The organism is Patescibacteria group bacterium, from assembly GCA_018897295.1.
Classification (GTDB): domain Bacteria; phylum Patescibacteriota; class Minisyncoccia; order RBG-13-40-8-A; family RBG-13-40-8-A; genus JAHILA01.
Map to the genome: position 1 here is coordinate 1 of JAHILA010000018.1, position 56,442 is coordinate 56,442.

The window sequence follows — 56,442 nt, forward strand, 5'->3', positions numbered from 1 at the left end:
TAAATTTATCATTGAATCAAATTCAATCCAATCCTCATTTTGGTTATCAGGATAAATATTTACTCCCCACAAATTTTCATATTTTGAACCATTTTCAATCAATAACTCTTGTTCTTCAGAGTGCAATTCTCCGTCAACAGCTATAATTTCCTTTTCTATATCAACAACTATTTTAACTAAACTCTCAAACATCTTTTTTGACATTTCTTTCAATTCTTCTATTGTAATATAATCTATAATTATCTTCATAATTTACAAACCCTTGACACGCGATTTTTTTATATGCTACCATTTATAATGTGATAGCACTCTGGGGTGTCTTCGGACAGCCCCAGATTTTTTTATTTACAATAAATTTTATTAAACTATTGAGAAATTTCGTTTTTTATTTTTCGTAAATCAATATATTTGGCTCTTTCCAATAATTCACGGGCAATATGCCCTCGTGTAGACATAACAATAATTCTTCTTCCTTGTTTTTTGATTTTATCAATTGGCACAGAAAAATCACTATCACCAGACAATAAAATTGCCGTATCATATTTATCTATTAAGTCTACCATTTCAAATGCTAACTCCATATCAAGATTACCTTTATGTTTATCACGATGGTTGGCGATTTTTATTTTCTTAATCGCTTTTGTTCGCAAAACATAACCATTAATGTCTAGCATGTCCAAGAATTTTCTTTCACTTTCTCTATTCTCATCATAAGCAGCATAGATAAAACATTTTGTTTCTTCCCCACATTCTTTTTTAAAATATTTCATTAACTTTTCATAAGAAATTTTCCAACCCAACGTTTGCTGCGCATAGAAAGTATTCGCCGCATCGATAAATACATAAACTCTCCCCTTTGTAAACCCATTGATCATAATTTATTTATTTCAATTTTCATTTAGCTTGTCCCGTTAATTGCAAAGCAATTTTTACGGGATAAATTTAAAAGTGGAAAGAATTTGATTAACTAATTCTTCTATTTGTGTGCGGTTTTCTTGTTTAAAATTAACATTTAACATGTATCCATCGTTTTGTTTTTGGTTTCTCCAATTAATATTTATTATATTTCCATCGAATCCATACTGATATAAATAATTAATATTGCCTATTGTGCTGTCAATATTAATAGAACTTTGTGGTTTATAATTTTCCCAACCCCCAAAACCAATTGCGGGAATATTTATAATTAATGCAAGCTTAAAATCTTTATAATCATCATTACTTAATTCAATATTGGAATAATCTCTATACAATCCATTATCATTTTTGTATTCGTTTTTCACTATACTCATTGAATCAGGATATTTGAATTCAAATCCCTGAACTTCATTTGTATACATCTTCCAATCTTTAAATTCATCTGCTACTACGGGACATTCTGCAAATTCACAATTCTTGCCAATTCTACTAACCGTTGTTCCATCTGGACAAACTTTGGCTTCCTCAGTACACGCTGTTGGTTTATTCGAAACAAAATACCAAACACCGCCAGCGATAATAATTAAAACCAAAGCTCCAATAATGGCTATTATTGCAATTGATCCTTTTGAAAATTTCATATTGTTAATTTTATTAATTAATTGTCAACTTATTTTAATAATTCCCCGACAATTTTATTTACTACGGTGCCATCTGTCTTGCCTTTAACCTGCGGCATCACTGCTGACATTAATTTGCCAATATCCTTTGGTCCGGCTGCACCAGTATCTATAATTGCTTTTTTAACAATTTTCTTTACTGCATCTTCTGACATCTGTTCTGGTAGATACTTTTTTATAATTTCTAGTTCTTTTGTTTCTTTATCCACTAAATCCTGCCTATCCCCTTTTGTAAATTCTTCAATTGACTCTCTTCTTTTTTTTGCCTCGCCGGAAATAACGTCTATTATTTCTTCATCTGTTAATTTGCTTTCTTTTTCTAGTTTTTTAATATCTTTTTCTTGTTTGCTTAATTTTGTCCTTTTTTCTATTTCTTTGTTATAAATCACGGCATTAATCCCCCGTAATACCAATAACAGCAATTCTTCCTTATTAATCATTGCCTGTTTGATATCTTGATTTATTTTTTCCTTTAACATATAAATGTATTATTCGAATCTACGAATTGATATACGAATCTACAAATAATTCGTTGATTCGGATAAATATTCGCATCATTCGGATAATATTTATTATTATATTTTTCCGAATTTTTTAAGCCGCACTTTTTCTCTTCTTTTTGCCACTCTTTCTAAAGCATTTTTCCTTCGTATGGTCCTGCTCACGGGTTTTTCGCGAAATTGCGATTTTTTCGCTTTCATTAAAATGCCGCTTTCACGAACCTTTTGGCTAAAACGCCTCATTAAAGAAGAAACATTTTCTCTTGGTTTTTTTGTAACTTGCATGATTTTTTACTTGCCTAATCTTTTTTTAATTTCATTGATTGCTTTATCTAGTCTTATTGTTTCTTGGGCGCCTGTTTTCATATCTTTAATAATAATCATATCTTCCAACGCTTCTCTCTGGCCCATAATCAACGCCCATTCTACGCCTTCTTTATCCGCGACCTTTAATTGTGATTTGAGGCTTGGCTTGCTGAATGCCTCGCCGATTTTTATTCCCTTGTCCTGAAATTCTTCGAATAATTTCAGGCATTTTTTCTTTCCCATATCTCCCAATTGGATTAAAAATACTTTCGGCTTTTCTTTTTCAATAAGCTTTACATCTTGTTTTTTAATAACATTAATCAATCTTTCTATGCCTGCTGCCGCGCCTACTCCGGGAGTCGGCTTTCCTTTGAACATTTCAACCAGATTATCATATCTTCCTCCGCCCATTAACGCTCCTTGCGAAGATTCCTTGTTTTCTTCATAAAATTCAAAAACAGTCCTGGTATAATAATCTATCCCTCTCACTAATTGAGGATTCAGCTGGTACGGAATCTCTAAATCATCAAGAAATTCTAAAACTTCCTTGAAATGCTTATGGCAGTCATCGCAAAGATAGTCCAGTATTTGCGGCGCTTTAACAATCAATTTGCGGCACTTTTCGTTTTTACAATCAAGCATCCTTAAAGGATTTTCTTTATATCTCCTCTGGCAGTCCGAGCAAACACTTTTTAAATTCTGACGGTAATAATTAACCAGCGTTTTTCTGTATTTAGGAACACAGATTGAACAGCCGATGCTGTTTACATATAATGCATATCTCTTCAAATTTAATTTTTTCAAAATACTGATAAAGACCTGAATAATTCGTACATCGCTTACCGCGCTTTCGTCGCCGAGTATTTCCCAATTAATTTGATGAAATTGTCTGAAACGTCCGGCTTGTGGCTTGTCGTGACGGAAAAGCATGCCGGTTGTATAGAGTTTTACTGGCTGAGGCAAATTTTTCATCCCATGTTCAATATATGCTCTGACTATACCCGGAGTAAATTCAGGTCTTAATGCATAAAGTTCGTTATCTCCCTTTTTAAAAGTATACATTTCTTTCTGAACAATATCTGTTGTCTGTCCAGTGCCTCTTAAATATAAACGCGCATCCTCAAAAACCGGGATATCAATCCTTTTAAACCCGTAGCTTGATAAAACCTGGGATACAATTGCATAAATTTTTTCCCAATATTTCTGCTCTTCGGGCAGAATATCATGCGTGCCTCTCGGCGCCTGGATTTTTATTTTTGGAATTTTCGGTTTTCGGGGCTTACTTGGTCGCCCACGTTTCTTTTTTTTCTGCATATTAATTATTTAAAATACCTGCCCGGCTGAATGGCCATGCTCTCAACCATGCCCGGCCAATAATAAATTTTTTATCTACTTCTCCCCATTTTCTCGAATCTGAACTCGCCTGCCTATTATCTCCAAGTACGAAATATTCGTCCTCGGCTAATTTAATCTCGACACTACCAACAGTATCGATATCCTCTAAATACTCTGATTCGTCTAAAGCTTTTCCATTGATAAAAATTTTTCCGTCCTCAACTTTTATACTTTCACCCGGAAGTCCGATTACTCTTTTAATGAAAAATTGCGACGGGTCTAACGGATAACGAAAAATTACCACGTCGCCTCTTTCCGGCGCATCAAAGCGATAACTGATTTCATCAACAATCAGATAATCACCATCTTGGAAATTCGGCTCCATTGAAGCGCCATTAACAAAAAACGGCTGAATTAAGAAATAGCGGATGGGGATAATAATTGCCAGCGAAATAATGACAATTTTCAGTATTTCCCAAGTAAACTCCACTACCTCCCTGAATTTATTTTTGGGGGTTGTGTCTATCATAAATTTATTATATATGCTTCTCTGATAAAAATCAACCGCTAATTATGATATAATATAATTAATGAGTAATAATAGCAATTCAAAAAAGCTAATCGGATTCGGTACTTTGATTATTATCCTGATATTTTTAATTATAGCAGCGCCTAAATTGGGAATATCTTTAAAAAGAGAGATAATCATCATCAACAGAAACGCCAATACTTCAACTATTAATCTCGGCAATATTGGTTCATTGCTTCCCTTTCAAATAAAAGACAAAGACCGTGTAAATTTTCTGTTCTTGGGAATCCCGGGCCAAAGCAATCCTGCGCCGAAACTAACCGACACGATTCTTATTGTCAACAGCACTACAAAGGCGGAAAATCCCGTCGGTATTTCAATCCCCCGAGATTTGTTAGTCAAATATCCATCTGCCAACTGGCAGACTAAAATTAATGCTTTGTATCGGGAAGGCGGAATAGAAACAATTAAAACTGTAATTTCTGAAATTATTGGTTTAGAATCGAATTATTATCTGGTTTTGGATCTAGAGGGCGTGAAAAAATTAATTGATAAATTAGATGGCATAGATATTGATGTTGAAGAAGATATTTATGACTCTGCATTTCCAGCGCAGTATAATTCATATGAAACTTTCTCGCTTAAAAAGGGATTGCAACATTTGGACGGAGAAACTGCTTTGAAATACATCAGAACCAGAAATCAGCCGCAAGGAGATTTTTCCAGAATCAAAAGACAACAGCAAGTAATAGGCGCTTTAAAAAATAAAATTCTGTCTCTGAATTTCTTCTGGAATTTCCCGAAAATTTTGGGACTTTGGAGAATTCTGGAACAAAACTCCTCAACCAACATCGGCCTGATAGATATTAAATACGCTTGGAATCTGATTAAAAAAGCCAATTTAGATGAAATTAAATTTAATACCATTGCACCTCCTCTAGTCATATCCAGCACAGCAACTTTGGGAGGAGAAATTGCTTCGGTTCTTATTCCAAAATTGGGTTTAAATAATTATTCGGAAATTAGAGAATATATTAATCAATTGATAAATAATCCATGAAAACTTTAATTGTCGGACTTGGAAATCCAGAGAAAAAATACACAAAAACCCGACACAATATCGGGTTTAGAGTAATTGACTCCCTCGACTGCGCTCGGGACAAGGACATTATTTTATTGAAGCCTGATACTTTTATGAATAATTCCGGAAAAGCAGTCCAAGAACGCCTTGCTTATTATAAAATTCCTATCTCAAATCTAATTGTTATTCATGATGATATTGATTTATTGTTTGGTGATATTCGCGTAAGCAAAAATTCTTCATCTGCTGGCCACAAAGGCGTGCAATCAATTATTGATGAATTAAAAACAAAAGATTTTACTCGAGTTCGGATAGGAATTAATCCCAAATCCGAAGCACGAAATCCGAAATCCGAAACCGATACTACCGAATTTGTTTTAAAGAATTTTTCCAAAGACGAAGAAAAACAATTAAAAGGAATAATTAAAAAAGCGCTCGACGAAGTCAGCGCTCTCTTGGTCTCTTGTTCCTAGTCCTACCTGCGAGTGTTTTAAATTCTCTCGCATAAGCCAAAGAACCTAAAAGCTTTTGACTATCAACCAAATCAAGGAGGGTAGATTGGTTCTTGTCACTCATCAGGCAGGACCAGAAACACGAAACATCTAACTTTTATTCTAATACAAGCATAGCATAATGCCTTAAGTTTGTCAATAGGTATAGATATGGATATTAAAAAAATAACTATAGAGAATAAAGAGTATCCTGCTGTTCTGAAAGAAATCCACAATCCCCCGAAAGAACTCTATATTAAAGGAGAAATCATCAATCAGGATAAAGTAGCAGTGGCGATTGTCGGAACAAGAAGATATTCCCAATACGGAAAACAGGCCTGTCTTGACATTGCTGGGAAATTAGCTAAACTTGGGATTACAATTGTTTCCGGACTGGCAAAAGGCATTGATACATTCGCGCACCAGGCGGCTCTGGAAAATAACGGCAGGACAATCGCGGTTTTGGGAAGCGGAATGGATAGAAAAAGTTTTTCTCCTTCATGCAATTATGAATTAAGTGAAAAGATTGCCGAGCACGGCGCAGTAATTAGTGAATATCCAGAAGGAACAATGGGCGCAGTCTATACTTTTCCTCAAAGAAACAGGATTGTCAGTGGATTGAGTTTGGGCGTAGTGGTAATTGATGCGCCGGAAAAAAGCGGAGCGCTGATTACGGCCTCTCTTGCATTGGAACAGAATCGCGAAGTATTCGCTGTGCCGGGAAATATTTACGAAAACAATTCTCAAGGTACGAACCAATTAATTAAAATGGGGGCAAAACTAGTTACCCGCGTCGAAGATATTTTAGAAGAACTGAATCTCTCGCATTTATTAGAAAACACGGAAAAGAAAAAAATAAAACCAGAGAATAAAGAGGAAGAAATTATCCTTTCCATACTTTCTCTCCAGCCGATACATATTGATGAAATAATAAAACTCAGCAAATTATCAACTTCCGCAGTCAATTCTACATTAACAATTCTGGAGTTGAAAGAAGTAGTAAGAAATTTGGGCAAAAATAATTATATAATAAAATGAACCTAATTATCGTGGAGTCGCCGACCAAGGCGAAAACAATCAAACAATTTTTAGGCAAAGGATTCGAAGTCGAATCTTCTTTTGGGCATATGCGCGACTTGCCACAAAAAGAACTGGCTATTGATGTTGAAAATAATTTTGAGCCGAATTATGTAATCATACCCAAAGCGAAAAAAGTCGTCGCAGCGCTAAAAGAAAAAGCCAAAAAATCTCAAGAAGTAATACTCGCTACTGATGAAGACCGCGAAGGAGAAGCAATTGCCTGGCATTTAACCCAGGCCCTTAAATTGAAAAACCCGAAAAGAATTGTTTTCCACGAAATCACCAAAACCGCAATTGAAGAAGCCCTGAAGAATCCCCGCAACATTAATATGAATCTGGTTGATGCCCAGCAAGCAAGAAGGATTTTGGACAGATTGGTGGGCTATAAACTTTCTCCACTTTTATGGAAAAAAGTGGCTAGGGGTTTGTCTGCAGGCAGAGTTCAGTCCATCGTGGTGCGTTTAATTGTAGAAAGAGAAAAAGAAATTCAGGATTTTAAAATTGAAGAATACTGGGAAATTTCCGGTGATTTTAAAACTCCAAGAAATGAAAATTTTTCAGCCAAATTGCAAAAAATAGATAATAAAGTAATAGATAAACTAGAAATTAAATCCCGAAAAGAGGCTGAAGCACTTTTAGAAATTTTGTCCAAAAAAGATTATTATATTGCCGATATAGTCAAAAAAGAAATCACGCGCAATCCCCTACCTCCATTTACAACTTCTACTTTGCAGCAGGAAGCAAACCGCAAATTGGGATTTTCTGCAAAACAAACCATGATAACTGCCCAGCAATTATATGAAATGGGGTTCATTACCTACATGAGAACCGATTCTCTGAATTTATCGCAGAAATTCATCAGCGAAGCGGCGAATTACATTAAAACCAATTTGGGCAATAATTATCTGGAAACTAGGAATTTTAAAACCAAAAATAAAACTGCCCAAGAAGCTCACGAAGCAGTCAGGCCCACTGAAATTAACAGGACTCCGGAACAGTTAAAAAACACTTCAAATAAAACCCATTTTAAACTTTACCAATTGATATGGCAGAGGGCAATTTCCAGCCAGATGAGTTCGGCTAAAATCGATGCTACCTCAGTTGATATTAACAACAAAGACGACAAATATACCTTTAAAATAAACGGGCAGATTATAAAATTCGACGGATTTTTGAAATTTTATCCTACTTCTGCCAAAGAAGAAATCCTGCCTGAAATGAAAAAAGGAGAAGACGTAAATTGCATTAAACTAAATCCAATGCAAAAATTTACCCAGCCACCAGCACGTTATTCTGACGCTACTTTGGTAAAAACACTGGAAGAAAAAGGCATTGGCCGTCCATCAACTTATGCGCCCACTATTTCTACGGTTATTGAACGCGGATACGCTATGAGAACCGAAAACAAACGCTTAAAACCAACTGACATTGCTTTTGTTGTTAATAATCTTCTAATGGAACATTTTTCCAATATAGTTGATTATGACTTTACTGCTAAAATGGAAAATGATTTGGATGAAATTGCCGATGGCAAACAGCAATGGCAAGAAACTTTAAAAACTTTTTATAAACCCTTTAGCCAAAATCTGGAAATAAAACAAAAAGAATTGAACAAGAAAGAAATCACCGAAGAGAAAACGGATAAAATATGCGAGAAGTGCGGAAAACCGATGATAATCAAAATCGGAAAGTTTGGAAAGTTCCTGGCTTGCTCCAATTATCCGACTTGCAAAAATACCAAAAAACTGGATATTAATGGCGAGGAAATCATAAAAGAAAAACCACAGATATTGGATGAAAAATGCCCGGAGTGCGGGGCAAATCTAGTTATACGGCATGGGAGATATGGTTCGTTTAAGGGTTGTTCCAAATATCCTACATGCAAATACATTAAAAAAGAAGAACAAAAAGATTTGAATCTTAAATGCCCAAAATGCGAGACAGGCCTGCCTGCCGGTAGGCAAGGAAAGATAACCATAAAAAGAAGCAGAAAAGGAATATTTTACGGTTGCGACCAATATCCTAAATGCGATTTTGCTTTTTGGGGCAAACCCTTACCCGGAAAGCAGGCAGGTACTTACGAAAAATGCCCGAATTGCGGTTTCCCGCTTGTCAAAACACAAAAAGATAAGGTAAAATGCAGTAATAAAGATTGCGATTTTATAAAATAGCAAATAGCGCCGCTGTGGTGAAATTGGCAAACACGCAGCACTCAAAATGCTGTGAGCGCAAGCTCTTGACGGTTCAACTCCGTCCAGCGGCACTAGAAGACTCCCTGCCCGCCATTGCAAGCAAGGCGTTGCAGGCGGGCCTCCCCGGGCACAAAAAATAATCCCGATAAATCGGGATTATTTTTTATTCTCTAAAATTTTATTTTTCAATCTTCACCTTTCTTCCCTCAATTTTTAGCTTATCCTCACAAAATAATTTAACTGCTTCGGGAAGCGCCTGATGTTCAATTTCAAGTCCACGCTCTTTAAAAGATTCCAAAGTGTCGTTTTCTTTAATTGGATTTATTTTTTGGATAATTATCGGGCCAGTATCAACTCCCTCATCAACAAAATGCACTGTGCATCCGCCAACCTTACACCCGTAATTAAACGTATCGCCATAGCCGTCTGTTCCCGGAAATGCCGGTAAAAGCGCTGGATGTATATTAATCAATCTGTATTTGTATTTATTTACAAAAAGAGGAGTTAGAACACGCATATATCCAGCCAAAACCACTAAATCAACATTATTCTTTTCTAATATATCAATTATTTTTTGTTCATGTTCCTCGCGCAAAATTCCTTTATGGTCAATAAAGTGTGTTGGGATTCCAGCTTGTTTTGCCCTTTCTAAGCCAAAAGCATCGGATTTATTAGAAATTACTGCAACAATGTTTGCATTTATATTTCCTGCTTTTGCCTCATCAATAATCGCCTGCAAGTTTGTGCCGTTGCCTGAAATTAGTATTGCTATATTTTTCATATGATTTTTATCCTCCAAAATAAATATTTTTTATTCTATCATTGTTTAAAATCTCTTTGCCACCAGTTAAAGCAATTTTGCCGTCCTCTAAAACATAAATTCTATTAGCGATTTCTGCTGCTTGCTTGGCATTTTGCTCAACAATAATTATGGCGATTCCTTCCTTGTTTATTTCAACAATTTTATCAAAAACCTCTTTCATTGCCTTGGGCGATAAACCCAATGACGGTTCATCTAGTAAAAGCAATTCCGGGTCCTGAATCAACGCACGGCCAATTGCCAACATCTGTTGCTGACCTCCGGATAAATTCATAGCATAATCGGCTTGCCTGTTTTTTAAAAATGGAAATTTATTAAAAACATCTTCTATGTTTCTGTTCAGTAATTGATGGTCTTCCATAATATAAGCGCCCATTTCCAGATTTTCTTTAATCGTTAAAGTGGCAAAAACCTGCCTGCCTTGGGGCACATAATTAACGCCTTCGTGAATTAAATAATGAGTTGGAAGCTTAGTAATGTCTTTGTCCTTAAAAATAATCTTGCCTGAATAAATTTCGCATAAGTTAAATATGCTCTTTAAAAGAGTTGACTTTCCCGAACCATTGGGCCCGATAATGGCCACAATTTCTCCGGTTTTCACTTCCAAATCAACATCATGCAACACCTCCATTCCGTCATATCCAGATTTTAGATTTTGGATTTTTAACATAATTTATTCCTCATACGGCATTTATCCCGTTAGAAACTTTAGTTTTCTAATGGGACAAACTGACCGCATTAAACGATTTATTGACTCAATTCTATCGGTTTTCCGTCAACAACTTTTTTAACGATATAGTGTATACCTATAACATCTCCGTTTTTATCAAAACGATAATTACCAATAATCCCCTTATATTCCGGCATATTATACAAAAAATCCTTTATGCAGTCCGTATCTTCACTACATCTTTTTATGGCATTTTTTAATATATAAACCGAATCATATCTTGCTCCTATAATATATTCGTTAGCTGGCTCTCCATATTTTTGTTTATAATTATTTAAAAATTCTACTGCTTGAAGATTATTTTTACTTAATCCCGGCGCATCAGAAAAAATAATTCCATTTGCTGCAACTCCCGCAGCATTTAATGCATCATCTCCACTAAATACAATTACACTATATAGAGGTATTTCTACCCCCATCTCTCTAATTTGTTTTGCTGCTAATCCTCCGGAAATACCAGATTGACAGTTAATAAATATAGCCTCTGGATTTTTTGCTTTTATTTTTAAAATCTGGGTACGATAATCTTTTTCATTGGGATTATAGGTTTCTTTTACAAGAACATTGCCTCCCAATTTTTGAAATTCCTGCTCAAAGACATTTTCAAGGGTTTGAGAATACTCGGTATTCTCTACTAATGAAGCTACTGTTTTTTCTCTTATCATTTTTGCTACATCTCTACCACCATCCAGATCGCTTACCATATTTCTAAACACATAATCTCCTATCTCTGTAATATCTGGGCTTGAGGCAAATGAAGAGAATAGTATTACTTTTTCTGCTTGCGTAATAGGCGCGGCGCCAAGAGTCTCTCCGCTACAAGCTCCGCCAAGAATTATCTTCACCTTGTCAATATTTATTAATTTTTGAGCCGCTGTTGCGGCTTCCTTTCCATTGCATTTCCCATCTTCATAAATGACCTCTACTTTCTTGCCATTAATTCCTCCTTTTAAATTTATTTCACTGATGGCTAATTTAACTGCATTTTTTTCTGATTGACCATAAGACGCAACATCCCCAGTTAACGGTCCAATAAATCCTATCTTTATCGCCCCCTTTTCTGTGGGCTCATAGAACACGATAATTAAAATAACTATCACTAAAACCACTACACCTAATATGATCTTTGTATTTTTTGTCATAATTTTTTATTATTTTAACTTTATAACTTTTCCACCTTTTATTATTTTGACAGCTATATTTTTTATAAAATCTCCATTTTTATCAACGCTTAATAGTCCCGTAACACCCTGCCAGTTTTTTACCTTATATAATTCATCTTTTACGCAATCTATTTTTATAGATTTGCATTTATTTTCTATAATATCAAATAACAACATTAAACTTTCATAGCTCTGGGCAGCAAAAACATTTGGGTCCTCTCCATATTTTATCTTATATCTATCCCAAAATCCCTGATTAATTGAGGGGTCAAAATCTACTTCAGTAAAAATAATTCCCTCACTAAGTTCTCCTGCATTATTTAAAAAATCAGGATTATTAACTACTTTATTTGCCACTATCGGTTTCGTTAAACCCAACTCCTTGGCCTGTTTCAAAAAATTTAAATCACTGTCTATTAGTAAATCGACCATTATAACATCAATTTTATTTTCTTGCTTTTTTAATTTTTCTATAACAGTCCTGTAATCCGATTCAGAAAGCACTCCTTCGGCAATAATTTCGGACATGCCTAAATTTGAAGATAGGGTTTCTCTAAAAAATTTTTCACCCTCAACAGAGAAGTCATTATCTTTCATAAATACCATGGCTACGTTTTTATAATCATAATTTTCTTTTAAATAACTAAAAAGCACAGTTAATTCTTGTTTTACATCTGGATGATTTCTAAAAACATAATCTCCGGCATAACTTAACGAAGGGGCCGCGGATCCCGTTGATATAATAATTGATTTCTCTTGCTCTGCTAACGGTGCAACTGCCAAAGCACCGGTTGAGCATACCGGGCCAACAATTATTTTTGCACCATTTATATCTACAATTTTTCTATAAGCACTTACAGCATTTTCTCCCAAACAAACATCATCTTCAATAATCACTTCTAAATTAATACCTTTCCCCTTAAGTTCTTCTGATGCCAACAAAAAACCATTTTTTGCTCTCTCACCCAAAGCAGCAGCTTTCCCAGTCAGTGGACCAATAAATCCAATCTTTATCGTCCCTTTTGATGCGGGTTTATAAAATACAGCGACTGCGATGATAATTATTATGACAACTATAATCGGAATCCAAATTTTTTTCATAAGTTCTATATTTAATTAATTACTTTCATACGGCACAAACTGACCGTTTTTGACAGTTTTAATGATAAATTCTTTGGCAATAATCCTTCCGTTGTCATCAAAAGAAATAGTATTAGAAATCCCCGGAAAGTCCTTTATACTTCTTAAATAGTCTGATATTTCTTCTGGGGTCTGTTTACCCGCCTTTAATGCCTTAATAATAAGTTGAGCAGAATCATAAGCATATGCAGATGAAGGCGATGGAATAGAGTTAAACATTTTCATATAATCTTCGGCAAATTTGATTTCTTTGAGGCCAATACTTATATATCCATAAATAGTACCTTCTACTTCGGGATACGCCTGCACAAGGTCTGGAATTTCTGTTCCGGAACTAGAATATAATGTTAAATTTAAGTCTAGCTCTTTTGCCTGTTTAGAAAACGCGCCCTGGCTAGGATAAAACGCGAATGTACCATAAATCGCATCTATTTTTAGTTTTTTAATTTGCAATATAATTGTTTTAAAATCTTTCTCGTCCGGATTAACTGGAAATTCTTTAACTATATTAATATCTTTTAGTTTTACTTGTTCAACAAAATTATCTCTTACTAACTGAGAAAAATCATTCAAACTATATATTAAAGCAACATTTTTAATCCCCTTCTTTTGCATGAGACTCACTATTGGTTCAACCTCGTGTTTTTCTGTAGGCCAAACATCAAAAAAATATGGGTTCGGTTCAGATACAACCCCCGCAGACGGAGAAATCATTAAAACATTAAATTGTTTCGCCAACGGACTAGCAAGTTGACCAAACCATGTAGGACCAATAATAATTTTCACCCCATCAATATTTATAAGTTTTTGAATTGCATTAGTTGTTTTGGGAAAATCTGTTCCGCCGTCTTCTATTACTAATTCAATTTTTCTTCCATTAAGCTCGTTTTTAGAATTTTCTTCGTTTACAGCCATTAATGCACCGTTCATTTCTCCTGTGCCCCAAAAAGCTCCTGCGCCGGTTAAATGAAATAATCCACCAATCTTAATCGTCCCTTTTTCTATTGGTTTATAAAATACAGCTATCAATATAATAACTACTACTAAAACTACTATACCTAAAATTATTTTTGTTTTTTTGTTCATGGATTTTTATTAATTATTAATCTTTTATTTATATTACAGTACTTTCAAAAAAAATCAAATAATTATTCTCCTAAATATGCCTCCAATACTTTTAAGTTAGTTTTTATTTGGGCTGGATTTCCCTCAGCAATGACTTTACCCTCGTCCATCACAATAACTTTATCAGCAATATTTAAAGTAAAATTCATATCGTGCTCAATCAGTAAAATTGTCTCACCGTCTTCTCTTAATTTTAGCAATATTTTGGCGATTTCTTGGCGCAGCTTAGGATTTACTCCACCCACTGGTTCGTCCAGCATCAATAATTTATGGGAATTTAAAATAGTTCTTGCTAATTCAACTAATCTTTTCTGGCCGAAGCTTAAATCTCTGGACAATTTATTGGAAAACTTCTCCATATCAACCATTTCCAGCATTGCTTTTGCTTTCTTTTCCTTGTCCTCCGTAGCTTTAGCGAAGGAGGATTTGTTCCATATTCCCGCAAGCAAATTTTTCCAGAATTTTTCATCTTCATTGTCTAAAACTATCAAAAGGTTTTCCATAACAGTTAAATTTCCGAACAATCTGCTTTGCTGAAAAAGACGGGAAATGCCCAAACGAGCAATTTTTTCTGGGTTCAGATTAGTAATATCTATATTGTCTCCGCCCGAGGCGGATCGGCCCTGGGCCGAAAAAATTATCTTTCCTTTTTCTGGCTTCAAAATACCGGAAATCAGATTAAAAACCGTTGTCTTCCCCGAACCATTGGGCCCAATCAAAGCAGTAATGGTTTTTTCTTGAACTTCAAAATCGCAGTCATCAACTGCTTTTACCCCGCCGAAATGTTTTTTTAGATTTTTAACTTCTAGCATATTATTCTAAATCAAACTTTCCATAAAATCCTCTAGGTTTATAGATTAAAATTAAAAGCAAGAATAGAGCATAAAGAATTTGTCTGGCTGGACCGATAATTGATGAGGGAAATCCAATAAATCTTAATGGTTCGGGCAATAAAGTCAAAATTATTGTGGCGATAATCGTTCCTTTTAAAGATGCTAATCCACCGATAATCACAATCGCCACAACCGGAATCAACTGCATTAATGTAAAGGACGACGGATCAATAAAAGTAATGTAATGGGCATATAAAGAACCAGCAATGCCAGCAAAAAACGCAGAAATTCCCAAAGCATAACTTTTCATTTTAAAAGAATTTTTGCCTATTACTCTGGCTGCCAATTCATCGTCCCTGATTGCTTCTAAAACCTTGCCAAACGGAGATTTAGTGATACGGTTAATAATAAAATAAGAAATTGCGGCAATAATCAGTGTTAAGATTAAAAAACTTAAATTATCGGAAAAAACAAATCCGAACAAACTCGGTTTAGGAATTCCCGGCAAACCCAATGGCCCACGAGTTAAGCTGGTCCAGTTCAAAGCAACAGCGTAAATCACAAAAGAAAATCCCAAAGTAGCCAAAGCCAAATAATCACCTTTAATTTTATTCGTTGGAATAGCAAGCAGAAATCCAAAAAGCATTGCTCCAATGCCGGCTAAAATAATACAAATCCAAAAAGGCCAACCAGCTAAAGCCAGTAAAGCCGAAACATACGCACCAACTGCGTAAAAAGCAATATGGCCAAGATTAAATAATCCGGTAAACCCCACTGCCAATTGCATCGCAATCGCCAGAATGACATAAATCCCGATTAAGATTAGCAAATGAATTAAATAAGCAGAAAACATATTTATTATTTATTCTTCATACGGCACAACATGACCATCTTTAATTATAAAAGTTGCCATTTCTGGATTTAATAAATCTCCATTTTCGTCAAAGGTTATATCCCCCGAAACCCCTTCGTAATCTCTAACTTTATATAACTCATCTTTAACGGCCATACTGTTTACCCCTGCTTTTTTGAGGGCATTAGCTAATATCTTAACCAAGTCATAGGCCTGTGGTGAGCAGACAATTACCTTGTCAGAACCAGTTTTTTGTAGGAATTTTGACTGAAACTCATTAAGTTTCGCGGATTCAGGAGTGGTTACTTTTACATACATCGCTCCTTCAACCAAATTACCCAATTCTTGCCACAATCCCGGATTATCCCATAAAGCTCCGCCAATAACCGGTAAGTTAATCCCTAATTCCACCATCTGTCTGAAACCAGCTTTAGTATTAGCTGGATCACCTAAAAAGAAAATAATCTCCGCGTCAGTGTCTTTAATTTTTACTAATTGAGTCCTTAAATCAATTGCCTCTTTGCTAAATCCCTCTTCTATAACTATATCTCCGCCCAATTGATCTAAGGTTTTATTAAATGCCTCTTTTAAACTTAAACCCCAATCGGTTTGAGTATAAAGAATAGCCACCTTCTTTAATCCTAATTCATTATAAACAAACTGAGCGGCGTATTTCCCTTGGTCAACATCAGAAGCCATATTTCTAAAAATATAATCTCCGGCATTAGTCACTGCCGGATTTGAGCTACAAGGTGATAATAATAACACATTTGACTGTTCGGCAATCGGCGCCACCGGTAAAACTTCATAGGTTATACCAACAATCATTATCGGAACCTTATCAATATTGATGAGTTTATTGGCAGCAGTAACTGCTTCATCTCCCTCGGTTTTACTATCTTCATAAATTATCTCTAACATTCTTCCATTTACTCCACCGATGGAATTAATCTCATCCACAGCTAATTCAATAGCATTCTGCATACCTTCACCAAGAAAACTAACTTGACCGGTCAACGGCAAAATCGCTCCAATCTTAATCGTCCCTTTCGGTGCTGGTTTATAGAATACCGCAATTACAATGATAATGATTATGACAACTATAATCGGTATCCAATTTTTTTTCATAAATTCTTGTTTAATTAATTATTTTCATACGGCACAAACTGGCCGTTTTTGATGGTTTTGAAAGTTATGGGTTTAATTACGTCTCCGTTTTGATCAAACGTAGTCAACCCTCCAACGCCCGGATAATCTTTAATTTTATATAATTCTTCTTTTATACATATTGTATTTTCTCCACAAGATTTTAAAACTAAAGCAATAATTTTTAATGCATCATAAGAATTAGCTGCTAAGGCCTCGCTTTTAACTCCGTAATTCTTCTCATACTGTTTCTGATAATCGGCAATTGCAGGATTATTAGGATCAAATGCCGGATAAGTATAAATTATTCCATCGCTCAAAGGTGGTTTTACTAAATCAAAAAATTCTTTTGCTTCTATTCCGGTAGAGGCAAATATCGGTAAATTAATTCCAAACTCTTTTGTCTGTTTTACTATTTCTCCCATTTCCGAAACATAACCAGCCATATAAATTGCATTAGAATTGCTATTTTTTATTTTGGTTAAAATTGTACGAAAATCTGTTTCTCCTTTTGTATAATGTTCAGCTCCAACAATTTCCCCTTTCAATTCTTCAAATTTTTTGGTAAACCCTGCTTCATAACTTAATCCATTTTCAGAATTTACCGCAATAATAAAAGCTTTTTTAATGCCAAGTTCATTAATAACAAACCCAGCCATTTTTTCTCCATGCAAAGTTCCGCTTTCCCTATTTCGAAAAATATAATCACCGGCATTAGTAATATCGGCACCACTGGCCATTGGAGTAAAAAGTATAACTTTTGCCTTTTCAGCTATTGGAGCAGCGCCCAGAACAGCATTTGAACTAGCAAAACCAATTATTACTGAAACTTTATCAACATTAATTAATTTAGTTGTCGCTGTTACTGCTTCGTTTGTTTCGCTTTTACCATCTTCATAGATAATTTCTAATTTTCTCCCTTTAATACCGCCGTTGGAATTGATTTCCTCCAATGCAAGATTTAAGCCATTTTTTAAATAATTACCATAAACCGACAATTTTCCTGATAAATCAGCAACAATTCCAATCTTAATCGTCCCTTTTGGCGCTGGTTTATAAAATACCGCAATTACAATGATAATGATTATTACAACTATAATCGGTATCCAATTTTTTTTCATAAATTCTTGTTTAATTAATTATTTTCATACGGCACAAACTGGCCGTTTTTGATGGTTTTAATAATAATTGGCTTAATCGCATCTCCATTCTGATCAAATGAAGTTGTACCACTTACTCCTGGATAATCTCGAATATTATATAGTGCATCTTTTACGCATATAGGATTTCCGTCATGACAATTTTCCTTAATAATTTTTGCTAATATCATTATACAGTCATAAGCCTGGGCGGCAAATATGGTTGGATTCTTACCGAATTTTTCTGTATATAAATCCCAGAACCTTGGATCAATATTTCTTCCAAAATCTGTTACAGCAAAGATAATGCCCTCTGATAAATTACCCACGGCTTCTGAGAATTTTGTATCTGTTACAAAGCCATCCTCTGCCAATATCTGGAAAGACATTCCTAATTCGTTCATCTGTTTTATAATGAGCCCTGCTTGAGGCATTAACCCTCCTATATAAATCGCCTCTGGCTTTCCCGCCTTTATTTTTATAAGTTGGGTTTTAAAATCTGTTGTATCATTACCAAATCCTTCTCTACTCAAAACATTCTTCCCCTCGTTAATAAATTTATCTGTTATTATCTTATCTCCTAATGTATAGGCGGAACTGGATTGATCATAAATTGTTGCTATAGAATTAAATTTTTGGACCGCAAATTCGGCCAGCTTCCCGGTTTTTTGGCTCATTGTAACATGATCTCTAAAGATAAAATCGCCTGCCTGGGTTATTTCATCAGCAGCACTTCCAGGAGTTATCAAAACTATCCCTTCCTGTTCTGCTAATGGCGCAATGGCCAATGTGCTCGGAGAACAAATAGCTCCTATTACAAGTTTTGCCCCCTTCAGAGTAAGTTCACGATAACCCGACACAGCCTCTTTAGCATCACATTTCTCATCCGCAAATATTACTTCTATCTTTATTTTGCTGTTTTGATTTAATTTCTCCAATGCCAAATTTATTGCTTGTTTTGCGTCCTCGCCTAAATTTGTAGCCTTTACGGTTAATGGCAAAATCGCGCCTATCTTAATCGTCCCCTTCGGTGCGGATTTATAAAATACTGCCACCAATACAATAACGATTATTATAATAACTATTCCTCCTATTATTTTTGTTGTTTTGTTCACAAGTTTATTTTAATTAATTAATTATTATTTATTATTTCTCTTAATCCCTAAAATCCCTTGATGCCTAAATAATAGGAAAATGAATAAAATTACAAAAGCGATTGCATCTTTGTAGCCGGATGGCAAAAACCAGATACCAAAGTTTTCAACCAGACCGAGCAAAAAAGAACCCAAAACCGCGCCCGGCACACTGCCAATCCCACCAATAATCGCGCCAGTAAATCCTTTAATCATTAAATTAGTTCCCATGGTCGGCTCGAGATTTTGCTCCAAGCTAACCAAAATTCCAGCAATTCCGGCAATAGCTGAACCAACAATAAAAGAATAAGCGTAAATTTTCTCCGAAGAAATACCAACAATTTCTGCCACATCTTTATTATCAGCCACTGCTCTCATTGCTTTGCCAATTTTTGTTTTTTTCATAAAGAAGTACAACGAGATAAGCAGAACAATTGAAACCGCAATAATCACGATTTGTAATGGTGTAATAATCGCGCCTAAAAATTCCAAGCCCTTGGCGATTTTGATATAACCAATTGTCTTAACATCGGCGCCGAATAACATCAAAATCAATGACTCCAATAAAATCAAAAGCGCGAAACTGGCAATCAAAAGAATGACATTGCTGGCTTTTCTTTTGCGGAGTTTTTTATAAACAATTTTATTCATTAACCAACCCAAAATACAAGCGCAAATAATCGCCAGAATTACTGCTGGCCAAAAACTCAAGCCCAAAGTCACAAAAAAGAAGTATAAAAAATAGGCGCTAAAAGCAATGGTTGCGCCATGGGCAAAATGAACAAACTTGCAGGTTGAGTAAATCAAAGAAAACCCGCTTGCCACCAAAGCATAAATGGCTCCAGCAATTAGACCGTTGATGAGAAGTTGAAAAAACATTTTATATTACTATATTGATTAATTTACCTTTTACGAAAATCACTTTTTTCGGCTTTTGGTCATTCAGCCAGGATTTTACTTTTTCGTTAGACAAAGCAAATTTCTTTGCTTCGTTTTCTGAAATATCGCTTTTCACTTCAATTTTGTCTCTTACTTTTCCATTAACCTGAATCACTAAATCAATTGTGTCTTTTTTAATAAGTTTCTCGTCATATTTCGGCCATTTTTCCTCAAAAATACTTTTAATTTTTGCCTGCCTGCCGGTAGGCATGGACTTTTGACTTTTAATTTTTAAATATAATTCTTCTGCAATATGCGGTGCGAACGGCGCTAAAATTTTCAGAAAATTTTCCGCATCTTCTTCGGATAAAATAGTCCACGCATTCACGAACTCCATCATTGAAGCAATTGCAGTATTGAATTTAAAATTATTAATATCTTCCCCGACTTTCTTAATTGTGTAATTTATTTTTTGTATTAAATTTTTACTAGTAGTTTTTCCGATTTTACTCTTATCGCAAAACAAAGCCCAAACTCTGTTTAAAAATTTATATACTCCTATTATACTTTTATCGTTCCACGCTCCGCCATCTTCAAACGCAGCAATAAATAATACATACATTCTGAATGTATCCGCCCCGTATTTTTTGACATAATCATCAGGAATTACCACATTGCCTTTTGATTTTGACATTTTACTGCCATCAGCTGCCAGAATCATTCCTTGATGATTAAGTTTTGTGAATGGTTCGTCAAATTTTATCAATTTCTGGTCAAAAAGCGCCTTGGTAATGAACCGCGCATAAAGCAGATGCATACAAGCGTGTTCTGCTCCGCCGACGTATTGGTCAACAGGCAGCCATTTTTCAGCCAATTTCTTATCAAACGGCTCGTCTTTTAAATGCGGACTTAAATATCGAAGAAAATACCAAGAAGAACAAACAAATGTATCCATTGTTTCTGTGCTCCTTTTCGCACTGCCCCCACATTTGGGGCATTTTATATTTACAAATTCCTTTGAACGAGCTAATGGCGATTCGCCTTCGCTGGTTGGCTTGAAATCTTCTAAATCCGGCAGTTTAACCAGATTTTCATCTAATACCTCGCCGCATTTATCGCAATAAATAATCGGTATTGGCGCACCCCAATATCTTTGTCTTGAAATCAGCCAGTCGCGCAAATGGTAATTAATTTTTTTCTTGCCTAATTTATTTTTATCAAGCCATTCGGTGATTTTCTCAATCGCATCTTCCGAATTTAATCCATTGAATTCTCCAGAATTTATCAATTTCCCATATTCTGTAAAAGCTCTCTTTGAAATGTCGCCACCCGCAATAACTTCCTTGATTTCAATATTATATTTTTTGGCAAATTCATAATCTCTCTCGTCATGCGCCGGCACAAACATCACTGCTCCACCGCCATAAGTTGCAATCACATAATCGCCAATCCAAACTGGAATTTTTTCATTATTTAAAGGATTAATTGCATACGCTCCAATAAAAACTCCTGTTTTTTCTTTTTCCAAATCTGTTCTTTCTAATTCTGATTTCTTTTTACTGGCTGAAATATAATTATCAACTTCTTTTTTATGTTCGGAAGTGGTAATTTTTTGCACTAATTCGTGTTCCGGAGCCAAAACCAAAGCTGTAACTCCGAAAATCGTGTCAATTCTAGTTGTAAAGACTTCGATTTCATTGTTATTGATTTTAAATTTTATATTCGTGCCTTCTGATTTCCCAATCCAGTTTTTCTGCATCACAATTGTTCTTTCCGGCCAATTTAATTTTTTATGGTCTTCCAGTAATCTCTCTGCATAATCAGTAATTTTAAAAAACCACTGCTTCAAATCTTTCTGGATAACTTCACTTTCACAGCGTTCGCATTTTCCGTCAATTACCTGCTCATTTGCTAAAACGGTTTTGCATGACGGGCACCAGTTAACTGGCGCTTCGGCGCGATAAGCCAGCCCATTTTTATATAAAACTCCAAATAGCCACTGCGTCCATTTATAATATTCTGGGTCAGAGGTATTTATCTCTTTATCCCAATCAAACATTATACCCAATGATTTAAGCTGTTTTCTGCCGAAATCAATATTCTGTTTGGCGCTTTGAGCTGGATGCACCCCTGTTTTTATAGCATAATTTTCTGCTGGCAAACCGAATGCATCTGCGCCAATCGGCTGTAAAACATTAAAACCAATCATTTTTTTGTACCTCCCGAAAACATCCGCACCAGTATAATTGTATCCATGCCCAATATGGATTTTATCGCCTGATGGATAATAAAACATCACCAAATTGTAAAATTTGGCTTTTTTCTTGTCATTTAAATCGCAAACATCAATCTTGTTTTTTCCCCAATATTTCTGCCACTTATCTTCTATTTTTTGCGGATTGTAATCCATATTTATATTATATCAAATTAAACAACTCTTTGGCATTTTTTGTTGTTTGCTCTGCAACTTGCTCAAAATTGATTCCTTTTATTTCAGCGATTTTTTGAGCTACATATTCAACATTTTCAGGTGTATTTCTGACTAATTCATCTTTCTTACGCAAAGGTTCAGGGATTAAATACGGCGAATCGGTCTCAATTAAAATCTTCTCCAGCGAAGTATTTTTAATCACTTTATCATAATCCCGCGCATAAGTAATCAATCCTGTAAAACTAATATAAAATCCCAGTTTTAAATACTCTTCTGCAAAAGACCACCGGCCCATATAACAATGTAACACGCCTTTTACTCCAGGATGTTTTTTGATTATTTCCAAAATTTCCGGAAATAATCTGCGGGAATGAATAATTACTGGTTTATCTAATTCTTTTGCCAATTCTAAATGCTGAATAAAAACTTTTTGCTGTAATTTCTGGATTTTTTCATCATTCTCGCAAAAAGCATAATCAAGGCCGCACTCGCCAATAGCAACAACCCGAGGATGCCTCGCCAACCCGCCAAAAGTTTTGACTATGTCAAAACAATCAGGCGGGCAAGCATTGTGCGGATGGATAGCAATGGCTGCATAAACCCCTTTTTTATGTTTTTCCGCGATTTCTATTGCTTTTTGCGATGTTTCCAAATCCGCGCCAACATTAATTATCCAAATATCATTAGCCAAACAACGACCGATGATTTCCTCTCGGTCGTCTTCAAAATCCTTAAAATTAAGATGTGCGTGCGTATCAATTAGCATTATATTCGCGGAAAAAGAATATCCAATTTTCCGGTTTTGGAAGTCAAACTTCCTTTAATTTGTTCTTTAATTTTTTCGCTTGTTTCCGGCAAAAACGGCGCAATCAAATTAGCAATCTCGGAAAGAGCATATAAAAGATTAGAAAGAACTTGTTCTAATTTTTTCTTGTCAGTTTTAGCTAATTCCCATGGCTTGTTTTGTTCAATATATCTATCACAAAATCCAATTAATTTCCAAATTCCTTCCAATGCCTCGTAAAACTTAAATTCTTCTATATTTTTCCCGTATTCTTCTTTTGTTTTTTCAATAGCTTCTTTAATCTCTTTGTCGGCTTTTGCCTCGTTGATTCCATTTTTTACTGACATGGTTAGAATTCTCGCCACTAGATTTCCCAATCCGTTTGCTAAATCAGAATTATATTTTTCAACAAATCTTTCTTCTTTAACGTCGCCATCCTGCGTAAGCGGAAATTGTGAAAGCAAAATATATCGTGCAGCGTCAGTTCCAAATTTTTCAACTAAATTGTTCGGGTCTATGACATTGCCTAATGTTTTGCTCATTTTTTGGCCATTGATAGTAAAAAATCCGTGGATAAATTCCGTATCAGGCAAATTTTCTTCTGCTGCCAAAAGCATTGCTGGCCAAAAAATCGCGTGAAATTTCAAAATATCTTTTGCCAATAAATGAATAACCCTGCCATTTTTCCAATATTCTTTAAATTTGTCTGTGCCGTCGCCGGTATAATAATTTAAAAGCGCGTCCACCCAAACATAAACAATCTGGTTTTCATCAAACGGCAAATCTATGCCCCATTTCACTCTTTCTTTTTGCCGAGAAATTGAAAAATCCTCTAATCCTTGTTTCAATAATCCCAAAACTTCATTTTTTGCCCTTTCTGGTTCTATTTTCAATTTATCTTTTTTAATCAGTTTTTCTATTTCTCCCAAAAAATCGGTTAATTTGAAAAAAAAGTTTTTTTCTGAAATCGATTCAGGTTTTTTCTTGTGGTCAGGGCAAAGTCCGTCAATTAAATCTTTTTCGGTTAAAAATTTCTCGCAAGCTGTACAATACAATCCCTGATATTCTTTTTCATAGATACTTTTTTTATCTTTTAATTTTTCGATGAATTTTTTAACCGCTTCTTCGTGACGTTTTTCGGTTGTGCGGATAAAATAATCGTATTTTATGCCTAAATTTGTCCAAACCTTCTTAAATATCTCGCTGTTTTCATCGCAAATCTGTTGCGGTTTTTTCCCAAGTTTTTCAGCAACTTCGGCAACCTTTGCCCCATGTTCGTCTGTGCCAGTTAGAAAGAATACATCTTTGTTTTGCGCCCGAAAAAACCGCGCCAAAACATCCGCAGCCAAGGTCGTATAAGCATGACCTATGTGCGGTTTATCATTTACGTAGTAGATTGGCGTTGTAATTAAGATTTTTTCCATAATACTATTACAAACTCTCCCCTTGGCTCAATTTGATTAATTATTTCTGAAATCTTTCCGCGATAGGTCGTTTCAAATTTTTTGGTTAATTCCCTGCCAACAACTATTTCAAAATCATTGATTTGGCTTAATTCGTTCAGGGTTTTCATAATTCTGTGCGGCGATTCGTATATTATCACGGGATATTTATATTCCGCAAGCTCTTTGAAAAATTTCTGCCTGCCCTTTTTATGCGGGGGAAACCCAAGAAAAACGAATTTATCCATAGGAAATCCAGAAATGCCGGCAATTGCAGTAATGGCACTTGGGCCGGAAATCGGGACAATCTCTGCAAAATTCTTAACTTCTTCAATTAATTTATTCCCCGGGTCCGATATGCCCGGAGTACCGGAATCAGAAACTAAAGCCAGATTTTTGCCTTGTTTTAATAAATCAATAATATGATTCACTTTATTGATTTTGCTGTGCTGGTGGTAGCTTTCGACTTCAGTTTTAATATTGTAATGTTCCAATAATTTTCTCGTCACTCTTGTATCTTCGCATAAAATTAAATTAACCTCTTTTAAAGCCTCTAATGCGCGCAAGGTTATATCCTTCAAATTTCCTATGGGAGTTGCAATAATGTATAATTTTGCCATATAATTATATTATAACATGATTCTTCTGCCTCATATTATTTTAGGAGCTGTAATCGGGGCCAAGACACAAAATCTTGGTTTTATTATAATTTTGGGATTTTTGAGCCATTTTATTATAGACAAAATTCCGCACTGGGATTATTCTATTAAGGGTATAAAGGATTTTCGCGAAACCAGAAATTTTAAAAAACTTGTAATCACTTTAATCAAAATTGGCATTGATGGATTGATTGGCTTGCTAATTGTATTTTTAGCTCTCTGGCAGAAAAATATGTTTGATATTAGTTATTTACCATTTATCCTTCTTGGTATTTTTGTCTCTATTTTACCGGATCTCGTGGGAATCTTATCAGAAATTATAAGCAATAGTTTTCTGGATATATTTGCCAAATTTCATGACCTTGCTCATTTTAAAACTAAAAAGGAAGGTGAACTTACCTTCCTTGGCATTTCTACGCAAATCGCTGTGGTTATTTTTGCTCTGGTTGTTTTCTTTCTTTAATCATATCCTTCAAAAATTCTGCAAAAACCGCGGCCAAGGGAACTGCCAGAATCATTCCAAGAATCCCACCTAATTGCCCGCCAATAAGCAAAGCCATAATTACAACTATCGGATTTAAGCCAACCACCTTGCCAATAACCAATGGGGTAATTACATAATTTTCAAGCTGTTGAATAACCACGTATAAGATAAGAACCCAAAGACCGATAATCGGCGCCTGCAAAAAACCTATTAATACTGCCGGAATGCCTGCCAGAACCGGCCCGATATAGGGAAAAATTTCTAAAACACCGGCCAAAACAGCCAATAAAAGCGCAAATTTAATATTTAAAAAGGAAAGCCCGATATAAACTAAAATGCCGATAATCACTCCTAAAATTACCTGTCCCTGTAGCCACTTGCCGAATTTCTGCTGAGCTCTTTCCCATAAATCTAATATGCGGTCGCGATAATGAATCGGGATAACGGCGGTCAGAGTTCTCTGGACGCCTTTTTTTAATACTGAGATATAAAAAGATATGATTAAAATCATTATAAAAGAAAACACTCCGCCAAAAATTCCGAATGCGGTTGAAAGCAGATTAGCGCTCTTTCCTTTTAGATAATCCCCTAATTCAGACAAAGAATTCTGGACACTGTTAACTATACCCTGGTATTTCGATGAGATATCTTTTAATGAATCGAATTTATCCGATATTTTTTCGATATATTGCGGCAAAGACGAAGCAAAACTCTTAATATCGCGGGCAATGCCTGGAATTATTAGATAAACTATCAAAGCCAACATACCGACTACAACAATATAAACCAATAATGTACCGATTACCCGGGGTATTTTTATTTTCTCTAAAAAACTTACCATTGGAGCAATGGCTGATGTAATAATCAACGCAAAAAGGAAAATAATGATTACATTTTTAATCAAGTAAACAAATACCAAAAGCAAGATTATAAATATAACCTTTAAAATGGTATTGGTAGAGATGTTTATTGTTCTTGAGTCGCTCATAATTTTAACAGGCGCTCAAACTTGGCCTTGTCCTTAAAGGGACCAATTAATGCTAAATTTAATTTTTCCTGCTTAAAAATATCTCTTGCTACTCTCTGAATATCGTCCGCTGTTACTGCTTCTATTTTAGCAAATATCTCATCAAGAGTCAAAATTTTATTTTCCATAAGCTCTTGGTTGGCATAAAATCCGGCCTGTTCATCAGATTCTTCCATTGCTAAAATTGTTCTTCCTTTCATAAAATCTTTGGCTTTTTTTAATTCTTCTTTGCCAATTTTTTCGTCCTTCATTAATTGATAATTTTCAAGAATTATCTTAATCGTCCTATCCACTCGATTATTATCAGCACCAACGCGGGTATACAAACAACCAGTATCAGTAGTATTATCGGTTCCCGTTTTTACATAATAAGCCAATCCTTCTCTCTCGCGAATTTTAATCCACAGCCGTGAACTCATATTACCTCCCAAAATTACACCCAATACACTTAAAACATATTTATCAGGGTGAAACATATCATATCCTCTGACTCCTAAAAATAAATGGGTTTGGTCGGTCTTTTTATAATGAACTAATACTTCCGGTTTATTTTGTTTTTCAATAGTCTTCTTCTTTTGCGGAGATGAAACCATATTTATGGCTTTAAAATACTCTTTAATTTTATCTTTTATATTATGATTAATGTTTCCGGCTACGGCGATTACTGTATTATGAGATGAATAGTGGCTTTTTAAATAATTTGTAAAATCTCTCCGGGCCATTTTTTTAATCGTTTCCTTTTCTCCAGAAATCAGCCAGCCAGCTGGCTGGTTTTTGTAAAGTAATTTATCCCATAAATCTCCGATGTACCTGCTGGGATTATCCAAATACATATTCAATTCTTCAATAATTACTCCTTTCTCGCGTTCTATTTCTTTTGGGTCGAGTTTGGAATTTAAAAATATATCCGAAACCCAATCAAGAGCCAATTCTATGTGTTTAATATCCACTTTCGCCCAATAACCTGTCATTTCTTTGTCTGTAAAAGCATTGAATTGTCCACCTACCTTATCAAGCATCTCGGCTATTACCAAAGTATTCGGCCTCTTCTTGGTTCCTTTAAAAAACATATGCTCTAAAAAATGGGAAATACCGTTGATTTCCTTGGTTTCGTATTTCGAACCGGTTCCGACCAAAACTAAAACAGTCACTGCCTTGGTGTTTTTCATCGGAACAGCGACTAGTCTTAGTCCGTTTTTAAATGTAAATTTCTGATATGGTCTAGACATTTATTTTTTCTTCTAAATAGGTTTTTAATTCTTTTATTTCCACTCTTTTTTGTTTCATACTATCTCTGTCTCTGACTGTTACTGTATCTTTTTCCAAAGTATCAAAATCAACTGTTATGCAGAACGGCGTGCCGATTTCATCTTGTGAAAAATATCTTTTGCCGATGTTCCCCCGGTCATCCCAGGCAATTTCGAAGCTTTTTTTCAACTCTTGATAAATCTTCCATGCTTTTTTAACTAATTCAGGTTTGTTTTTTAATAATGGGAAAACTGCTGCTTTATACGGCGCTAATTTAGGATGCAATTTTAAAACAATGCGGCTTGTTCCGAGCTTAGTCGAGGAATCTTTTTCTTCACAATAAGCATCGATTAGAAAGAATAGAGTCGCCCTGTCCACTCCTCCTGATGTTTCAATAACCCAGGGAATAAATTTTTCTTTGGTTTCTTCGTCAAAATAAGACATGTCCTGTCCAGAATACTGCTGATGGCGGGACAAATCCCAGTCCCCGCGATGATGAATTCCTTCGCATTCTTTCCATCCAAAGGGCGTTTCATATTCAATATCCCAGGCAGCACGCGCATAATGCGCCAATTCATCTTTAGCGTGTTCCCTGAATCTTAATTTGTCTTTCTTAATTCCCAGTTTTTTATACCATTCCATCCTCGTTTTTTTCCAAAAATCATACTGTTTCATCGATTCTTTTTCATCAGGCCTAACATAATATTGAAGCTCCATTTGTTCAAATTCTATTGAGCGGTAAGTGAAATTTCCAGGAGTAATTTCATTTCTGAATGCTTTGCCGATTTGTGCAACGCCAAAAGGGATTTTCAATCTTGAAGAATTTAAAATATTTTTAAAATTAACATGGACGCCCTGGGTGATTTCCCCGCGCAAATAAGTAATATCTTTTTCGCCTTCAACTACGCCGAGTTTGGTTTCTACAAGAATATTGAATTTTTTCGGTTCTGTCCAGCTTGTTTTTTCTTTCTTTTTCGTATGCTGTTCTTCGTGATTCTTAATTTGCTCTTTCTCGTCAACTCCAAATCTTTGGTGGCAAATTTTACACTCAACCAGCGGGTCAACAAAATTCTGCGTATGACCGGATGCCTCCCAAACTTTTGGGTTCATTAAAATTGAAGCACTAACACCAACCACGTCTTCACGCTCTTTCACCATTGTTTTCCACCATTCCTGTTTAAGATTAAATTTCAGCTCATTTCCGAACGGACCATAATCCCATGTTCCTCGAAGTCCACCATAAATTTCAGAACCAGGATAAATAAATCCTCGCCTTTTACATAAACTTACAATTTTTTCCATTAAATTCTCCATACCCCGTACTAGATTTTCGACATATTTATACTGAGTTTATCGAAATATCAAATTAGATTATTTAGATTAATTGTTTTTTATTAATTATCACCCCGATTGTGCCCCGACCACGGTCGGGGCAGTCGAAAATTCAGTATCGGGGCATATTATTCTATTACCCTACCTTCATTATATCCTACTCTTGAATCATCGGGCAGAGCAGCATCAATAGGGGAAGTGGATTTGGTTAAAGTTAAACCCGTAAACAAATCTTTTCCCTCGATTGAAGATTCGTTAATTAAAATCGGCGTTTGACCAACTTGATTTATGGATGGCGTAAGACCTATCTGAAAAATCAATTCATACATCGGCATCGTTATTCCTGCTCCAGCCGAAATCCTGCCAATGTCCCAAATAACTTCTTTTGTCCTTTCATTATAAGAAACCTGGCCTTTGTTTAATTTGTTAATCTGATAATTAGTCCAGCTAATTCCCTGGGGTAAAACTGCCTTAACTCTGACACTATCCAAATCATTAGAAGTATTGGTTATCTGCCAATGCACAGTATAAGTTGTCATTGCATTAACTTTCGGAGGAATTGAACCGGTATTATAAATTCCTTGCGACGGCTCGTAATAATAAACTTTTGATTGCAAGCCGAGCTGGCTGTTAATCTTACAGCTTAATTCTTTTTCAAATTTCAGTTCTGTTCCTGCGAATTTCGCCGGCACAGTCAGAGTTTGAATTTCAGCAATTACATTTGCCTTAAAATTTTTGTCATTAAAGCTAGAAATTGGTAAACTTTCTTTAATCCCTATTTCAAAACCCACTTCTCCGGATTGGCTAGGTTCAAGTAAATTCAATTGCGGAATATCTGCTCCGCTCCAAGTAATCACATTTTCTCGGCTGTCAAAAAATCCTTTATTATCCAATTTGATTTCCCTGACATCAAAAACACCGTCTTTTAAATAAACTTTTAAAATCAATTCTTTTAAAGCAACGTCTGTATTGTTTTTAAATTTTATTCTGTATTTTAACTGCTGACCAGGATTAACCTTACAATCTTCTTCTATTCCATCTATGTTTGAAACCAGCACAATCGGCGCAAGAGATATCTGAGTAATAAATTCCGATTGGCTGTATTGGATAAAATTATCGTCTTCTGTCCTGCCGATAAATCCTTTTATAACCTTATTTTCCATTTCCTGCCCACTCAGAATGCCGACCAAATTAATTGTCTTCTTTTCTCCTGGTCTCAAAGAGCCAATTTCCCAAATATCATCTTCGTCTTCTGATTTCGGCGCTGGTTCGGAGCTTTTGAATTGGAAATCATACGGATATTCCAATTTTATTTTTAAATTATTAACAATTTCCTCTGTTCTGTTTTCATATTCAATAGCATAATTCGCCTGCTGGCCTGCAACCGCCTTTTCCGAACCTTCAATATGAATTCCGATTAAAATCGTGTCAATTTCGGCTTTTAAGGAAACCGAATTCTCAAATCGGGAATTAATATTTTGCGGTCTGTAATTTAATTTGGCAGTAATGTTTTTAATATCACCTTTTTCGCCAAGAAATCTAATTTTAAAATTCTCTTTTCCTTCGGCTTTTCTGCCGATTGTTCCTAAATTCCTATCATCCTGAAAAACTTCTTTACCTTCAAGGGAAAAACTTCCTTTGGGATAATTTATTATTAAATGGACATCATTCAAAGAAACGCGATTATTGTTTTTATATTCCACTGTCAAAATTGTTTCTTCACCGGACGAAATATTATCGGGCGCTGTTATGCTTAAATCAATTCCGGATTTGCTAAAAGAGCTTCTGCCCCAGATAATCGCTCCGGTAATAATCAAAATCCCGACAATAATCAAAATTGCCGAAGTTTTTGGCAGGTTTTTCCTGTTAAATAAATTCATCAATCCGCCCCCTTTTTCCGCTTGCTGTTGTTTTGTCTGAATCGGCTGATATTGAGTATTTATCGGCTTATATTGAAAGTCGTTATTCATGTTTATATTATATCATTTTTAGTACAAATTTTCTATTTCTTTCATCTCTTCAGGATTATAGCCTAAAAGACTTATTAGCTTTTTTTCAAACTTGTCCGCCAAAGTTTTAATGGAGGCAGAGTCTGCGCAATTTAAATCCTTAAATGTTCCCAAAACCAATTTCCAGATATCTTCATCCCTTTCTTCTCCGACAATCGCCTCATTGATTAAATCTGCCAGTTTTTTGGCAATTTTTATTTTCTCCAAATCTTTTTTGATATTTAAAAATTGATCAATCAAAACCGCGTCTTTTAAAATTAAAAAATTCTTGCCTTCAACAAGAATCATCTGCACATACGTAATAACTTCAATAGAGTATCTTAATTTACTTTCTAATCTTTTCACGCCTTTGGCGAAAATATTAATCTTTCCCAATTTTTCGCTATAAATGGTCAAAAGCCGGTCAACCTCATTGGAATCAACTGATTTCAATATAATCGCCTCGGTTTTTATCATGCTTAAAATTCTTTAATAATTTAATCTTTAACTTGTGCCCGCTACAATGACTCAAAACTCCTAAATATGATTGAATGTTTTTGTTATTTATCCTTTCAAACATTCTTTTCTTGGTTTTGGTGCGTAAAACTCTATAATACGGTAAAGTTACATATCCTAAAAAATCAATTCCCTGACTATATTTCCTTATAATAATCTTATCAGGATAGAAGCATAAATTCAATTGATCATTTAAGAATTGGTTTATTGGATTTATTAGTTTCTGTAGCTTATCCTTATTTTTGTCTAAAATTACGAAGTCATCTGTATAACGGAGGTAATGTTTAATTTTTAATTTGTGTTTTACAAATTGGTCTAACTTATTTAAATAAATATTGGCAAAATACTGGCTTGTAAGATTGCCGAGAGGAATGCCCTTATTTGTTTCTGAATTAAAACTAAAAATTATTTCTTTAATCAACCGTAAAATATCATTATCCTTTATTCTCTCCTTTAAAATTTTAATTAAGACATCGTGGTCAACGCTGTCAAAAAACTTCTTAATATCGCACTTTAAACAATAGAAATTAAATTTATTGTTTTGGCTCTGTTTTAATGAAAATGTTCTTAACCTATTAACTGCTTTGTGTGTTCCTTTATTGATTCGGCAGGAATAAGAGTCATAAATAAATATTTTGTCGTAAATATTGTTTAGATGTTTTGAGATTAAATGATGAATAATTCTATCTCGGACTTTGGCTTTGTGGATATAACGTGGTTTCGGATCATTAATACGAAATGAAGTGTATCCGGAATGTTTGTAGGTTTTATTCTTTAATTCTTGGTATAATTGGAATATATTGTCTTCCAAATTAAATTCAAATTCCAAAACATCTTTTCTTTTTGATTTTCCTTTTTTGAATTCTCGCCAAGACGAAAACAAATTTTCCAAAGTTATTAAATCGCCGTAATTATTAATTTTTTCAAAATTATGTCTTTTAATGCCCCCCCCCCCAACGGGTTGAAAACGAAGTTTCTATCGTTCATAAAATTATTGAGTTCTATAAATTATTCCACGAATACTTAAAGTCATTTCCAAGATCTGAGAAATATACATTAGGAGAAAAAATCGAAAATCTAATTATAGAATTACTGATAACTACATTGAAAAGTGCTTACTCACATAAGGACAAAAAATTGCCATTATTGAATAAAATTGATAACAGAATTTTTATTTAAAAAACACTTATTCGATTAGCGAAAGAGGTTAAGTCATTAGATATTAAAAAATATATTGCTTTAGAGAAAAAACTGCAAGAAATCGGAAAAATGCTAGGCGGTTGGATTAAATCAATAAAATAAACTAAACGAAAGAGCATCTAATAATGATGCTCTTTTTCGCGCGGAGAGACTTCTGGAGAAAACCAGACGCCGAACCATAGTTGGCATTAGTGTTGCTCACCCAATTCGTGTTGAACTTGACCTTGCCATCGTTAAAGTTGAAATACGGCGCGCGGCTGAAATCGCCATCAGCATCAGGTTTATTGTTTTTGTCCGTCTGTTTCACTGGAAATCGAGATTGGCTTTATATACCAAAATTCTCTCAATCCTGCATTTTATTCGACGGCACCCTAATAATATTAGAGACCCACGCCAGACAAAAACAAGCAGTATCTCATTATAGCACACTCTTGGAAGTCGTGACCACCAAGATTCTGGCTATTTATAGTTTATCAAATTCTTATTTTTAAAACAATATTTATTTTTATAAATTAAAATGCGGGATGCCTCCATTGAGACATCCCGCCAAGAATTCAAGAATTCCAGAGTTACTGCTGGAGAAAACCAGACGCCGAACCATAGTGGGCACTAGCGCTGCCCACCCAATCCGTGCCGAACCTGACCTCGCCACCGCTAAAGCTGAAACACGGCGCGCGGCTGAAATCGCCATCAGCAGCAGGCGCGTATTCGTCACCAGCGCAGTCGATCCAAGGATCGTCGTAGTGCTGGAGACGTTCGGGATGCGTGAGAATCATGCACCCGATTTTGAATGCGCCGAGTCCGAACTCATTGCCTGTAAAGACCTCACGGGCCCGACGAACGGAGCGACCCCGGTGACGAAGACCGAACTGCGAGGCAACGACCAGAATGTCGAAGCCCGTTTGTTGGTTACCTAACATCTGGAGCTTCTTGGCCGTGCGCTCATGCTGCCGGAGATACTGCTCTCCGATCCTGCCTTCGCGGTGGTTGTAGAAGTTGCCGTCGCGCTGCTTCTTGATCAGATCGAGCACCTTCTGTACTGCTTCGTTGTAGGTCTTGGCGACCGACTGCCAACGCGGGATGGCGAACCATCCTTCGGCATTCGGCGGAAGCGGCTGCTGTGCCAACTTCTCATCGGCGAATCCGGCGCCTGGGAAGAGTTGCCGCAGGATGTTGGTCTGCTCCGTGATTCCTTTCGGCTTGTAGCCCGACAGGTATCCGTAGCTGGACTTTACTTCCTCGTCGGCGAACTGGTTGCTCAGCGAGTGCTTCTTGATGGAAACGGTAATGTCGGCTTGGAATTCGTCGCCGTTCTCGATGAGTTTCTGAATACCGTCCTTGTCGAGGAGACCCTCGGCAATTGCGCGATCCACAGCATCTTCCGCGAACCGCTTAACCTGTTTCTGTTGACCCGACGTGATCGATTGTGTCGTCATCGTCTTTCTCCTTTTTCCGTTTGGCTTTGTAATTTAAGGGGTTTTCCCCACCTGCGGAATATATAAATAAAAAATTCTTGTTTTCTTGTATTTTAGGGTACTGGTTATAGTATAGCAAAATGACTAAACTTTGTCAATAGTTAACACCCTTTTGGCGGAAAATATAATTTCTTCGGCAATGACTTGCTTTTTGATTTGCTCTGCGTATTTTTCTATAATTTCTTTTCCCTCCTTCGCTGAAGCTACGGAGGACAAGCCGTAATAAACTCTTATCTTATCTTTCGGCGTTAAATTGGCTTTTTTCCTTAAAACCTGAACACTTCTTACAAAATCCCTAACCATTCCTTCTTCTTTTAATTCTGGAGTAATTTCAGCTCTCAACCCTATATTTATGATATCTTTATTTCGATTAGAATCTACAACAATTTTTTTAACGTTTATTTCTTCTTCAATTAATTTCGAGAGTTCACTTTCTAGTTTAAAATCAGGAATAATTAATTCCGAAAGTGGTTGTCGTACTTTTATCCCTTTTGATGCTCGTATTTGCAGGGCCATACTACAGATTTCTCTAATCTGTTCCATTTTTTCTTCAAGCTTTTCGTCAATCAATTTTTTATCTACCTTTGGCCAATCTTCAAGATGAACCGACTCTTTGTCCCCGCCAATTTCCTTATATATGTGCTCTGCTGTAAACGGCATTACCGGCGCCATTATTTTGGATAATTCCAATAAAACATATTTCAGGGTCTGAACAGCTTCTTTTTTATTATCAGATTTAAATCTCTCTCGCGAACGCCTTAAATACCAGGTCGACAATTCATCAATAAATCCGGCAAGCGGCCGAGTGGCTTCATTTAAATCATAATTATTGTATCCTTCAGTAATTTCTTTTTTCAGAGATTCGATTTTTGAAAGAATCCATTTATCCAAAACATTCTTGCTTTTTGTGCTGGCTTCTGCTTCGCTTTCAAACATTTTATAAAACGACAAAACATTCAATAAAATCAGTAAAATCTTTTTTACCACCTCATCAACTCCCTTTTCCGAAAAACACAAATCATCAGCTTTCATTACCGAAGAAGTGGCTAAATAATAACGCACTGCATCAGCGCCATGTTTTTCAAAAACATTCATTGGGTCAGGATAATTATTCAGATGCTTGGACATTTTTTTGCCGTCTTCAGCCAAAACCATGCCATTCACAATCACATTTTTAAATGCTTCTTTGCCTTTAATCGCAGACGCTAAAACGTGCAAATAATAAAACCATGCCCTCGTCTGATCCACGCCCTCGGCAATAAATTGCGCTGGAAAGTTTTCCTCGAATTTCTCTTTGTTTTCAAAGGGATAATGCATTTGTCCATAAGGCATTGAACCCGATTCAAACCAACAATCTAAAACATCAGGAATCCTTCGCATCATTCCGCCCTGCCCTGAGCCTGTCGAATGGGCGCATTTTTCACAAGGAAACGTAATTTTATCCATAAAGTGTTTATGCAAATCCGTAATTTTTTCTTCGCTTAATTCTTCCAATTCTTTTATTGAACCGATTACTTTTTTCTCTTTGCATTTATCACAAACCCAAATTGGAATTACCGAGCCCCAGAACCGCTGGCGCGAAATTGACCAATCGCGCGCGCCTTCCAACCATTTGCCAAATCTCCCCTCTTTAATGTGCTCTGGCACCCAATTTATTTTCTTGGCATATTTCAGCATTTTATCTTTCAGCTCGATAATATTAACAAATAAAGAAGAAGTTGCGTAATTTAAAAGCGGGGATTCGCAACGATAACAAAAAGGATAGGAATGAATAAATTTCTCTGTTTTAAAAACCAGATTTTTCTTCTCTAAAAACTCAATTATTTTTTTATCTGTTGATTGCGGATTAGATTTCGGCTTAACTTCCAAACCAACAAAATCTTTTGCTTCATCAGTAATCTGTCCGTCTATTTTGACATGCTGGATAAACGGCAGATTTTTCTCCTTACCCAAATTCATATCATCCTCGCCGAATGCAGGCGCGATATGCACAACGCCTGTGCCATCTTCAATAGTCACAAAATCAGCTAATTGAATCGTATAAAGATTTTCCCTACCCGCCATTGCAAGCGAAGCGTTGCGGGTGGATAAATAATAATTAAATAATGGTTTGTATTTTTTACCCTCCAAATCTTTGGCTTTTGTTTTCCCGATTATCTCATGTTTTTTATTGCCAAAAATTGCATCGAGATTTTGTTCGGCTAAAATGTATTTCCCATCATCTGATTTAACTTCGACATAATTGATATGCTTGCCAATTGCTAAAGCAACATTGCCCGGTAGAGTCCAGGGCGTGGTTGTCCAGGCCAAAATATAAGTTCCTGGTTCATCTACTAATTCAAACTTGGCAATAATTGAAATATCTTCAATGTCCTGATAATTATCGCTTACTTCATGCTGGGATAATGTTGTTTCGCATCTTGGGCAAATATGCATTGATTTATATCCCTCATAAATCAATTTTTTATCCCATAATTGTTTAAAAACCCACCATACGCTCTCCATAAAGCTTGGATCCATAGTATGATAAGCATTTTCCATATCCGCCCATCTGCCCAATCTCTCAATTACCTTTTTCCATTCGCCCACATATTTTAAAACCTTGCTTCGCGCTATTTCATTGAATCTATCGACTCCAATCGCCTCAATATCTTTTTTGTGTTTTAATTCCAATTCTTCTTCAACTATGTTCTCAATCGGCAGACCATGGGTATCCCAACCCCATTTTCTTTCTACTTTGTAACCACGCATTGTCCAGTATCGCGGAACCATATCTTTCATTAAAGATGCGACAATATGACCATAGTGCGGGGTGCCAGTGGCAAATGGTGGCCCATCATAAAATACAAAATCCCCCTTCGGCGATTTTTTTGCGAGGGATTTTTCAAAAATCTTATTTTCTTTCCAAAATTCCAATATTTTCTTTTCTATTTCAGGTATATTCACATTTTTTCGGGCTTACTGATGCCCATTAAATTCAAAATATTTTCCAAGACGATTTTTGTAGCCATAATTAATGCCAGACGCGCTTTTTCCAAATCTTTTTTCTCTCCCAAAACATGGCATTCAGTATAAAATCTATGAAACAATGATGCAACTTTCATTGCGTATGCCGGCAAACGATGAACTTGATAATCTTTTGCTATTTCTTCAATAATTTCCGGAAACGCGATTAAGTTTTTAATCAGTTCTATTTCAGCAGAATGATTTAGTAATTCTAATTTTACATTCAAATTATGCCCGCTGGTTTTTCTTAAAATGCTGTTAATGCGGGCATATGCGTATTGGACATAATAGACAGGATTTTTGTCCGATTTCTCTTTTGCTAAATCCAAATCAAAATCCATCTGTTTATCATTTGAATGCATCAAAAAGAAAAATCTGACCACATCAGAACCAACTGCATCAAGTAAATCATCCATAGGAATAAAAGTTCCCAGGCGTTTGGACATTTTTATTTTTTTTCCTTTTTCTATTACTGTAATAAATTGCTGTAAAATTATTTCCAATTGCCCCTTATATCCGATTGCCTCAACCCCAGCCATTAAGCCAGGCACATCGCCGTGATGGTCAGCGCCCCAGATATTTATTACTTTATCGAATTTTCTCTCCTTAAATTTATTATAATGATAAGCAATATCGCTGGCTAAATATGTTTTTAAGCCGTCTTTTTTAATCAGAACCCTATCCCGATTATCTCCTAAACTGCTGCTTTTAAACCAAGTCGCGCCATCCTGTTCGTATAATAAATTTTTGTCTTTTAATAATTTGATTATTTTCTCTGACAAGTCCTTTTTATGCAAATTAGATTCCCAAAACCATTCGTCATATTTAATCCCGAATTTATCAATCGTCTTTTTTATCATTTCATCAATAATAATTTCCGCTGCCTTCTGACCTACTTCATATGCGTCTTTTTCCTTAATTCTGTCGGCCAATAAATCAATATACTCTCCTTTATACTGCGCCTGGTCATCTTTTAATATTGAATGCCCTAAAACAGCTATTTGGTTCCCGGCATTATTTACATAAAACTCTTTTTTTATTTTATATCCAACAAAATTTAAAATATTTGCCAAAACATCTCCCATTGGACCGCCTCTGCCATTGGCAACTGTCAGGGGGCCAGTGGGATTAGAGGAAATAAATTCCACTTGTACTTTTTTGCCTTTACCAATATCGGTTTTCCCGTAATTTTTATTCTCTTTGATAATTTCTTTAATCTGGTTTTGCAAAAATTCTGGCTTGAAATAAAAATTTATAAAACCATTTACAATATCGATTTTTTCGAAAATTCCATCGTCTATTTTTGACCTGATTTCATTTGCAACTTCCATTGGACCTCGCTTTTCTTTTTTTGCTAAAATTAAAGCCACATTTGTGGCATAATCGCCGTATTCCTTATTTTCCGGAATCTCTACAGTAAAATTCTTGTCCTCCGTAGCTTCAGCGTAGGAGGAAACTGCTTTCTTTATTATTTCCTTAATCTGCTTTCGAATTGTCATTACCTTTATTTTAACTTAATTTAGCTTAATTTAAAAGAGACCAGTCAAACTGGCCTCCTGCTGTATATCCTAATTACTTTTTGATTTCCTCAAGTATCTTTTTAAATGTCTCGGGGTGATTCTCGGCCAACTGCGATAGAATTTTTCTATCAATTTCTATTTTATTTTTCTTAATCGCATTGATAAAACGGCTGTAAGAAATTTCGTTTTCTCTGCAAATGGCATTGATTTTTATATTCCAAAGATTCCTAAAACTTCTTTTTTTGTTTCTTCGGTCGCGATAAGCATAAGTCCAAGCATGACGCAAAGCATCTTTGGCTAGTCTGTATTTTGCCTTTCGACCCCATTTGAATCCTTTGGCTAATTTTATGATTTTTTTCTTCCTGGCGCGTTTTTGAACGCCACGTTTAACTCTTGGCATATTTTTTTACCTATTCATAAATTCAATAATATTCCTCACCATCTTGGTTTTTGATTCAACTCGTTTTGAATGCCGTTTTGCCCTTTTTTTATTGCCGCTTTGCTTTGCATTCAAATGATTCTGATGCGGCAAACGATGCATCAGTTTTTTATTCTTTGTTATTTTAAATCTTTTGACTACTGATTTTCTTGTTTTTCCTGACATATAGTTACACTCATACCGTGAGGAGATCTTTTTATTTCTTCTTCTTTTTTAACTACCCCGGCAATCATACTTAGAAATAATTCTAATTTCTCTCTCGCTAAATCTCCGTGCGCTTTTTCCCTGCCTCTTAATTTCATTTCAATTCTTATTTTATGGCCTTCTTTAAAAAATTTCTCTATCTGACGCGTCCTGATTTCCAAATCATGGGGAGACGTGGTCAACCCAATTCTGATTCCTTTTATTTCAGTTCTTTTCTGGTGGGCTTGCTGTTTCCTTTCTTTCTTTTCCTGTGTGTATTTATATTTTCCGTAATCTATGATTTTACAGATTGGCGGTTCGGTTTTAGATGAAATTTCAACTAAATCTAATCCTTTGTCTTTAGCGATTTTAATTGCATCCTGTGTATTTAAAATCCCAAGATTAATTCCGGTTTCATCAACGACCCTTACTTGCGGAACGCGAATTTGTTCATTCGCCTTGTCATTGTTCTGTTTTACAAATCCTCTTCCAAAACGTCCTCTATCAAATTTTCTAAAAAATGGTTTTTTTATAAACATTAATATATTATTATGAATGACAAAGCCGAAACTAAATGCTTAAACGAATAAAAAGATTTAATAAGTTATTTATCGCGATCTTAAATTTTTTGCCATTCTATGTAACCATCCCTGTCCACATATTCAACAGTCCCTTCTGGTTCGTGACCAATTGCCTTATATCTTTGTCCTTTAATGACAACCTCTGCCTCGCCACTGTATGATGAAACAACACCCCATCTGATCGTATTATAACTCTTATTTTCTATACCACATTCAAGAGCAAGCATTTCAAGTTCATCAGAAGTAAACTGGTTAAATCCTTGACTCAAAGTCTTTTCAGCCAAGTCTACTCTTCGATTTAAAGAGTTAAGTTGTTGTGTTGACATTCTAAATAATGATTCTTGTTCTGGAGATAACGACTCACTTTTTCTAGTAGTAGATGGTATTTCTTGAGGTATAAATTCTATGTAACCATCCCTGTCCACATATTCAGCAGTTCCTTCTGGTCCATGACCCACTGCTTTGTATTTTCTACCATTTATTTCAACTTGAGCCTCACCACTATATTTTGAAATTCTTCCCTCTCTATCTGTATCGTAAGATTTATCTTGTACTCCGCCTTCTGATGCCATTTTATAAACATCTCGTAATGCTACTGAATCCATATCAGTTTTAAGCGCTGTTTGTGCATTGTCCATTTGTATTCTAATAATTTCAACCTGTTTCATGGTCTGCTTGAAAATCTCTCTGCCTTCAAAGGCGAGTACTTTTAATCCAGACTCTTTGGCCTCCCTGCGCTTTTGTAATGACATGTCGCCTTTAAGTTTTTCTGGCATAATTTTTATCTTTCTTTATATGACATAAAGTCAATTTCGGAAAAATTAAATTAAATTATTATTAATACTTATTAATTAAACTAATCGTTTTTTAAAGAAAGCATTGCCCGAACCGGTTTTTAAATATTTTTCGAATTGATAGGCCTTCTCTTTCTCTGGAAAAGCACAATAAAAAACTAATTTATATGGTTTTCTTGATGAAGTATAAATAACTCGTCCATTGTTATGTTCTTTAATTCTTTGTTTAAGGTCTTCTGTTGAACCAGCGTAATATGTTTTATCTTTCTGGCTTTGAAGGATATAAGTATAATACATCAAAGATATTTGCCCTCCTACGCTTCACCAAAGCTTCGGAGGACATCCTTCGTTTCTATTTAATATTGTCATTAGAATGGCAAGGATGGCTTGCCATCCGAAGCTCCGATAGAATGACAAGGATGGCTTGCCATCCGAAGCTCCGATTTATCGGAGCGAAGGATGGAGACGGGGAGAATTGAACTCCCGTCTCGAAGGCTCTTTAAAATAATTCGACAAGCTTGGTCTGTTTATTTTCTCGGTTATTTAGATAAAAAGCAGACAAAAATCAGAATAACCTGACCCAATTTCATTTCAGTGTTTTGCATTGGGAATCAAGACACCTATCTCAAATGCCTTTCGGCACTATAACACTTCAATCGCCTATTGAGAATCTCAATTAAAGTGGCTGCGACTTAATAAATTAAGCTGTAGCGAAAGCAAAATTTGTTTTTGCGTTTGTTTTTTTCAGATTTTAACGAGATGCTGAAGTCCTCGGCTTGCTTATTTTAAAAAGATCTTCGATCGAAACCTATCGTCCCCCAATCTTCCTTCCTAATTCTCTTTCAATATCTCTCTTCTTAATTGATTCTCTTTTATCAATCTTCCTTTTCCCTTTTGCTACCCCGAATTCCAACTTTATCTTACTTTTCCTAGTATACAGCCGAATTGGAATTAATGTCAACCCTTTTACCTTTAATTTGCCGATCAGAGAACTAATTTCTGATTTTCTCAATAAAAGTTTTCTCGGCCTGAGCTGGTTATAATCATCTGGCGTATTGGCTGGCTGGTACGGCGGAATCAGAGCATTGGTTAAATACATTTCTCCGCCCTTTGTGGTTACAAAAGAACCTTGTAAACTAACTCGGCCGGTTTTAATTGCCTTAGCTTCAAAGCCAAAAAGCACTAAACCGGCCTCAAGGGTCTCCAATATCTCATAATCATAACTATATCTTCTGTTTTCCGCTAAGGCCTTCATTTTTTCTTGTTGGCGCCTCCTTTTCAGTTGCCTCATCGTGCCATTCGTCTATTTTTCTCTCAACTACTTCGTCAACGGTTTCAATAATTTTTTTAATCTTATCCTGAACTCGGTCATCAGTGGCTAATTTTTGGAAAATCTGATGGATGGCGATTTTTTTTCTTCGTTTTCTTAAAGTCAAAATATAAACTCCGATAATTATGAGCAGAATCGGCCAATATGCCCAAACAGCTGCGCTGATTATTCCTGTATTGATTAAAAGAAGCACAACCCCAACCACAATTAAAAGACCTGCCCAAAATCCTAAACAACAAAATGAATAAAACATAAAATTATAAATTTCTAATTAACGACCTTTCCTATCTTTAATATAACATAAATTCAAAATATAAAAAAGTGCGGGATGTCTCCATTGAGAGACATCCCGCCAAGAATTCAAGAATTCCAGAGTTACTGCTGGAGAAAACCAGACGCCGAACCATAGCGGGCATTAGTGAGGCCCACCCAACGCGTGCCGAACAAGACCCCGCCAACGCGGAAGCGGAAGCACGGCGCGTCGTGGAAATCGCCAGCAGCATCAGGCGCATACTCGTTGCCAGCGCAGTCGATCCATAGGTCGTCATAAGAGACGAACCGTTCAGGATGTGTCAGAAGCATGCAACCTGCCTTGAATGCGCCGAGTCCGAACTCGTTGGCCATAAAGACCTCGTGAGTCCGACGAACGGAGCGACCCCGATGGCGAAAACCGAACTGAGCGGCGACGACCAGAATGTCGAAGCCCGTCTGTTGGTCACCCAACATCTGGAGCTTCTTGGCCGTGCGCTCGTGCTGGCGGAGATACGTCTCTCCGATTTCGCCTCCGCGGTAGTTGTAGAAGTTGCCCTTGCGCTGCCTCTTGATCAGGTCGAGCACCTTCTGAACCGCCTCGTTGTAGGTCTTGGCAACCGACTGCCAACGCGGGATGGCGAACCATCCTTCGGCGCCATCGGGGAGCTCAGACAAGCTCTTGGCGAACTCGAGGGTCTGACTCGGGTTGAGATTGAAAATCTTGGCGATTGCCTTGATCTGATCCGCGATCGGCTTTGGCCCCTTGTACTCCTTCGGGTACGTGCGGTTGGAACAAACTTCCTCGTCGGCGAACTGGTTGGACGCGGACAGCTCAGTGATGAGCTTCGCGATCCCGTCCTGCAGTTCACCACCGCGCTCGTTGAGTCGCTGTGCGCGCGCATCGTCGAGCTTGGACTTGTTGTAGACGGCCTCGAAGAGACCGACTGCGTGGAGACCTTTCGGGTCTCGGCTGGTGATCAATGTTTTTAACATCGTCATCCTCCTTTTTTCCGCTTGGGTTTAATTTAGGATTACTCCTATCCAGCGGAATATATGAATAAAAATCCTTGTTTATTTGTATTTTAGGGTACTATCTACAACATAGCACTTATCTTTCTTTGTGTCAAGCCAGAAATATTATTTCAACATCTCCAACATTTTCTCTACTGGCCAGGCATTGATAACGTCTTTTTTCTCCAGCCATCCCCTGCGCGCTTGGGCAATGCCTAATTCCAAATACTGAAAATGCGAAATATTGTGCGCATCAGAATCAATCGCAATCTTCACTCCGGCATTTTTCGCTATCCTCGCATATTCATCTTTTAAATCCAATCTATTATAATAAGCATCAATTTCTAAAACTGTTTTTGTTTCTTTTGCTGCGCGAATAATTTTTCCAATATCCATTTCACGCGGTGGCCTTATGCCTATCAATCGGCCAGTGGGATGGAAAATTATATCTACGTTCGGGTTTTTCATTACTTTAATATATATTTCAGTCATTTGTTCTTTGGTCATCTTAGCGTGAGTATGGATTGCTGCGCCAACAACATCAAGTTTTTCCAGAATTTCATCTCGCATAAATAATTTCCCATTATTTAAAATTTCTACTTCTCCGCCTTTTAATATCCTGAATTTAATCCCACGTTTTTTATAATTTGCATTAAGCTTGTCTATTTCTTCCCATTGCTTTAATAAATCCTTCTCGTTAATCAGATTACCAAGCGTCCCGCGCAGATGGTCTGTAATCGCGATATACTCCAATCCCATTGCCATTGCCTTTTTTGCCATTTCTTCAATCGTATTTTGCCCATCGCTCCATTTAGAGTGCATTTGCAAATCGCCTTTGAGGTCTTGGTAACCGATTAATTTGGGCAGTTTATTTTGTTGACTGGCTTCAATTTCACCAGCATTCTCTCTTAATTCCGGCGGAATCCATTGCAGTCCCAGAGTTTCATAGACCTCTTCTTCCTTGGAAAACCCGTATTCATTTAATTTTAATCCTTTTTTAATAGCAATTTTTCTTAATTCAATATTATGATTCTTGCTTCCGGTAAAATATTGGGCTGCAGCGCCAAAGCTTTCTTCTGCAACTACTCTTAAATCAAAATTTATGTGATTCCTCAATTTTACGGATGATTTTGTATTACCATGGCTGTAAATATGCGCCACTTCCGGCATATTAATAAAGTAATTTATCACGTCCTTTGCGATTTTATCCGATGATACTGCTACCAATATATCTGCGTCGCCGACATCTTCTTTCATTCTTCTTATTGAACCACACAATAATACTTTTTTGACTCCGGACAGTTTTTCAATCCTTTCTTCTATTTTTCTTAAATCATATAAAACATAACCCAAAGGAAATCTGCTATTAGAGTTTTTCAAAAATCGGATGGACATTGACATATTTTCCTCGCTTTTCTGGCCGAATCCTTCAATTTTCCTGATTTTTTTGTCTTTTATTGCTTTTTCCAAATCTTTTATATCTCTAATATTCAATTCTTTGTATAATTTTAATACGCTCTTCGGACCAATGCCTTGAACTGCGGTTAATTCTTCAAGATTGACTGGAATCTTTTTTTTCAGTGTTTCATATTCTTTTATTTTTCCGGTTTTTATGTATTCCTCGATTTTTTGGGCAATGCCGAATCCCACAGCCGGAATATTCTCCAGCGCCTTTATCCCGCCTGCCTTATAAATATCAAAAACACTTTCATCAAGTGCTTCAATACTCGTTGCCGCCTTTTCATAGGCGCGCGGCTTAAAAGAAATATCATCCATTGCCAGATATTCGGAAATATTATTTAAGATGTGAGCTATATCCCTGTTAATCATTTTCGATTACTTCATTCAACTCTTTAATAAACTCATCAACATCAATGCCGTGAACTTTTGCTCCGGACTCAATATCCTCATAATTCGCTGCTGCGCAACCTAAGCAATGGAATCCATGTTTCATAAAAATAGCAATTATTTTTGGATGCTTCTGCAACGCCTCGTCAATTTTCATTTCTTTGGTTATTTCCACTTAATTAATATTTTTATCTTTACGATGAAATGATTTTGTTATTATTTCTCCGATCTTGCTTAAAAAAGGCGATTTGTGATTTTCCAAATCCTTTACAAATTGGGTTCTGGCAAGATATCTCATCCAGGCGATAAAGGAAAACGAAACCAGAATTATCAAGATAATTATAACAACAATCAGGCCAAATGTAATGCCTGTGGTAACTCTACTTAATGATTGAAGTCCGACTCCAAAGCCATAGCCCAAGCTAACCATTATTAGAACCCAGACAATTGTTGCAATAAAACTCGCGCTTAAAAACTTTTTCAAATTCATTTTTAGGCTTCCGGCAATCATAAATGTAAACATACTTATGCCATAAGTAATTCTGGTTAAAAAAATAGTTTTAGTGCTATGTTTTTGGAAATACAATTCCAATTTATCTATTACCTTGCTGCCGAATTTCCTGCGCTTCATAAATTTCTCAACAATTACATTTCCGCCAATACGTCCGATCAAATACCAGCCGATTCCATTAAGAAAATATCCGCCGATCAGGACCGCTGCCAATGCCCAAAAATCAAAAAAGCCGAGCCGGAAAAGCACGCCACTCAAAATCATGATAAAATTGCCTTCAAGTATGGCGCCTAATAAGGCAAAGATATAACGATGTTCGTATAAAAGCCTTAATACTGAATTATTGATTACTTCTATATCCATAACTTGTCCCGCAGCTGCGGGATTAAAATAAAACTTCTTGCCCTCCATTGGTCTTCGGCCTCTGTTCTGTTTCGCCGAAAACGCTGATTTTACCGAATTCCCCGTCATATCCCGGCTGGATTGAAATTTTCCCCTGCCTGACTTTTTCTATGCCTTCGGCAATTTCCGGAGAACTTGCTCCTGTGAGTTCTCCTTTTCTCACGTTAAGCAAAATATTAAATTCATTGCCAAAAACCCTAATCAAATTTTTATAATGCGCTTCCACGCCTTTAGTGCCGACTCCCAAACCTATAACATCAGCGATTATTTCTTCCAAAGGAATTAATTTTTGAAAAGGGATCGCATTTGCCGGTTTCGTGTCGTCTTTCCTGTCGGCTAATTGGCAAACTCTATTCATTACGCCAATAGTCATCATTTTTCCGCAAACCGGGCAGAGATTATTGTATTTCAGCGATTCTTCAGGAGAAAGCACAACTCCGCAATCCCGATGCCCATCCCAATGGTATTTCCCTTCTTCGGGAAAAAATTCAAGAGTTCTGACAAGTTTCAATTCGTCGGACTTTCTTTTTATTGCCTCAGTAATTAAATTATAGCTTATTTTCTCTCCTTCGAAAATATTCGCCTCGCGGCCGATTTTATGTGGTGAATGCGCATCGGAATTGGAAATTAAAGTGATATTATCCAATTTTGACCAGCGCCAATTCATTTCCGGGTCACTGGACAAACCAGTTTCAATCGCATAAATATATTTAGAATACTCCTCAAAACACTCTTCAATTGAATCAAATCCCGAAAAATGACCAAAAATAGAAAACCAGGGAGTCCAGGCATGAGCCGGAATTACCATGCAATCCGGAGAAATACCTAAAACAATTTTTGCCAGTTCTTTCGCATCCAAACCCAGAATCGGCCTCCCGTCTGATTTCAAATTTCCAATCCAGCCCAAATGAGTATTGATTTTTTCTACAACTTCAAATGACGGAGCAAAAATAATATTATGAATTTTTCTGGTTTTGCCGTTTTTTGAATAAATGCTGGAAATTTCCGTGGTCAAAATAAATCTGGTCTCATTATGATTATTGCCATTATGATTATTGCCGTTTGAAGGTTTTAATTTGAAAAGCCCATCCTCTGCAGGTATTAATCTTTCTTTTAATCCCCTGAACCACAAAGGATGGGTAAAATCGCCGGTTCCTAAAACATCAACGCCTTTTATTTTCGCCCATTTGCCGAAATTATCAATATCAGCCTGTTTTGAGGTTGCTCTGGAATATTTTGAATGTGTATGAAAATCACAAATATACTGCATATTATTCTTTTTGCGTTAATGCCAGCGCCAGCCAGAACATAATCCCGCCGGACTGCAAAGTCCAAAAATAATGGTCAAGCAAGGCAAGAATTAAAAAACTTATAGTAAGTAATAAAAAAGCTGACTTCTTTTTAATTTCATCCAATAAAACTATCGCCACAAATCCCAAAAACGCTAATACTCCCAAAATCCCAATCTCCGATGCGATTAATAAATAAATATTATGCACTGGCTGATATATCCAACTCGGAACGAGTTGTCCCGAGTCTTGTCGAGGGACATCAATCATTTTGCTCGCAGCTCTTAGATATGCTGAATAATTCTGCGAGTAATTTACAAAATTTCCAACACCGATTCCAAGAATCGGCTTTTCTTTTATCATTTCAATCGCCATTTTATTGTAAAAAATCCTTAAATCAACTGCCTGTTCTCCTAAGGATATGGTAAAAAATCTGGCCTTGATACAAGGAAAGAGGATCATTACTGCCAAAAGGCATGAGACAATAAATAATAAAAATAATTTTATCAGTTTTTTCCCGTCTATTAATCTTTGTTCTGTATGTTCCAATTTTCTTAATTTAAAAAATTCAAAAAGGAAAAATATCAGACTCATCACTCCAAAAACCACAATCGCTGTGCGGGAAAAAGTTAAAAACATTGCAAAAACTAGAACTGCGAAACCAATACATCTTAAAATATTTATTGGTTTTTTCTGCCATATTGCGTAGAACGCGAAAATTGTCATTAGTAAAAAACCTGCCAGAACATTCGGATGCGAAAAACTTCCATAACTGCGCAAAATTCTGTCCCCATTTAAAATAAAATTCGCCACTCCCGGCGAATCAGGCGAAAAAACTCCTGCTTCAATAAATTTTATATTAATGCTTCCTTGCTTGATAAACTGCGTAATTGCCAAAATTCCCTGTAAAATACCGGAATAAAATAAAATATGAAGAATTTTTGCTTCTTTTTTATGAAAAATATAAATAAACAAGATTGCGAACTCCAATAATTTCAGAAATCTGAATGCGCTGATTTTTGTCCCCGAGCTGACAAACACCGAAATAAAAGCAATTAATAAAAATAAAAACAAAAAAATATTTTTTTTGTTTTTGATGGCTAATTTATGGCTCGGAATTTTATTATTGATAATCCAAAGCACTAAGACCGCAAGAAATATCAGGTCGCCCAGATAAATAAAGATAGAATTCCATTCCCCGTTATTATTCAGGAAAATTCTTATCTGAAAAGGAATTAAAAAAAGAAAAAGGTAGAATAAAAGTTTTTCAATCTTCAACAACATATTTTTATTCTACCACAATAAAATTATGGGGTATAACTAATCTCCTTTATATCCACACTCGCGCTGCCAACCAGTTCAATCGGCGGAACGCCAGTGCCATAATACATAAATACCCCAGTATGAAATTTTACAAAATAATTTCGAGCGAGGCGCTTCGCCCATAAAGGTTGGGGTCTATTCAACCCACGCACCTCGTAAAAGGTTACATGATTTTGCTAATGTAAAGTTTAGAAACCATCTCATGGTAAAATTTATACGGGGCAGGCGTGATCAAATACCGAACCAGCGATAGACGATTTTAATAATTTAAAATTCTATTTAGTTACAAATCTTTGTAATGGTTTGTCTCTAAAAAAATTGTCTAATATTGATTCTGCCAATGCGATTGATAGAAGGGTCGGTACGGCATTCCCAATTTGCAAATTCCTATCACTTCTCGATCCATAAAACTTATAGTCGTCGGGGAAACATTGAATCCTTGCACCTTCTCTCGTTGTTAGTGGCCTTGGTGCTTTCGGATGAATACATCTTGATGATGAGGGAGTACTTAAATTTCTGGTTATAGTCGTTGATGGTCTTTTCCACCAAAGACGGCAATAAGTATTTTTGAAACCTGATGTTGGGCGCAAGTTTTCCGGTAAATCCTCTGGCGTTCCGCCGTCTGGCAATAATTCCATTATTTTTACCAATTTTGGATTATTGTTTGGCGAATTATGATCCATTAATTTTGTTGGTGCATTTTTACGCATAAACTTTTGAAAATCATTTTGTGGCTCGGAAGAATACTCAAAGCTTTCTTCGCTTGATTTAATAAATGGTAAATCACTTATTGCTTCTTCAAGCGTTAAATATGGTTTGAGTTCTTTATTGAATAGGTCGGGCGTTTCTTCCGGATTGTAATGTGTAGGTTCTGGATATTGAAAATTAGTTTCAAGTTTTGAACCAATAATAACAACCCTTTCTCTGATTTGTGGCGCGCCATAATCGGCGGCATTCAAAAGTTTATATTGCACCTTATATCCAAGCGATTCAAAAAGTGAAATGATTGTTTTTAATAATTCGCCGCCTTGCATTGATAAAAGCCCTTTTACATTCTCAAAAAGAAAAAGTTTAGGATTAAATTCTTTTAGAACCCGATAATATTCTTGAAAAAGTTTTCCTCTTGGGTCATCAATCAATCTTTTTCCAACAGTTGAATATGCCTGACAAGGCGGTCCACCAACGATAATGTCAATCTCGTTCGCTTTGATATTCAAATCTTTTTCAATTTTTTGTGCATTAAAATCTTTTATATCTTCGACATAGACTTTTGCCGTCTGATGATTCAGAGAGTATGCTTTTGCCATATTTGGTAAAATTTCGTTTGCTGCCACTATTTCAAAATTATCATCATGAGCAAAGCCATAACTTAAACCACCAACACCAGAGAATAAATCAATAACTTTTAATTTCTTTTTCTTAATCATAAAAAATCCTAATCAAACTTCATATCCTTATATTCAATGGGCGGTTCTGTAATTTTCCAAACGAAATGATTCTGATCTATATTAAAAACCATTTGCCCTTCCATTTGCGGTCTTGTAATCCAATTTACACTATCATCTTCAATTTCATCCAACTTAATAAAGGCAACTTGACCATTATATAAATCAAAATGGATAGCCAATGTATGTTTTCCCGAATCATTAAAAACTTTTTTCGCCTCTATAACTTTGTGTTGTTTTATATCATTTGTACCAGTAAACCCAGACTGCATTTCTATAATTACTTTCTCTTCTTTATTTAATGTTATTTCCAGGTCAGCTTTTGCTGTTCTTTTAAATGTTTTAATATTTCGTAAATCGTCCTCACCAATCGAGCTAATTGCTGATACATCAACACCGAATATTATACTTATTGCTTTTGAAAAATAATTAGAGATAATATATCCCTGTATCCATGAAAAATATACTTGTTCAGGTCTTCGTCTTTGATTATTAAGTTTTGGTAATATATTTCCCTTTTTCAATATGTTAAAGACACGGTCAATATTCTGCTTTTTGAAAGATTTTAGATTATCAATTTTGATTTCATCCACAACGACTTTATTCAGTCTATCCACAATTTCGTAAAGCCTTTTATTCAAAAGGTCAATGTAATTAAAATCAACTGTTGGTGTAATGTCTTTTGCGCCAAAAAAGTTTTTAACATTCGCTTGATTAGAGAATCCCAATTTTTGTCTATATTGTCTAAAATATTCAGCCGTGATTATAATTTGCCTTGTCATGTTTTTATTCCGTTAAATGCTTATTTTTATGATTTATATTCTCCATTCTATTCTTTATTATACCTCTTTCCCTCTATTTTTTCCAGCCCCAAACAAAAAAATCTCACTATTGAGATTTTTTCAAGTTTATTTACTGGATGGGGCAAAGAAGATTTTTCGATTGCCGGGCTTCCTTGCCCCTCCTCGCTCCAGCAAATTTGAAACACTTCCCGACACTCCTATTATATGCCCTATATCGAACATTGACAAGAGATTTTTGAAAGCAACTCTCCCTTGTTGACAAGTATGAAGCTAAAAATTAAAAATAATAAAATGTCATTTATAACTCCCGATATAATAATAGAATACGCCCAAAACATTCAGCTCTTAATAAAACAGGGCATTATAACGAAAGAAGAGATTAGAAAAATATTGGGATTAGAAGAAACTAAACCCCAGAATCCCGACGAGGCGCAAATATCTCCGCCTTGGATTGTCCAGATTTACTTTCTGTGATAGCTTCTTTAATTACCTCAAGACATTCTTTTAATATCGCAGGTGATTTGTCTTTGGCGTTCCCACCTTGAAGATATGCGATTATTAATTTTTCTTCAATAGAATTTATCATAATATTTTATAGTCTTAAATATTTATTAAACCGACCTTTGACAACATTGTATCTCGTTCTAATTTTATCAACCGAAAAGCCCATCGTCAAACAGGTTTTTGCTGAAAATTAAAAAACTCTCGAAAGAGAGTTTTGAAAATTAGACACTTGTGTTATAATGGAATTATAATAATTAATAAAAGAAATATGACAATTCAACAAATTATAAGCTATATTGGAATTCCTGTTATGGTTGGGGCTTTAATCTATATAGGAAGAAAATTACAAATATTAGATAAACTTGAGATTACATCAGAAACTATTAAACATAACATAAAAGTGGTTTGCGATTTTTTAACGAAAAAATCAAGTCTGCATTTTGACCCCAAAGAATTAAAAGCTTATAGCCCTCTTAATTTAACACCACAGGGCAATCAATTTATTAAAGATTTAGGATTTGATAATGTATTTAAAGAACATAAATTGGATTTTTTCAACTATATCAACGGGGAAGAACCAAAATTAAAATATGATGTTGAACTTTCTGCTATAAAATCTATACATTTTCTATCCGACAAATCCTATATGGATTTTCTTAAGGTCTTTTTCTATAATAATCCAGCTCGCAATATAGATAATATGGCACCAACCCTAGGGGTATATATAAGAGATGAATACTTAAAAGAACACCCCGAAATAACTCAATAGGTATAACATATAAAAGTTCCAATAAAGACAACTTTTACAACCTACCTCACAAAGCTATCCAACTACCCGAAAAAGCAAAAGCAAAAAGACAGGAACAGAAGAAGTCCGGTAATTATAACGGAAAGAAAACTCGTCAAGGTAAGATTGGAGGTATTGAGGCGAAACCCATACGAACATATTCCTGTTTTGCTTTCCACCATTGTACTCCCTCTGTTGCTCCTAAATAAATTATTGCCAAAATTATAACAAAAAAAACCACTGCCGTGATTATTTTTTTTCTTTTCGGTTTGGACTCGCTCTGGCCAATCTTGTCCGCCGATGAGGCGGAATTCAATTGTTGCTCCATAATTAAATTATAACTCCAAAAATTCTCGTGTCAAATGTAGGACATCGTATGTCCTACATTACGTCTAGCTAATCCAATATTAATTCTCGAATATATGTTTCGTTTTTTTGATATTGTTCTAACCAATCAATAAAATATTTTTTATATTTTTCTGGTCCGCCAAAAATTTCTAATAAAAACTTATTATCAATAACCGATGGAAAATTTTTAATTCCCCAATAATCCATATGGCTTGACCACTTATATTTTTCTAAAAATTTAATTGCTTGTTTGATCTCTAATCTCGTTAATTTCTTTTCTTTCCAACCCTCTTTCCATAAACTTAATGGATTCGAATGAATATAACAAACAAGATGCATCAATTGTCTATCATCTTTAATATAAACATCTTTGTATCTCCCTTGAAAAAGATAGCCACTTCTTTTGTGTTTTTCATTAAAACCCCTTGCGTATCCGCAATGAAGTTTTTTCATAAACAAATAAGCTCCGTTTTTCTTAATCGGTTCAATAATCAAATGATGATGATTCGGCATTAGCACAAATGCGTGTATATTAACCAATTTATCACGTTCTATGTAGGACATCGTATGTCCTACATTACTACCTCTACGAACATAGGGCAGGGCAGGTTTTTTGTCATTGAATTCATACAAATCATGAATAAATCGAATATAATCGTTATTATCTCGAAAAATGTTGCGTTTTTCAACGCCTCGATCAAATACATGATAAAACCCATTTGTTAAAAATTCTCTAGGCATATAAATTTTTATAGCTTTATGTAGGACATCGTATGTCCTACATTTAATGTTAAAATTAAAAAAATCGCTTGTCAATATCTCCATCAATATCATCAATCATTACTATTCCGTTATTGCGGCGGCGGGTTCAGTTGCCGGAATTGCTGGTTCAGTTGCTCCCTCCTCTACTGGGGTTTCCACCTCATCAATGGGCAAGTCGGCGGGCAAGGGTTCTTCGATGGGTTCTTCAATAGGGACTTCAATAGGAACCTCGACAGGAGTTTCTGCAGGAGTTGACGTTATTTCAACTGGTTCGGTTTGCACTATCCACCAATCAAATTTTAAATCTTGTACAGCTGGATCAGCAATATTAATAATAGCAAGGCCATTTTCCTGATAGTTTATCCACCAGCGCGAACCATAATCATTTCTAAAAGTAATAAATATTTTAGAACTCGGTATAATCTGATTAGTTCTGATTTCTGCGGACACGCTTTCAACTTTAATTATTCCCTCGCCTATTGAGCTCTGGCCCTGGTCAGGATTTTTTTCAATAACCAATGTTCTTGTCATTAATTGGGTAATTTTCACAATGGTTTTTTCAATTGTAATGCCAAAGTCCTTTAATTTATCAAATAAGACAGCCAAAAATCCATCATTGATTTCCATTGTCCCAGAGGAATCAATTGTGCCTTCGCTATCCAAAGACAAGGATTCTTTTATTGCTTCTATTTCCATTGATAAAGAAGTAATCATTTCGCCCTGCGCGCTTACCGATGAGGCAAGTTCTTTGACTCCCTCAACCAGCAAAGCAGTTATTTCTAATTCTTTTACCGAGTAAATTTCTCGGTCATTGTATCCAAATGTGTATACTAAATCAGGCACTCCACTACTTGCTATTTCTTGCGCAATAAAGCCCATATGATTTTCGTTGCCGTCCAAAACAACATAATCATTGCCCTCTTCTGGTGTTCTCCAGTTGAAATTCACGCCCCTTAATGAAATCAATTTTTCCAAAGCATTATCAATATCAGTGACGTTCTTCTTTAATGTCAAATCAGAGGCGCCATTGTATAACATACCATTAACATCTGTTCTTAAATCAGCAACGCTTGGGGTGTTTGGGAAATACGCAGCGCCTGAAACAGAAGCCGTGCCATCAACAGAAAGAAGATAAGCAGGAGCTAAGTCCCCAATCCCGACGTTGCCAGTAGCCAATATTCTCATTCGTTCCGTTAATGCCACATCAGTCGAAGCATTTCTGGTTGAAAAAGCCAAATCTCCTCTAGTATTATTACTACTATCGCTAAGTAAGTATTTAATCGCTGCCCCACCTATAGAGGCAGCAGACACAGAATTAGCACTACCAAAAACAATTGCACCCCCTGAACCAGCATTGTTAGCGTTGCCAATTATTGAAAGAGTACCTAATTTTGCTCCAGCATCAGTTAAAGCCGCTGTATCTTGTCCAATCCCACTAATTTCTGTTTGGTATCTTGGCGCCGTCGTCCCAATCCCGACGTTGCCGCCTGCCTGAATGGTTAGCACGTCTACCTTTGCTACCGCCCCGCCATAAGTTGAAAACCTTAACCCAACATTTCCTGAACTTTCCCGAATAGCATCAATCGCTACCAAATCAGTGGCTCCTTGATTCCAAACAATACCCTTCCTTGTATTATCCGTAGACCAACCATTATCGCTTAATTTAATATAATCGGTTGCATCAGTAGCACTAGCAATTTCCAACAATGCCCCTGGTGCCGTCGTCCCGATGCCGACATTGGCATTAAACGTGAGAATTTGATTCGCCACAGCATCGGCGAATACCCCGTAGATGAGAGCATTGGCCCTACCATCGGATTCGGAGGTGCGTTGCCTATTGTCAATGAATAGTTTATCAGCAGCGGTCTCGTAATATCCGGCATAACTCCCAAGGAAAACTCCGCCTGAAGCGGTTGTAATAGACCATCCAGCCAAATGCCCAAAAGCATTTGTGTTACTAGCTGTAGTGAGTGAAGCCAAAGCTGAACTACCAAAAGAGTTATTATTATCTCCATCTATCAATGAAGTTAAGTTATCATAACCAAAGGCATTATTATAATTTCCTTCTGTCAGTGAACGTTGAGCTTCATAGCCAAAGGCATCATTCCATAGTCCGGTTGTCAGTGCGTTTTGAGTGTGCCATCCAAAGGCGTTATTCCATCTTCCTTCAGTTAACGCAGCTTGAGCACCTATTCCAACAGATGTGTTGTAATCCCCGGTTGTTCTTGCTGGAAATCCAGCTCCGACATTGAGATTATCTGCTATATTTATTAATGATAAGCTGGTTCCAAAATGAAGATGATTGATTGTTAAATCATTCGTTATATCCCAACTTGCTGATGAAAATATTGTATTTTCAGATAAATCAGCAAATAACATATTATCGCCTACATAAAAGTCGTCTGATATTGATGCAGTCCCGTCAACAGAAAGAGTGTAAGCGGGTGCAGTGTCGCCGATGCCGACGTTGCCATTTCCTGATATTCTCATTTTTTCTGATAACCGTGTGCCATGCGCTCTAGTATTAAAAGATAAATAACCTCCATATTCTGCGGCGGTAGCACTTTCCTTCGCCCCTTTAATTACAGCAAAACCAGCTTGTGAAGTACCATTATATCTTCCACCGAAACCAATTGAGCCACCAA

Annotated in this window: 56 protein-coding genes, 1 tRNA gene and 1 other RNA gene; 7 read left to right on the forward strand and 51 right to left on the reverse strand. The window is 35.9% G+C overall.

Annotated features, from left to right (window positions below):
• The 7 genes from KKI21_02745 to lepB form a co-directional block, all read right to left on the reverse strand.
• Positions 1-249: hypothetical protein (locus KKI21_02745; GenBank protein MBU4285117.1), on the reverse strand; the 249-nt coding region annotated here is incomplete at its 3' end.
• Between the two features lie 116 nt (positions 250-365).
• On the reverse strand, positions 366-875 hold the full coding sequence (locus KKI21_02750) for an NYN domain-containing protein (protein MBU4285118.1): 510 nt from the start codon (positions 873-875) through the stop codon (positions 366-368).
• A 54-nt stretch (positions 876-929) separates the two neighbouring features.
• Positions 930-1,559 (reverse strand): hypothetical protein, encoded by a 630-nt coding sequence (locus KKI21_02755; GenBank protein ID MBU4285119.1) that lies wholly within the window; start codon positions 1,557-1,559, stop codon positions 930-932.
• A 29-nt stretch (positions 1,560-1,588) separates the two neighbouring features.
• Positions 1,589-2,077 carry a GatB/YqeY domain-containing protein gene (locus tag KKI21_02760; protein ID MBU4285120.1) on the reverse strand — a complete coding sequence of 163 codons (489 nt, stop codon included), beginning with the start codon at positions 2,075-2,077 and terminating at the stop codon, positions 1,589-1,591.
• A gap of 96 nt (positions 2,078-2,173) precedes the next feature.
• The gene (locus tag KKI21_02765; protein MBU4285121.1) at positions 2,174-2,383 is read right to left on the reverse strand and encodes a hypothetical protein; all 210 of its coding nucleotides are present in this window, start codon (positions 2,381-2,383) and stop codon (positions 2,174-2,176) included.
• 6 nt (positions 2,384-2,389) lie between these two features.
• Positions 2,390-3,718 (reverse strand): histidine--tRNA ligase, encoded by a 1,329-nt coding sequence (gene hisS, locus KKI21_02770; GenBank protein MBU4285122.1) that lies wholly within the window; start codon positions 3,716-3,718, stop codon positions 2,390-2,392.
• A gap of 1 nt (position 3,719) precedes the next feature.
• Complete coding sequence (lepB, locus tag KKI21_02775) at positions 3,720-4,268, reverse strand: signal peptidase I (GenBank protein ID MBU4285123.1); 549 nt, start codon at positions 4,266-4,268, stop codon at positions 3,720-3,722.
• A gap of 61 nt (positions 4,269-4,329) precedes the next feature.
• Between lepB and KKI21_02780 the strand changes: the two genes are divergently transcribed.
• From KKI21_02780 to KKI21_02800, 5 genes are all read left to right on the forward strand, one after another.
• Complete coding sequence (locus KKI21_02780; protein ID MBU4285124.1) at positions 4,330-5,328, forward strand: LCP family protein; 999 nt, start codon at positions 4,330-4,332, stop codon at positions 5,326-5,328.
• The gene (gene pth / locus KKI21_02785) at positions 5,325-5,822 is read left to right on the forward strand and encodes an aminoacyl-tRNA hydrolase (GenBank protein MBU4285125.1); all 498 of its coding nucleotides are present in this window, start codon (positions 5,325-5,327) and stop codon (positions 5,820-5,822) included. Before KKI21_02780 ends, pth begins: the two co-directional genes overlap by 4 nt.
• A 189-nt stretch (positions 5,823-6,011) precedes the next feature.
• Positions 6,012-6,878, forward strand: a complete 867-nt coding sequence (dprA, locus tag KKI21_02790) for a DNA-processing protein DprA (protein MBU4285126.1) — start codon at positions 6,012-6,014, stop codon at positions 6,876-6,878.
• Positions 6,875-9,091 (forward strand): type I DNA topoisomerase, encoded by a 2,217-nt coding sequence (topA, locus tag KKI21_02795; GenBank protein MBU4285127.1) that lies wholly within the window; start codon positions 6,875-6,877, stop codon positions 9,089-9,091. The genes dprA and topA overlap by 4 nt, the downstream gene beginning before the upstream one ends.
• A gap of 8 nt (positions 9,092-9,099) precedes the next feature.
• Positions 9,100-9,183: transfer RNA gene (locus tag KKI21_02800), tRNA-Leu, on the forward strand.
• 107 nt (positions 9,184-9,290) lie between these two features.
• Here the strand turns inward: KKI21_02800 and KKI21_02805 are convergent.
• From KKI21_02805 to rsmI, 15 genes are all read right to left on the reverse strand, one after another.
• The gene (locus KKI21_02805) at positions 9,291-9,893 is read right to left on the reverse strand and encodes a phosphoribosylglycinamide formyltransferase (protein MBU4285128.1); all 603 of its coding nucleotides are present in this window, start codon (positions 9,891-9,893) and stop codon (positions 9,291-9,293) included.
• Between the two features lie 7 nt (positions 9,894-9,900).
• Positions 9,901-10,602: an ABC transporter ATP-binding protein gene (locus KKI21_02810; GenBank protein ID MBU4285129.1), complete on the reverse strand. Its 702-nt coding sequence runs from the start codon at positions 10,600-10,602 to the stop codon at positions 9,901-9,903.
• Between the two features lie 77 nt (positions 10,603-10,679).
• Positions 10,680-11,804, reverse strand: coding sequence for an ABC transporter substrate-binding protein (locus KKI21_02815; GenBank protein ID MBU4285130.1), 1,125 nt, complete (start codon positions 11,802-11,804; stop codon positions 10,680-10,682).
• A 9-nt stretch (positions 11,805-11,813) separates the two neighbouring features.
• A complete protein-coding gene (locus KKI21_02820) occupies positions 11,814-12,926 on the reverse strand; it encodes an ABC transporter substrate-binding protein (protein MBU4285131.1) in 1,113 nt (370 codons plus the stop codon).
• 15 nt (positions 12,927-12,941) lie between these two features.
• Positions 12,942-14,051: an ABC transporter substrate-binding protein gene (locus tag KKI21_02825; protein ID MBU4285132.1), complete on the reverse strand. Its 1,110-nt coding sequence runs from the start codon at positions 14,049-14,051 to the stop codon at positions 12,942-12,944.
• Between the two features lie 62 nt (positions 14,052-14,113).
• Positions 14,114-14,902, reverse strand: a complete 789-nt coding sequence (locus KKI21_02830) for an ABC transporter ATP-binding protein (GenBank protein ID MBU4285133.1) — start codon at positions 14,900-14,902, stop codon at positions 14,114-14,116.
• Position 14,903: 1 nt separating this feature from the next.
• On the reverse strand, positions 14,904-15,776 hold the full coding sequence (locus KKI21_02835; GenBank protein MBU4285134.1) for a branched-chain amino acid ABC transporter permease: 873 nt from the start codon (positions 15,774-15,776) through the stop codon (positions 14,904-14,906).
• A gap of 9 nt (positions 15,777-15,785) precedes the next feature.
• Positions 15,786-16,904, reverse strand: a complete 1,119-nt coding sequence (locus KKI21_02840) for an ABC transporter substrate-binding protein (GenBank protein ID MBU4285135.1) — start codon at positions 16,902-16,904, stop codon at positions 15,786-15,788.
• A gap of 14 nt (positions 16,905-16,918) precedes the next feature.
• Positions 16,919-18,043 (reverse strand): ABC transporter substrate-binding protein, encoded by a 1,125-nt coding sequence (locus KKI21_02845; GenBank protein MBU4285136.1) that lies wholly within the window; start codon positions 18,041-18,043, stop codon positions 16,919-16,921.
• A 14-nt stretch (positions 18,044-18,057) separates the two neighbouring features.
• The gene (locus tag KKI21_02850) at positions 18,058-19,176 is read right to left on the reverse strand and encodes an ABC transporter substrate-binding protein (protein MBU4285137.1); all 1,119 of its coding nucleotides are present in this window, start codon (positions 19,174-19,176) and stop codon (positions 18,058-18,060) included.
• A 24-nt stretch (positions 19,177-19,200) separates the two neighbouring features.
• Positions 19,201-20,073, reverse strand: coding sequence for a branched-chain amino acid ABC transporter permease (locus KKI21_02855; protein ID MBU4285138.1), 873 nt, complete (start codon positions 20,071-20,073; stop codon positions 19,201-19,203).
• A gap of 1 nt (position 20,074) precedes the next feature.
• Entirely contained in the window at positions 20,075-22,483 is a 2,409-nt protein-coding gene (gene leuS / locus KKI21_02860; protein MBU4285139.1) for a leucine--tRNA ligase, read from the reverse strand.
• 7 nt (positions 22,484-22,490) lie between these two features.
• Positions 22,491-23,270 (reverse strand): TatD family hydrolase, encoded by a 780-nt coding sequence (locus KKI21_02865; GenBank protein MBU4285140.1) that lies wholly within the window; start codon positions 23,268-23,270, stop codon positions 22,491-22,493.
• Entirely contained in the window at positions 23,270-24,712 is a 1,443-nt protein-coding gene (locus tag KKI21_02870) for a class I tRNA ligase family protein (GenBank protein ID MBU4285141.1), read from the reverse strand. The genes KKI21_02865 and KKI21_02870 overlap by 1 nt, the downstream gene beginning before the upstream one ends.
• Entirely contained in the window at positions 24,697-25,350 is a 654-nt protein-coding gene (gene rsmI / locus KKI21_02875) for a 16S rRNA (cytidine(1402)-2'-O)-methyltransferase (GenBank protein MBU4285142.1), read from the reverse strand. Before rsmI ends, KKI21_02870 begins: the two co-directional genes overlap by 16 nt.
• A gap of 16 nt (positions 25,351-25,366) precedes the next feature.
• On the opposite strand from rsmI, the gene KKI21_02880 reads away from it, so the two are divergent.
• Positions 25,367-25,852: a hypothetical protein gene (locus tag KKI21_02880; protein ID MBU4285143.1), complete on the forward strand. Its 486-nt coding sequence runs from the start codon at positions 25,367-25,369 to the stop codon at positions 25,850-25,852.
• On the opposite strand, the gene KKI21_02885 is transcribed toward KKI21_02880, so the two are convergent.
• The 26 genes from KKI21_02885 to KKI21_03010 form a co-directional block, all read right to left on the reverse strand.
• A complete protein-coding gene (locus tag KKI21_02885) occupies positions 25,821-26,861 on the reverse strand; it encodes an AI-2E family transporter (GenBank protein ID MBU4285144.1) in 1,041 nt (346 codons plus the stop codon). The genes KKI21_02880 and KKI21_02885 overlap by 32 nt on opposite strands.
• Positions 26,858-28,129, reverse strand: coding sequence for an insulinase family protein (locus KKI21_02890; protein MBU4285145.1), 1,272 nt, complete (start codon positions 28,127-28,129; stop codon positions 26,858-26,860). Before KKI21_02890 ends, KKI21_02885 begins: the two co-directional genes overlap by 4 nt.
• Positions 28,122-29,450 (reverse strand): glycine--tRNA ligase, encoded by a 1,329-nt coding sequence (locus KKI21_02895; GenBank protein ID MBU4285146.1) that lies wholly within the window; start codon positions 29,448-29,450, stop codon positions 28,122-28,124. Before KKI21_02895 ends, KKI21_02890 begins: the two co-directional genes overlap by 8 nt.
• Before the next feature lie 158 nt (positions 29,451-29,608).
• On the reverse strand, positions 29,609-31,450 hold the full coding sequence (locus KKI21_02900; GenBank protein ID MBU4285147.1) for a hypothetical protein: 1,842 nt from the start codon (positions 31,448-31,450) through the stop codon (positions 29,609-29,611).
• 18 nt (positions 31,451-31,468) lie between these two features.
• Positions 31,469-31,945, reverse strand: a complete 477-nt coding sequence (gene recO, locus KKI21_02905; protein ID MBU4285148.1) for a DNA repair protein RecO — start codon at positions 31,943-31,945, stop codon at positions 31,469-31,471.
• Complete coding sequence (locus KKI21_02910; GenBank protein ID MBU4285149.1) at positions 31,908-32,876, reverse strand: reverse transcriptase/maturase family protein; 969 nt, start codon at positions 32,874-32,876, stop codon at positions 31,908-31,910. Before KKI21_02910 ends, recO begins: the two co-directional genes overlap by 38 nt.
• Positions 32,877-33,753: 877 nt before the next feature.
• Positions 33,754-34,620, reverse strand: a complete 867-nt coding sequence (locus tag KKI21_02915; protein ID MBU4285150.1) for a hypothetical protein — start codon at positions 34,618-34,620, stop codon at positions 33,754-33,756.
• A gap of 123 nt (positions 34,621-34,743) precedes the next feature.
• Entirely contained in the window at positions 34,744-37,605 is a 2,862-nt protein-coding gene (gene ileS, locus KKI21_02920) for an isoleucine--tRNA ligase (GenBank protein ID MBU4285151.1), read from the reverse strand.
• Positions 37,602-39,164, reverse strand: a complete 1,563-nt coding sequence (locus KKI21_02925; protein ID MBU4285152.1) for an arginine--tRNA ligase — start codon at positions 39,162-39,164, stop codon at positions 37,602-37,604. Before KKI21_02925 ends, ileS begins: the two co-directional genes overlap by 4 nt.
• A gap of 73 nt (positions 39,165-39,237) precedes the next feature.
• Entirely contained in the window at positions 39,238-39,585 is a 348-nt protein-coding gene (rplT, locus tag KKI21_02930; GenBank protein ID MBU4285153.1) for a 50S ribosomal protein L20, read from the reverse strand.
• A 6-nt stretch (positions 39,586-39,591) separates the two neighbouring features.
• The gene (locus KKI21_02935) at positions 39,592-39,789 is read right to left on the reverse strand and encodes a 50S ribosomal protein L35 (GenBank protein ID MBU4285154.1); all 198 of its coding nucleotides are present in this window, start codon (positions 39,787-39,789) and stop codon (positions 39,592-39,594) included.
• Positions 39,762-40,346, reverse strand: a complete 585-nt coding sequence (gene infC / locus KKI21_02940) for a translation initiation factor IF-3 (protein MBU4285155.1) — start codon at positions 40,344-40,346, stop codon at positions 39,762-39,764. The genes KKI21_02935 and infC overlap by 28 nt, the downstream gene beginning before the upstream one ends.
• An 80-nt stretch (positions 40,347-40,426) precedes the next feature.
• A complete protein-coding gene (locus KKI21_02945) occupies positions 40,427-41,164 on the reverse strand; it encodes a hypothetical protein (GenBank protein ID MBU4285156.1) in 738 nt (245 codons plus the stop codon).
• A gap of 75 nt (positions 41,165-41,239) precedes the next feature.
• A complete protein-coding gene (locus KKI21_02950; GenBank protein ID MBU4285157.1) occupies positions 41,240-41,479 on the reverse strand; it encodes a GIY-YIG nuclease family protein in 240 nt (79 codons plus the stop codon).
• 160 nt (positions 41,480-41,639) lie between these two features.
• Positions 41,640-42,001: a transfer-messenger RNA gene (gene ssrA, locus KKI21_02955) on the reverse strand.
• Positions 41,991-42,473 carry an SsrA-binding protein SmpB gene (gene smpB, locus KKI21_02960; protein ID MBU4285158.1) on the reverse strand — a complete coding sequence of 161 codons (483 nt, stop codon included), beginning with the start codon at positions 42,471-42,473 and terminating at the stop codon, positions 41,991-41,993. Before smpB ends, ssrA begins: the two co-directional genes overlap by 11 nt.
• Positions 42,406-42,765 carry a hypothetical protein gene (locus tag KKI21_02965; GenBank protein MBU4285159.1) on the reverse strand — a complete coding sequence of 120 codons (360 nt, stop codon included), beginning with the start codon at positions 42,763-42,765 and terminating at the stop codon, positions 42,406-42,408. Before KKI21_02965 ends, smpB begins: the two co-directional genes overlap by 68 nt.
• A 122-nt stretch (positions 42,766-42,887) precedes the next feature.
• Positions 42,888-43,757, reverse strand: a complete 870-nt coding sequence (locus tag KKI21_02970) for a hypothetical protein (protein ID MBU4285160.1) — start codon at positions 43,755-43,757, stop codon at positions 42,888-42,890.
• Positions 43,758-43,901: 144 nt separating this feature from the next.
• Positions 43,902-45,605 (reverse strand): DNA polymerase/3'-5' exonuclease PolX, encoded by a 1,704-nt coding sequence (polX, locus tag KKI21_02975; protein ID MBU4285161.1) that lies wholly within the window; start codon positions 45,603-45,605, stop codon positions 43,902-43,904.
• Positions 45,598-45,780, reverse strand: coding sequence for a DUF1858 domain-containing protein (locus KKI21_02980; GenBank protein ID MBU4285162.1), 183 nt, complete (start codon positions 45,778-45,780; stop codon positions 45,598-45,600). The genes polX and KKI21_02980 overlap by 8 nt, the downstream gene beginning before the upstream one ends.
• 18 nt (positions 45,781-45,798) lie before the next feature.
• Positions 45,799-46,545: a DedA family protein gene (locus tag KKI21_02985; GenBank protein ID MBU4285163.1), complete on the reverse strand. Its 747-nt coding sequence runs from the start codon at positions 46,543-46,545 to the stop codon at positions 45,799-45,801.
• Entirely contained in the window at positions 46,520-47,806 is a 1,287-nt protein-coding gene (locus KKI21_02990) for an endonuclease Q family protein (protein ID MBU4285164.1), read from the reverse strand. Before KKI21_02990 ends, KKI21_02985 begins: the two co-directional genes overlap by 26 nt.
• A 1-nt stretch (position 47,807) precedes the next feature.
• Positions 47,808-49,109 carry an O-antigen ligase family protein gene (locus KKI21_02995; protein MBU4285165.1) on the reverse strand — a complete coding sequence of 434 codons (1,302 nt, stop codon included), beginning with the start codon at positions 49,107-49,109 and terminating at the stop codon, positions 47,808-47,810.
• A 314-nt stretch (positions 49,110-49,423) separates the two neighbouring features.
• Positions 49,424-50,575 carry a DNA cytosine methyltransferase gene (locus KKI21_03000; GenBank protein ID MBU4285166.1) on the reverse strand — a complete coding sequence of 384 codons (1,152 nt, stop codon included), beginning with the start codon at positions 50,573-50,575 and terminating at the stop codon, positions 49,424-49,426.
• An 8-nt stretch (positions 50,576-50,583) separates the two neighbouring features.
• Positions 50,584-51,321 (reverse strand): restriction endonuclease, encoded by a 738-nt coding sequence (locus tag KKI21_03005; protein ID MBU4285167.1) that lies wholly within the window; start codon positions 51,319-51,321, stop codon positions 50,584-50,586.
• 481 nt (positions 51,322-51,802) lie between these two features.
• Positions 51,803-51,982 (reverse strand): hypothetical protein, encoded by a 180-nt coding sequence (locus KKI21_03010; GenBank protein ID MBU4285168.1) that lies wholly within the window; start codon positions 51,980-51,982, stop codon positions 51,803-51,805.
• A gap of 186 nt (positions 51,983-52,168) precedes the next feature.
• On the opposite strand from KKI21_03010, the gene KKI21_03015 reads away from it, so the two are divergent.
• On the forward strand, positions 52,169-52,669 hold the full coding sequence (locus KKI21_03015; GenBank protein ID MBU4285169.1) for a hypothetical protein: 501 nt from the start codon (positions 52,169-52,171) through the stop codon (positions 52,667-52,669).
• Between the two features lie 133 nt (positions 52,670-52,802).
• Here KKI21_03015 and KKI21_03020 read toward each other — a convergent pair whose 3' ends face one another.
• The 3 genes from KKI21_03020 to KKI21_03030 all read right to left on the reverse strand — a co-directional run.
• On the reverse strand, positions 52,803-53,015 hold the full coding sequence (locus KKI21_03020) for a hypothetical protein (GenBank protein ID MBU4285170.1): 213 nt from the start codon (positions 53,013-53,015) through the stop codon (positions 52,803-52,805).
• Between the two features lie 68 nt (positions 53,016-53,083).
• Positions 53,084-53,776, reverse strand: coding sequence for a transposase (locus KKI21_03025; protein MBU4285171.1), 693 nt, complete (start codon positions 53,774-53,776; stop codon positions 53,084-53,086).
• A gap of 102 nt (positions 53,777-53,878) precedes the next feature.
• A partial coding sequence (locus tag KKI21_03030) for a tail fiber domain-containing protein (protein ID MBU4285172.1) occupies positions 53,879-56,442 on the reverse strand: 2,564 nt, incomplete at its 5' end.

What these genes read in the sequence shown, in the direction of transcription:
- KKI21_03015 (MBU4285169.1), top strand. Translation starts at nt 52,169, where the DNA reads ATGACAATTCAACAAATTATAAGCTATATTGGAATTCCTGTTATGGTT.
- KKI21_02840 (MBU4285135.1), bottom strand. Translation starts at nt 16,904, where the DNA reads ATGAAAAAAAATTGGATACCGATTATAGTTGTCATAATCATTATCATT.
- KKI21_02845 (MBU4285136.1), bottom strand. Translation starts at nt 18,043, where the DNA reads ATGAAAAAAAATTGGATACCGATTATAGTTGTAATAATCATTATCATT.
- rsmI (MBU4285142.1), bottom strand. Translation starts at nt 25,350, where the DNA reads ATGGCAAAATTATACATTATTGCAACTCCCATAGGAAATTTGAAGGAT.
- KKI21_02995 (MBU4285165.1), bottom strand. Translation starts at nt 49,109, where the DNA reads ATGTTGTTGAAGATTGAAAAACTTTTATTCTACCTTTTTCTTTTTTTA.
- pth (MBU4285125.1), top strand. Translation starts at nt 5,325, where the DNA reads ATGAAAACTTTAATTGTCGGACTTGGAAATCCAGAGAAAAAATACACA.
- recO (MBU4285148.1), bottom strand. Translation starts at nt 31,945, where the DNA reads ATGATAAAAACCGAGGCGATTATATTGAAATCAGTTGATTCCAATGAG.
- topA (MBU4285127.1), top strand. Translation starts at nt 6,875, where the DNA reads ATGAACCTAATTATCGTGGAGTCGCCGACCAAGGCGAAAACAATCAAA.
- KKI21_02805 (MBU4285128.1), bottom strand. Translation starts at nt 9,893, where the DNA reads ATGAAAAATATAGCAATACTAATTTCAGGCAACGGCACAAACTTGCAG.
- KKI21_02885 (MBU4285144.1), bottom strand. Translation starts at nt 26,861, where the DNA reads ATGAGCGACTCAAGAACAATAAACATCTCTACCAATACCATTTTAAAG.
- KKI21_03010 (MBU4285168.1), bottom strand. Translation starts at nt 51,982, where the DNA reads ATGATAAATTCTATTGAAGAAAAATTAATAATCGCATATCTTCAAGGT.
- KKI21_03020 (MBU4285170.1), bottom strand. Translation starts at nt 53,015, where the DNA reads ATGGAGCAACAATTGAATTCCGCCTCATCGGCGGACAAGATTGGCCAG.
- leuS (MBU4285139.1), bottom strand. Translation starts at nt 22,483, where the DNA reads ATGGATTACAATCCGCAAAAAATAGAAGATAAGTGGCAGAAATATTGG.
- KKI21_02755 (MBU4285119.1), bottom strand. Translation starts at nt 1,559, where the DNA reads ATGAAATTTTCAAAAGGATCAATTGCAATAATAGCCATTATTGGAGCT.
- polX (MBU4285161.1), bottom strand. Translation starts at nt 45,605, where the DNA reads ATGATTAACAGGGATATAGCTCACATCTTAAATAATATTTCCGAATAT.
- KKI21_02985 (MBU4285163.1), bottom strand. Translation starts at nt 46,545, where the DNA reads ATGGAGGGCAAGAAGTTTTATTTTAATCCCGCAGCTGCGGGACAAGTT.
- KKI21_03000 (MBU4285166.1), bottom strand. Translation starts at nt 50,575, where the DNA reads ATGATTAAGAAAAAGAAATTAAAAGTTATTGATTTATTCTCTGGTGTT.
- KKI21_02880 (MBU4285143.1), top strand. Translation starts at nt 25,367, where the DNA reads ATGATTCTTCTGCCTCATATTATTTTAGGAGCTGTAATCGGGGCCAAG.
- KKI21_02970 (MBU4285160.1), bottom strand. Translation starts at nt 43,757, where the DNA reads ATGTTAAAAACATTGATCACCAGCCGAGACCCGAAAGGTCTCCACGCA.
- KKI21_02900 (MBU4285147.1), bottom strand. Translation starts at nt 31,450, where the DNA reads ATGAATAACGACTTTCAATATAAGCCGATAAATACTCAATATCAGCCG.
- hisS (MBU4285122.1), bottom strand. Translation starts at nt 3,718, where the DNA reads ATGCAGAAAAAAAAGAAACGTGGGCGACCAAGTAAGCCCCGAAAACCG.
- KKI21_02825 (MBU4285132.1), bottom strand. Translation starts at nt 14,051, where the DNA reads ATGAACAAAAAAACAAAAATAATTTTAGGTATAGTAGTTTTAGTAGTA.
- KKI21_02810 (MBU4285129.1), bottom strand. Translation starts at nt 10,602, where the DNA reads ATGTTAAAAATCCAAAATCTAAAATCTGGATATGACGGAATGGAGGTG.
- KKI21_02765 (MBU4285121.1), bottom strand. Translation starts at nt 2,383, where the DNA reads ATGCAAGTTACAAAAAAACCAAGAGAAAATGTTTCTTCTTTAATGAGG.
- lepB (MBU4285123.1), bottom strand. Translation starts at nt 4,268, where the DNA reads ATGATAGACACAACCCCCAAAAATAAATTCAGGGAGGTAGTGGAGTTT.
- KKI21_02890 (MBU4285145.1), bottom strand. Translation starts at nt 28,129, where the DNA reads ATGTCTAGACCATATCAGAAATTTACATTTAAAAACGGACTAAGACTA.
- smpB (MBU4285158.1), bottom strand. Translation starts at nt 42,473, where the DNA reads ATGAGGCAACTGAAAAGGAGGCGCCAACAAGAAAAAATGAAGGCCTTA.
- infC (MBU4285155.1), bottom strand. Translation starts at nt 40,346, where the DNA reads ATGTTTATAAAAAAACCATTTTTTAGAAAATTTGATAGAGGACGTTTT.
- rplT (MBU4285153.1), bottom strand. Translation starts at nt 39,585, where the DNA reads ATGCCAAGAGTTAAACGTGGCGTTCAAAAACGCGCCAGGAAGAAAAAA.
- KKI21_02855 (MBU4285138.1), bottom strand. Translation starts at nt 20,073, where the DNA reads ATGTTTTTTCAACTTCTCATCAACGGTCTAATTGCTGGAGCCATTTAT.
- KKI21_02835 (MBU4285134.1), bottom strand. Translation starts at nt 15,776, where the DNA reads ATGTTTTCTGCTTATTTAATTCATTTGCTAATCTTAATCGGGATTTAT.
- KKI21_02980 (MBU4285162.1), bottom strand. Translation starts at nt 45,780, where the DNA reads ATGAAAATTGACGAGGCGTTGCAGAAGCATCCAAAAATAATTGCTATT.
- KKI21_02990 (MBU4285164.1), bottom strand. Translation starts at nt 47,806, where the DNA reads ATGCAGTATATTTGTGATTTTCATACACATTCAAAATATTCCAGAGCA.
- dprA (MBU4285126.1), top strand. Translation starts at nt 6,012, where the DNA reads ATGGATATTAAAAAAATAACTATAGAGAATAAAGAGTATCCTGCTGTT.
- KKI21_02950 (MBU4285157.1), bottom strand. Translation starts at nt 41,479, where the DNA reads ATGTATTATACTTATATCCTTCAAAGCCAGAAAGATAAAACATATTAC.
- KKI21_02760 (MBU4285120.1), bottom strand. Translation starts at nt 2,077, where the DNA reads ATGTTAAAGGAAAAAATAAATCAAGATATCAAACAGGCAATGATTAAT.
- KKI21_02820 (MBU4285131.1), bottom strand. Translation starts at nt 12,926, where the DNA reads ATGAAAAAAATTTGGATTCCGATTATAGTTGTCATAATAATTATCATC.
- KKI21_02780 (MBU4285124.1), top strand. Translation starts at nt 4,330, where the DNA reads ATGAGTAATAATAGCAATTCAAAAAAGCTAATCGGATTCGGTACTTTG.
- KKI21_02935 (MBU4285154.1), bottom strand. Translation starts at nt 39,789, where the DNA reads ATGTCAGGAAAAACAAGAAAATCAGTAGTCAAAAGATTTAAAATAACA.
- KKI21_02915 (MBU4285150.1), bottom strand. Translation starts at nt 34,620, where the DNA reads ATGACGACACAATCGATCACGTCGGGTCAACAGAAACAGGTTAAGCGG.
- KKI21_02865 (MBU4285140.1), bottom strand. Translation starts at nt 23,270, where the DNA reads ATGCTAATTGATACGCACGCACATCTTAATTTTAAGGATTTTGAAGAC.
- KKI21_02815 (MBU4285130.1), bottom strand. Translation starts at nt 11,804, where the DNA reads ATGACAAAAAATACAAAGATCATATTAGGTGTAGTGGTTTTAGTGATA.
- KKI21_02965 (MBU4285159.1), bottom strand. Translation starts at nt 42,765, where the DNA reads ATGTTTTATTCATTTTGTTGTTTAGGATTTTGGGCAGGTCTTTTAATT.
- KKI21_03025 (MBU4285171.1), bottom strand. Translation starts at nt 53,776, where the DNA reads ATGCCTAGAGAATTTTTAACAAATGGGTTTTATCATGTATTTGATCGA.
- KKI21_02830 (MBU4285133.1), bottom strand. Translation starts at nt 14,902, where the DNA reads ATGCTAGAAGTTAAAAATCTAAAAAAACATTTCGGCGGGGTAAAAGCA.
- KKI21_02945 (MBU4285156.1), bottom strand. Translation starts at nt 41,164, where the DNA reads ATGCCAGAAAAACTTAAAGGCGACATGTCATTACAAAAGCGCAGGGAG.
- KKI21_02750 (MBU4285118.1), bottom strand. Translation starts at nt 875, where the DNA reads ATGATCAATGGGTTTACAAAGGGGAGAGTTTATGTATTTATCGATGCG.
- KKI21_02895 (MBU4285146.1), bottom strand. Translation starts at nt 29,450, where the DNA reads ATGGAAAAAATTGTAAGTTTATGTAAAAGGCGAGGATTTATTTATCCT.
- KKI21_02925 (MBU4285152.1), bottom strand. Translation starts at nt 39,164, where the DNA reads ATGACAATTCGAAAGCAGATTAAGGAAATAATAAAGAAAGCAGTTTCC.
- KKI21_02870 (MBU4285141.1), bottom strand. Translation starts at nt 24,712, where the DNA reads ATGGAAAAAATCTTAATTACAACGCCAATCTACTACGTAAATGATAAA.